General features: G+C 68.1%; 52 protein-coding genes and 1 tRNA gene (1 of these 53 running past the window's edge). 30 read left to right on the top strand and 23 right to left on the bottom strand.

The features are described from left to right. The 8 genes from rnr to alr all read left to right on the top strand — a co-directional run. A protein-coding gene (gene rnr, locus PC39_RS06405; protein ID WP_353252544.1) for a ribonuclease R crosses the window boundary here: on the top strand, positions 1-537 show its end. 1,710 nt of this gene lie to the left of the window's left edge; the window shows 537 of its 2,247 coding nt (coding positions 1,711-2,247); the start codon falls outside the window, past its left edge; it ends in the stop codon at positions 535-537. Then, positions 534-1,223: a YiaD family glycine zipper/OmpA-like lipoprotein gene (locus tag PC39_RS06400; protein WP_353252543.1), complete on the top strand. Its 690-nt coding sequence runs from the start codon at positions 534-536 to the stop codon at positions 1,221-1,223. Before rnr ends, PC39_RS06400 begins: the two co-directional genes overlap by 4 nt. A gap of 77 nt (positions 1,224-1,300) precedes the next feature. After that, positions 1,301-2,044 carry a 23S rRNA (guanosine(2251)-2'-O)-methyltransferase RlmB gene (rlmB, locus tag PC39_RS06395; RefSeq protein WP_353252542.1) on the top strand — a complete coding sequence of 248 codons (744 nt, stop codon included), beginning with the start codon at positions 1,301-1,303 and terminating at the stop codon, positions 2,042-2,044. 184 nt (positions 2,045-2,228) lie between these two features. Then, complete coding sequence (gene rpsF, locus PC39_RS06390) at positions 2,229-2,585, top strand: 30S ribosomal protein S6 (protein ID WP_353252541.1); 357 nt, start codon at positions 2,229-2,231, stop codon at positions 2,583-2,585. 2 nt (positions 2,586-2,587) lie between these two features. Next, positions 2,588-2,818: a 30S ribosomal protein S18 gene (rpsR, locus tag PC39_RS06385; RefSeq protein ID WP_353252540.1), complete on the top strand. Its 231-nt coding sequence runs from the start codon at positions 2,588-2,590 to the stop codon at positions 2,816-2,818. A 9-nt stretch (positions 2,819-2,827) separates the two neighbouring features. Continuing rightward, positions 2,828-3,439, top strand: a complete 612-nt coding sequence (rplI, locus tag PC39_RS06380) for a 50S ribosomal protein L9 (protein ID WP_353252539.1) — start codon at positions 2,828-2,830, stop codon at positions 3,437-3,439. 171 nt (positions 3,440-3,610) lie between these two features. Beyond that, positions 3,611-4,975, top strand: a complete 1,365-nt coding sequence (dnaB, locus tag PC39_RS06375; protein ID WP_353252538.1) for a replicative DNA helicase — start codon at positions 3,611-3,613, stop codon at positions 4,973-4,975. Positions 4,976-5,143: 168 nt separating this feature from the next. Further along, positions 5,144-6,223: an alanine racemase gene (gene alr / locus PC39_RS06370; protein ID WP_353252537.1), complete on the top strand. Its 1,080-nt coding sequence runs from the start codon at positions 5,144-5,146 to the stop codon at positions 6,221-6,223. Between the two features lie 167 nt (positions 6,224-6,390). Here alr and PC39_RS06365 read toward each other — a convergent pair whose 3' ends face one another. Next, entirely contained in the window at positions 6,391-7,302 is a 912-nt protein-coding gene (locus PC39_RS06365) for an alpha/beta hydrolase (RefSeq protein ID WP_353252536.1), read from the bottom strand. 113 nt (positions 7,303-7,415) lie between these two features. On the opposite strand from PC39_RS06365, the gene radA reads away from it, so the two are divergent. Further along, a complete protein-coding gene (radA, locus tag PC39_RS06360) occupies positions 7,416-8,780 on the top strand; it encodes a DNA repair protein RadA (protein ID WP_353252535.1) in 1,365 nt (454 codons plus the stop codon). Positions 8,781-8,787: 7 nt separating this feature from the next. Here the strand turns inward: radA and PC39_RS06355 are convergent, their stop codons facing one another. Together PC39_RS06355 and PC39_RS06350 are read right to left on the bottom strand one after the other, a co-directional pair. Further along, complete coding sequence (locus PC39_RS06355) at positions 8,788-10,068, bottom strand: HlyC/CorC family transporter (protein ID WP_353252534.1); 1,281 nt, start codon at positions 10,066-10,068, stop codon at positions 8,788-8,790. A 72-nt stretch (positions 10,069-10,140) separates the two neighbouring features. Continuing rightward, on the bottom strand, positions 10,141-10,959 hold the full coding sequence (locus PC39_RS06350; protein WP_353252533.1) for a cytochrome C assembly family protein: 819 nt from the start codon (positions 10,957-10,959) through the stop codon (positions 10,141-10,143). A gap of 88 nt (positions 10,960-11,047) precedes the next feature. Between PC39_RS06350 and ffh the strand changes: the two genes are divergently transcribed. The 5 genes from ffh to rplS all read left to right on the top strand — a co-directional run bounded on the left by ffh (position 11,048) and on the right by rplS (position 14,822). Further along, positions 11,048-12,412 carry a signal recognition particle protein gene (ffh, locus tag PC39_RS06345; RefSeq protein WP_353252532.1) on the top strand — a complete coding sequence of 455 codons (1,365 nt, stop codon included), beginning with the start codon at positions 11,048-11,050 and terminating at the stop codon, positions 12,410-12,412. Positions 12,413-12,549: 137 nt separating this feature from the next. Beyond that, entirely contained in the window at positions 12,550-13,014 is a 465-nt protein-coding gene (gene rpsP / locus PC39_RS06340; RefSeq protein WP_353252531.1) for a 30S ribosomal protein S16, read from the top strand. Between the two features lie 10 nt (positions 13,015-13,024). Next, positions 13,025-13,549, top strand: a complete 525-nt coding sequence (gene rimM / locus PC39_RS06335) for a ribosome maturation factor RimM (RefSeq protein WP_353252530.1) — start codon at positions 13,025-13,027, stop codon at positions 13,547-13,549. A 72-nt stretch (positions 13,550-13,621) separates the two neighbouring features. Then, positions 13,622-14,371, top strand: a complete 750-nt coding sequence (gene trmD, locus PC39_RS06330; protein ID WP_353252529.1) for a tRNA (guanosine(37)-N1)-methyltransferase TrmD — start codon at positions 13,622-13,624, stop codon at positions 14,369-14,371. A 106-nt stretch (positions 14,372-14,477) separates the two neighbouring features. After that, positions 14,478-14,822 carry a 50S ribosomal protein L19 gene (gene rplS, locus PC39_RS06325; RefSeq protein WP_353252528.1) on the top strand — a complete coding sequence of 115 codons (345 nt, stop codon included), beginning with the start codon at positions 14,478-14,480 and terminating at the stop codon, positions 14,820-14,822. A gap of 320 nt (positions 14,823-15,142) precedes the next feature. Here rplS and PC39_RS06320 read toward each other — a convergent pair whose 3' ends face one another. The 4 genes from PC39_RS06320 to gloB form a co-directional block, all read right to left on the bottom strand. After that, a complete protein-coding gene (locus PC39_RS06320; RefSeq protein WP_353252527.1) occupies positions 15,143-17,824 on the bottom strand; it encodes a diguanylate cyclase in 2,682 nt (893 codons plus the stop codon). Between the two features lie 90 nt (positions 17,825-17,914). After that, complete coding sequence (locus tag PC39_RS06315; protein ID WP_353252526.1) at positions 17,915-18,703, bottom strand: enoyl-ACP reductase FabI; 789 nt, start codon at positions 18,701-18,703, stop codon at positions 17,915-17,917. A 23-nt stretch (positions 18,704-18,726) separates the two neighbouring features. After that, complete coding sequence (locus PC39_RS06310; RefSeq protein ID WP_353252525.1) at positions 18,727-20,346, bottom strand: LysM peptidoglycan-binding domain-containing protein; 1,620 nt, start codon at positions 20,344-20,346, stop codon at positions 18,727-18,729. A gap of 62 nt (positions 20,347-20,408) precedes the next feature. Beyond that, positions 20,409-21,200, bottom strand: coding sequence for a hydroxyacylglutathione hydrolase (gloB, locus tag PC39_RS06305; RefSeq protein WP_353252524.1), 792 nt, complete (start codon positions 21,198-21,200; stop codon positions 20,409-20,411). A gap of 121 nt (positions 21,201-21,321) precedes the next feature. Between gloB and PC39_RS06300 the strand changes: the two genes are divergently transcribed. The 3 genes from PC39_RS06300 to dnaQ all read left to right on the top strand — a co-directional run bounded on the left by PC39_RS06300 (position 21,322) and on the right by dnaQ (position 23,351). Then, entirely contained in the window at positions 21,322-22,098 is a 777-nt protein-coding gene (locus PC39_RS06300; RefSeq protein WP_353252523.1) for a class I SAM-dependent methyltransferase, read from the top strand. 5 nt (positions 22,099-22,103) lie between these two features. Beyond that, entirely contained in the window at positions 22,104-22,553 is a 450-nt protein-coding gene (gene rnhA / locus PC39_RS06295) for a ribonuclease HI (RefSeq protein WP_502950862.1), read from the top strand. Between the two features lie 63 nt (positions 22,554-22,616). Continuing rightward, the gene (gene dnaQ, locus PC39_RS06290; protein ID WP_353252521.1) at positions 22,617-23,351 is read left to right on the top strand and encodes a DNA polymerase III subunit epsilon; all 735 of its coding nucleotides are present in this window, start codon (positions 22,617-22,619) and stop codon (positions 23,349-23,351) included. 24 nt (positions 23,352-23,375) lie between these two features. On the opposite strand, the gene PC39_RS06285 is transcribed toward dnaQ, so the two are convergent. The 11 genes from PC39_RS06285 to PC39_RS06235 all read right to left on the bottom strand — a co-directional run bounded on the left by PC39_RS06285 (position 23,376) and on the right by PC39_RS06235 (position 32,514). Next, positions 23,376-25,067: a Na(+)/H(+) antiporter subunit D gene (locus PC39_RS06285; protein WP_353252520.1), complete on the bottom strand. Its 1,692-nt coding sequence runs from the start codon at positions 25,065-25,067 to the stop codon at positions 23,376-23,378. Beyond that, positions 25,067-25,360 (bottom strand): hypothetical protein, encoded by a 294-nt coding sequence (locus PC39_RS06280; protein WP_353252519.1) that lies wholly within the window; start codon positions 25,358-25,360, stop codon positions 25,067-25,069. The genes PC39_RS06285 and PC39_RS06280 overlap by 1 nt, the downstream gene beginning before the upstream one ends. After that, positions 25,357-26,835, bottom strand: coding sequence for a proton-conducting transporter transmembrane domain-containing protein (locus tag PC39_RS06275; protein WP_353252518.1), 1,479 nt, complete (start codon positions 26,833-26,835; stop codon positions 25,357-25,359). Before PC39_RS06275 ends, PC39_RS06280 begins: the two co-directional genes overlap by 4 nt. Beyond that, on the bottom strand, positions 26,832-28,319 hold the full coding sequence (locus PC39_RS06270) for a monovalent cation/H+ antiporter subunit D family protein (RefSeq protein ID WP_353252517.1): 1,488 nt from the start codon (positions 28,317-28,319) through the stop codon (positions 26,832-26,834). The genes PC39_RS06275 and PC39_RS06270 overlap by 4 nt, the downstream gene beginning before the upstream one ends. Next, positions 28,316-28,687, bottom strand: coding sequence for a cation:proton antiporter subunit C (locus PC39_RS06265; protein ID WP_353252516.1), 372 nt, complete (start codon positions 28,685-28,687; stop codon positions 28,316-28,318). The genes PC39_RS06270 and PC39_RS06265 overlap by 4 nt, the downstream gene beginning before the upstream one ends. A gap of 4 nt (positions 28,688-28,691) precedes the next feature. Further along, on the bottom strand, positions 28,692-29,123 hold the full coding sequence (locus PC39_RS06260) for a Na(+)/H(+) antiporter subunit B (protein ID WP_353252515.1): 432 nt from the start codon (positions 29,121-29,123) through the stop codon (positions 28,692-28,694). After that, positions 29,123-29,677 (bottom strand): DUF4040 domain-containing protein, encoded by a 555-nt coding sequence (locus PC39_RS06255; RefSeq protein ID WP_353252514.1) that lies wholly within the window; start codon positions 29,675-29,677, stop codon positions 29,123-29,125. The genes PC39_RS06260 and PC39_RS06255 overlap by 1 nt, the downstream gene beginning before the upstream one ends. Further along, positions 29,674-30,024, bottom strand: a complete 351-nt coding sequence (gene mnhG / locus PC39_RS06250) for a monovalent cation/H(+) antiporter subunit G (protein ID WP_353252513.1) — start codon at positions 30,022-30,024, stop codon at positions 29,674-29,676. Before mnhG ends, PC39_RS06255 begins: the two co-directional genes overlap by 4 nt. Then, complete coding sequence (locus PC39_RS06245) at positions 30,021-30,308, bottom strand: MrpF/PhaF family protein (protein WP_353252512.1); 288 nt, start codon at positions 30,306-30,308, stop codon at positions 30,021-30,023. Before PC39_RS06245 ends, mnhG begins: the two co-directional genes overlap by 4 nt. Continuing rightward, a complete protein-coding gene (locus tag PC39_RS06240; protein ID WP_353252511.1) occupies positions 30,308-30,799 on the bottom strand; it encodes a Na+/H+ antiporter subunit E in 492 nt (163 codons plus the stop codon). The genes PC39_RS06245 and PC39_RS06240 overlap by 1 nt, the downstream gene beginning before the upstream one ends. A 131-nt stretch (positions 30,800-30,930) precedes the next feature. Then, complete coding sequence (locus PC39_RS06235) at positions 30,931-32,514, bottom strand: ShlB/FhaC/HecB family protein (protein WP_353252510.1); 1,584 nt, start codon at positions 32,512-32,514, stop codon at positions 30,931-30,933. A gap of 145 nt (positions 32,515-32,659) precedes the next feature. Between PC39_RS06235 and PC39_RS06230 the strand changes: the two genes are divergently transcribed. Together PC39_RS06230 and PC39_RS06225 are read left to right on the top strand one after the other, a co-directional pair. Then, positions 32,660-33,274, top strand: coding sequence for a hypothetical protein (locus tag PC39_RS06230; protein ID WP_353252509.1), 615 nt, complete (start codon positions 32,660-32,662; stop codon positions 33,272-33,274). Between the two features lie 138 nt (positions 33,275-33,412). Next, entirely contained in the window at positions 33,413-34,717 is a 1,305-nt protein-coding gene (locus PC39_RS06225; RefSeq protein ID WP_353252508.1) for a hypothetical protein, read from the top strand. A gap of 421 nt (positions 34,718-35,138) precedes the next feature. Here the strand turns inward: PC39_RS06225 and PC39_RS06220 are convergent, their stop codons facing one another. From PC39_RS06220 to PC39_RS06210, 3 genes are all read right to left on the bottom strand, one after another. Next, a complete protein-coding gene (locus tag PC39_RS06220) occupies positions 35,139-35,774 on the bottom strand; it encodes a TetR/AcrR family transcriptional regulator (RefSeq protein ID WP_353252507.1) in 636 nt (211 codons plus the stop codon). 110 nt (positions 35,775-35,884) lie between these two features. Beyond that, positions 35,885-37,318: a cryptochrome/photolyase family protein gene (locus tag PC39_RS06215; protein ID WP_353252506.1), complete on the bottom strand. Its 1,434-nt coding sequence runs from the start codon at positions 37,316-37,318 to the stop codon at positions 35,885-35,887. 23 nt (positions 37,319-37,341) lie between these two features. Further along, a complete protein-coding gene (locus tag PC39_RS06210; protein WP_353252505.1) occupies positions 37,342-38,970 on the bottom strand; it encodes a cryptochrome/photolyase family protein in 1,629 nt (542 codons plus the stop codon). Between PC39_RS06210 and PC39_RS06205 the strand changes: the two genes are divergently transcribed. From PC39_RS06205 to PC39_RS06190, 4 genes are all read left to right on the top strand, one after another. Next, positions 38,969-39,730 carry an SIR2 family NAD-dependent protein deacylase gene (locus PC39_RS06205; protein ID WP_353252504.1) on the top strand — a complete coding sequence of 254 codons (762 nt, stop codon included), beginning with the start codon at positions 38,969-38,971 and terminating at the stop codon, positions 39,728-39,730. The genes PC39_RS06210 and PC39_RS06205 overlap by 2 nt on opposite strands. A 119-nt stretch (positions 39,731-39,849) precedes the next feature. After that, positions 39,850-39,926 (top strand) — tRNA-Pro (locus PC39_RS06200). 159 nt (positions 39,927-40,085) lie between these two features. Beyond that, positions 40,086-40,394 carry a HigA family addiction module antitoxin gene (locus PC39_RS06195; RefSeq protein WP_353252503.1) on the top strand — a complete coding sequence of 103 codons (309 nt, stop codon included), beginning with the start codon at positions 40,086-40,088 and terminating at the stop codon, positions 40,392-40,394. A gap of 6 nt (positions 40,395-40,400) precedes the next feature. Further along, on the top strand, positions 40,401-41,192 hold the full coding sequence (locus tag PC39_RS06190; protein WP_353252502.1) for a ferritin-like domain-containing protein: 792 nt from the start codon (positions 40,401-40,403) through the stop codon (positions 41,190-41,192). 123 nt (positions 41,193-41,315) lie between these two features. Here PC39_RS06190 and PC39_RS06185 read toward each other — a convergent pair whose 3' ends face one another. Continuing rightward, positions 41,316-43,616, bottom strand: coding sequence for a hypothetical protein (locus PC39_RS06185; RefSeq protein ID WP_353252501.1), 2,301 nt, complete (start codon positions 43,614-43,616; stop codon positions 41,316-41,318). A gap of 382 nt (positions 43,617-43,998) precedes the next feature. Here PC39_RS06185 and PC39_RS06180 point away from each other — a divergent pair, with 382 nt between their 5' ends. Beyond that, the gene (locus tag PC39_RS06180) at positions 43,999-44,793 is read left to right on the top strand and encodes a hypothetical protein (RefSeq protein WP_353252500.1); all 795 of its coding nucleotides are present in this window, start codon (positions 43,999-44,001) and stop codon (positions 44,791-44,793) included. Between the two features lie 232 nt (positions 44,794-45,025). After that, positions 45,026-46,405 (top strand): DUF1329 domain-containing protein, encoded by a 1,380-nt coding sequence (locus PC39_RS06175; RefSeq protein WP_353252499.1) that lies wholly within the window; start codon positions 45,026-45,028, stop codon positions 46,403-46,405. Between the two features lie 45 nt (positions 46,406-46,450). Here the strand turns inward: PC39_RS06175 and PC39_RS06170 are convergent, their stop codons facing one another. After that, positions 46,451-47,053, bottom strand: a complete 603-nt coding sequence (locus PC39_RS06170; RefSeq protein WP_353252498.1) for a TetR/AcrR family transcriptional regulator — start codon at positions 47,051-47,053, stop codon at positions 46,451-46,453. Between the two features lie 173 nt (positions 47,054-47,226). Between PC39_RS06170 and PC39_RS06165 the strand changes: the two genes are divergently transcribed. The 5 genes from PC39_RS06165 (at position 47,227) to PC39_RS06145 (ending at position 56,607) form a co-directional block, all read left to right on the top strand. Beyond that, on the top strand, positions 47,227-48,414 hold the full coding sequence (locus tag PC39_RS06165) for a lipid-transfer protein (RefSeq protein WP_353252497.1): 1,188 nt from the start codon (positions 47,227-47,229) through the stop codon (positions 48,412-48,414). Positions 48,415-48,598: 184 nt separating this feature from the next. Next, positions 48,599-51,379, top strand: a complete 2,781-nt coding sequence (locus tag PC39_RS06160; RefSeq protein ID WP_353252496.1) for a winged helix-turn-helix domain-containing protein — start codon at positions 48,599-48,601, stop codon at positions 51,377-51,379. A gap of 238 nt (positions 51,380-51,617) precedes the next feature. Beyond that, positions 51,618-53,159: an AMP-binding protein gene (locus PC39_RS06155; protein ID WP_353252495.1), complete on the top strand. Its 1,542-nt coding sequence runs from the start codon at positions 51,618-51,620 to the stop codon at positions 53,157-53,159. A gap of 322 nt (positions 53,160-53,481) precedes the next feature. Further along, the gene (locus PC39_RS06150; RefSeq protein ID WP_353252494.1) at positions 53,482-54,456 is read left to right on the top strand and encodes a WD40/YVTN/BNR-like repeat-containing protein; all 975 of its coding nucleotides are present in this window, start codon (positions 53,482-53,484) and stop codon (positions 54,454-54,456) included. Positions 54,457-54,525: 69 nt separating this feature from the next. Continuing rightward, on the top strand, positions 54,526-56,607 hold the full coding sequence (locus tag PC39_RS06145; protein WP_353252493.1) for a DUF1302 family protein: 2,082 nt from the start codon (positions 54,526-54,528) through the stop codon (positions 56,605-56,607). The last annotated feature ends 176 nt before the right edge of the window (positions 56,608-56,783 follow it).

The following is a 56,783-nucleotide window of genomic DNA, read 5'->3' as shown; positions in this document are numbered from 1 at the left end:
CATTACGCCCACTTCACCTCACCCATCCGGCGCTATCCGGACCTGCTGGTGCATCGGGCGATCAAACACGTGCACGCCCGCCGCAAGCCGGTGGACTTCGATTACGGCCGCGCCGACATGGAGCAGCTCGGCGCCGCCTGCTCGGCGGCCGAGCAGCGCGCCGACGAGGCCACGCGCGACGTCGACGACTGGCTCAAGTGCGAGTACATGCGCGATCACATCGGCGAGGTGTTCGACGGCACCATCGTGGGCGTGACCGCGTTCGGGCTGTTCGTGGAGCTCGACGGCATCTACGCCACCGGCCTGGTGCACGTGTCCAGCCTGTCCAACGATTTCTACCACTTCGATCCGGCGGCGCACTGCCTGCGCGGCGAGCGTTCAGGTATCGTTCATAGACTCGCTGATAGGATGCGCGTGAAAGTCGCCAGGGTGGACCTGGACGAACGCAAGATCGATTTCGAGCCGATGACGGCCGAGCGCCGCGAAGGTGGCAAGGGCCGTCGCAAGCGAGGCAAACGGAGTGGAGGCAAAAGATGAATAGAATCGGCATTGTGACCGTGCTCTCGGGGGCCCTGATCCTGTCCGCCTGCGCGGACGATCCCAACCGCCGGACCAAGATCGGCGCCGCGGTGGGCGCGGTCACCGGCGCGGTGATCGGTCACCAAGTGAACGACGAGGAAGGCAAGTACGTGGGCGCCGCGGTGGGTGCGCTGGCCGGCGCCGGCGTCGGCCGCTACATGGACAAGCAGCACGCCGAGCTGCAGGAGCGGCTGGCGGCGGAGCAGGCCCGCGAGGAGCTCTACATCACCCGCATGGGCGGCAACGCCCTGCGCGTGGGCGTGGCCAGCGACTACTCCTTCGCCGTCGACAGCGCCGAGCTGTCGTTCGAGGCCCAGTCCACGTTCGACAAGATCGCCAACGTCTTCAAGGACTACGAGAAGACCGCGGTGCACGTGGTCGGCCACACCGACAGCACCGGCTCGGACGAGTACAACCAGAAGCTCTCCGAGAAACGCGCCAGCGCGGTGGCGAAGTACCTGTCGAGCCAGGGCGTGTCGTCCTCGCGCATGGTGACCTGGGGTCGCGGCGAGAGCGAGCCCATCGCGAGCAACGACACCAAGGCCGGCCGCGCGCGCAACCGTCGCGTGGACATCGTGGTCAAGCCCATCGTCGAGGGCCAGGAGAAGCAGGCGTTCGAGGCGCCGCCGTACCTCGGCTCCTGATCGACCGCTCATACCCGGCCACCGACCCCTCCCCCGTGCGCGGGGGAGGGGTGTTTTGTTTGGAGAGGAGCGAGACCGTGTCCGAATCCGTGCCCATCGCCGGCTGGCATGCCGTGACCGCGGCCCTGGCCGCGGGCCGGCCCGTGGAGCGCGTGCTGATGCGCGACGGCCGCGACGACGCCCGCGCACGCGGGCTACGCGAGCGAGCGGAACTCGCCGGCGTGCCGATGGCGTCCGTACCGGCCGGGGAGCTGGATGACCTATCCCCGGATGTGGATCACCAGGGCGTGGTGGCGCTGGTCGCGCCGGCCGAGCCGCTGGACGAGGCGGCCCTGGACGGCCTGCTCGCGGCCGTGGATGCGCCCCTGGTGCTGGCGCTGGACGGCGTGCAGGACCCGCACAACCTGGGTGCCTGCCTGCGCAGCGCCGCGGCGGCCGGCGTGACCGCGGTGATCGTGCCCAAGGACCGGGCCGCGGGGCTGACCCCGGCGGCGCGCAAGGTCGCGGCCGGCGGTGCCGAGGTCGTGCCGCTGGTGCGTGTGACCAACCTGGCGCGGACCTTGAAGCGCCTTCAGGCGGACGGTCTCTGGGTCGTGGGCACGGCCGCCGACGCGCCCGCCACCATTCACGCGGTCGATCTCAAGGGGCCGTTGGTACTGGTGCTGGGCGGCGAGGGCGGCGGCATGCGCCGCCTTACCCGCGAGACCTGTGACCTGCTGGCGGCGATCCCCATGGCCGGCGGCGGGGTGGCGAGCCTGAACGTTTCCGTGGCCACCGGGGTTTGCCTGTTCGAGGCGCTGCGGCAGCGGGGGACGGGCTAGCCATCAAAGGGCGGTGCCGGCTCCAGGGGCGAGGCAGGCACCGGCCGGTTGGAAACGGGAGACGGGAACTGGAAACCGGAAACCGGAAGCTGCTAAACTCCCGCGCCTCGCGGCCCTTCGGGCGCCGCGGACTCCTTGCTCCACGGCGATGCCGCCGGGGGCTGTCAAACCGTAAGGAGCGCACATGCGACATTACGAGATCGTCTTCCTGGTCCACCCGGACCAGAGTGAACAGGTGCCCGCGATGATCGAGAAGTATCGCGGCATGATCGAAGAGGACGGCGGCAAGGTGCATCGCCTCGAGGACTGGGGTCGCCGCCAGCTCGCCTACCCGATCCAGAAGATCCACAAGGCGCACTACGTGCTCATGAACGTCGAGTGCGGCCAGGCCGCGCGCGAGGAACTCGAGGGCACCTTCCGGTTCAACGATGCGGTGCTGCGTTACCTCTGCGTCGCCCGGCCCAAGGCCGACACCGAGCCGTCCCCGCTGGCCAAGAAGGCCGAGGGCGAGGGCAAATCCGCCGCGAACACGGGAGCGTAACCATGGCTCGTTTCTTCCGACGTCGACGTTATTGCCGTTTCACCGCCGAGGGTGTCGAGGAGATCGATTACAAGGATATCGAGACCCTCAAGCAGTACATCACCGAGACCGGCAAGATCGTCCCCAGCCGCATCACCGGCACCGCGGCGCGCTATCAGCGCCAGCTTTCCACGGCGGTCAAGCGGGCGCGCTACCTGGCGCTGCTGCCGTACACCGACCGCCATTCGCCCTAGGAGCCGTCCATGCAAGTCATCCTGTTGCAGAAAGTCCGCAACCTGGGCGATCTCGGCGACCAGGTGAAGGTGCGGCCCGGCTACGGGCGCAACTTCCTGGTACCCAAGGGCTACGCGTTGCCGGCCACGCCCGAGAACATCAAGGTCTTCGAGGCGCGCCGCTCCGAGCTGATGGCGGCCTCGCAGGAGCGGCTCGACCGCGCCCGCGGCCGCGCCGAGAAACTCGGCGGGAGCAGCTTCGTCGTGGCCATGCGCGCCAGCGACGAGGGCAAGCTCTACGGCTCCGTCGGTCCGCAGGAGATCGTGGACGCGGTCGCCGAGGAAGGCCACGAGCTGGACGCTCGCGAGGTGGTCCTGCCCGACGGCCCGTTGCGCACCATCGGTCGTTTCCAGGCGGTGATCCAGTTGCACGCCGAGGTCGAGACCGAGATCGAGGTGGTGGTCGCCCAGCTCACCGACCTGGGCATCAACATGCCGCCCGAGCGGGCCGCCGAGCCCGAAGAGGCCGAGCAGACCGAGGCGGAGACGGCGGAGGCCGCGGCCGAGGCCGACGAGACCGGGGAAACGGAAGCCGAGGAGGCGTCCGAGGCGCCGGACGACGAGGAGGCCGACAAGGCCTGATCCGGGGTTTCCGGCCGGTGGACAGACGACGCCGCCTGCGGGCGGCGTCGTCGTTTCCGGCACCCGCACGCCATCGTCGCGGCCCTGCTAAACTGACCCGGCCGCGACCGCGCCGCACGCCTTTACCGCGGCGCGAGTGCCCCACAACCGCCACGTCCGACAGTGCCCCAGATGGCCGAGAGCAAACTGCCACCGCATTCCCTGGAAGCCGAGCAATCCGTGCTCGGCGGACTGATGCTCGCCGAGGACGCCTGGGATGAGATCGCGGGCCGCCTGAGCGAGGAGGATTTCTACCGCGAGGATCATCGCCTGCTGTTCCGGGGTCTGGCCGACCTGGCGGACACAGGCCAGCCACGGGACGTGGTCACGCTCACGGAGTGGCTGCGCAGCCGCGACCTGCTCGACAAGGCCGGGGGCGCGACTTACATCGGCAATCTCGCGGCCGACACCCCGAGCGCCGCCAATATCCGCGCCTATGCGGAGATCGTGCGCGAACGCTCGGTCACGCGGCAGCTCATCGGCGCCGGCACCGCGATCACCGAGCTGGGTTTCACCGCCGAGGGCCGCAGTGCCTCGGACATCCTCGACGAGGCCGAGAAGCGCATCTTCGCCATCGCCGAGCGCGGCCGCAGCGGCGGCACCGCCGTGGCCGGCCTCGGCGACCTGCTTACGCGCGCCGTCGAGCGCATCGAATACCTGTACGAGAACCAGGGTAAGTTCACCGGCCTGGCCACCGGTCTCAACAAGTTCGACGAGCTCACCAACGGCCTGCAGCCGTCGGATCTGCTCATCGTCGCCGGCCGGCCGTCGATGGGCAAGACGAGCTTTTCGATGAACATCGTCGAGAACGTCGCCATCAAGGAGCGGGTACCGGTGGCGGTGTTCTCGATGGAGATGTCCGCCGAGCAACTCGTGATGCGCATGATCTCGTCCTGGGGGCGGGTCGACCAGGGCCGGCTGCGCAGCGGTCAGCTCGACGACGAGGACTGGCCGCGGATCACCTCGGCGATCGCGATCATGAACGAGAACGCCAAGCTGTTCGTGGACGACACCCCCGCGTTGTCGCCCACCGAGCTGCGCGCCCGTGCGCGCCGCCTCAAGCGCGAGCACGACATCGGCCTGATCGTGGTCGACTATCTCCAGCTCATGCAGGTGCCCGGCACGCGCGAGAACCGGACCAACGAGATCTCCGAGATCTCCCGCAATCTCAAGGCCCTGGCCAAGGAGCTGGATGTGCCGGTGATCGCGCTCTCGCAGCTCAACCGCAGCGTGGAGCAGCGCGACAACAAGCGACCGCGCATGTCCGATCTGCGCGAGTCCGGCGGTATCGAGCAGGACGCCGACGTCATCGTGTTCATCTACCGCGACGAGGTCTACAACGAGGACAGCGACGACAAGGGCGTGGCCGAGATCATCATCGGCAAGCAGCGTAACGGCCCGCTGGGCACGTGCCGCACCGCGTTCCTGGGCCATTTCACCCGCTTCGAGAACCTCCAGGACCACTACGACGACGACCTGGAACCGATCGGTGGCTAGGGGGTTGCCTGATCGGACCGCGGCGCCGGCCCTGTGTCTCGCAAGGGCGGAACCGGCGAAATCCCCCTCGATCCCCCTTTACGAAAGGCGGAGGCGAACTCGTGCCTTCGTTCCCCCCTTTGAAAAAGGGGGGATAGGGGGGATTTCCCCGGCCACGAACCACCGGCCGTGAGCCGCGTCCGCGCCACCGTCGACGCCGCGGCCCTGCGCCACAACCTGGCGCGCGTACGGGCCTGCGCGCCGGGTTGTCGGGTCGTTGCCGCGATCAAGGCCGATGCCTACGGGCATGGTGCCTTTCACGTGGTCACGGCCCTCGCCGACGCGGACGCTTTCGCGGTCGCCACCGTCGACGAGGCGCTGCAGTTGCGGTGGGCGGGCGTCAGCAAACCACTGATCGTGCTTTCGGCCATCCGCGGTGTCGCGGACCTGACGGCTTGCGCCGAGCATGGCCTGCAACCGGTGCTGCACGACGCCACCCAGTTGGCGGCGCTGGCAGCCCATGGGGGCCAGGGTCTCGAGGTCTGGATCAAGCTGGATACCGGCATGAACCGTCTCGGCTTTCCCGCGGAGGAGGCCGGCGCGCTCCACCGTCGCCTGGCCGCGCTGCCGGCAGTCCGTCTGGCGGGCTGGATGACCCACCTGGCCTGTGCCGACGACCCCGACGATCCCGCGACCATGACCCAGGTCCGGCGTTTCCATGCGGCGCTGGGCGACCTGCCGGGGGAACGGTCCATCGCCAATTCCGCCGGCATCCTGGCCTGGCCCGACAGCCATGCCGACAACGTGCGACCCGGGATCATGCTCTACGGCGCCTCGCCGCTGCTGGGACGCGACGGTCCGTCGCTCGATCTGCGGCCGGCGATGACGCTGACCGCGCCGCTGGTGGCGCGCAAGTCGGTGGCCGCCGGCGAGGCGATCGGCTATGGCGCCACCTGGCGGGCGCCGGAGGACATGCCCGTGGGGCTCGTCGCCATCGGCTACGGCGACGGCTATCCGCGGCATGCGCCTTCGGGCACGCCCGTGCTGGTCCACGGCAAGCGCGTGCCGCTGGTGGGGCGTGTCTCCATGGACCTGATCACCGTGGATCTGCGCGATTGCCCCGAGGCCGAGGTCGGCGACGAGGCGACGCTCTGGGGCGAGGGACTGCCCGTCGACGAGGTCGCGGCGGCGGCCGGCACCATCGCCTACGAACTGTTCTGCCGGCTGACGAACCGGGTCGAGTTCGTCTATATCGACTCTGAAAGATGATCAGTAACTAACCACAGAGACACAGAGGGCACAGAGACAAAAACGCGTTGACAAAAAAGGCAGAAAGACTGGGTGTCCTGTTCCCCAAATACGCATTCCTTCATGCTTTTGTGTTTTGACGCTTAACGCTCTGTGTTCTCTGTGTCTCTGTGGTTAGTAAAAGAAACCTACTTCGACCCCATCAAGTGTTCGCGATAGAACTTGAGTTGGTCCTGGCTGGAGCGCTTGAAGCCTTCGCCGATATAAATATCGAAGTGCCCGATGTCGTAGTGCACGACCTCCACCAGCTCGTTCAGGTCGCCGGCCTTGGCGGCGGCGTCGGCCGGCGCCACCGAGTCGCGGTCGCAGACCTGGACCAGGGTGGGGCAGTTGAGTTTGGGTACCTGGCGGATCGGTCGGTACAGCCCCAGGGTCAGGCCGGCTCGGGCGCAGAACTCGTTGCGCCAGCCTTCCGGCAGGATGGCGCCGAAGCCGGATAGCGCGTCGTGCGAGGTCATGGCGGCGAAGCCGCCGGGCTCGGCGATGATCGGGATACGGTAGGGGTCGCGGCCGCTCAGCGAGCGGCCGAGGTCGCGCAGCCCGGCCCAGGTCATCTTCAGGGCCTGACCGATACCGGCGTAGCCGATGATATTGGTGAGGGCGGCGAGGCCGTCCATCATCGGTCCCTGGGAGGTCACGGCATCGATGTTGCCGTCGCGCGCCGCGGCCACGATCACATGACCGCCGGAGAAGGAGCTGCCCCAGAGCGCCACCCGTTGGGCGTCCACGCCGTCCAGGGCGCGGGCGCAACCGATCGCCGCGGCCCAGTCCTCGAGCTGGCGCGACACCGAGAGCAACTGGCGCGGTTCGCCGTCGGAATCGCCGAAATAGCGATAGTCGAACAACAGGACATTGAGACCGGCGTTCGAGAAGGCCTCGGCATAGGGCTCCAGGCCGGCGTTCCGGGTACCACCGAACCCATGCGCCATCACCACGCAGGGGGCGCCGTTCGGGCCGGTGAAATCGTCGCTGGCGGGGTGGTAGTGCCAGGCGCGGCAGAGGGTGCCGTTGCTCTGGAATTCGACGTCGCTTCGGTTCATGCCTTCCCCCTTGTCGGATAGCCGCCTAGCGTAACCGCAACTGCGCCGTAGGCACAGGGCCTGTTAACAGGCCCTAGTACAATGCCGGCTCGGTATCCGGGAGCGGGAATCGCATGGCCAAGGCCAAGACCGTGTTCGTGTGCGACCAGTGCGGGGCCCAGCAGCCCAAGTGGGCGGGCCAGTGCCCGGACTGCGGCGCCTGGAACAGCCTGGTGGAGCAGGGCGTGGCCGCCAGCGGCGCGGCGGCGAAGGGCCGCGGCCGGATCGGTTACGCCGGCGAGGCGCGGGTGCGTCTGCTGCGCGACGTGGCGCCCGAGGAGACACCCCGTACCGGCACCGGCCTGGCCGAACTCGACCGGGTCCTCGGCGGCGGCCTGGTGCCCGGCTCGGTGACCCTGATCGGCGGCGACCCCGGCATCGGCAAGTCCACGCTGCTGCAGCAGATGCTCGCCAGCACCCAGCCCCGCCTGCGCGGGCTCTATGTCACCGGCGAGGAATCCCTCGAGCAGGTCCACCTGCGCGCCCAGCGCCTGGGGCTGCCCACCGGGGAGCTGGCGGTACTGGCGGAGACCTGCGTGGAGCGGATCGTCGCGCTGGCGGGGGCGGAGCAGCCGCAGCTCATGGTGGTGGACTCCGTTCAGACGGTGTTCACCGAGACCCTGACCTCGGCGCCCGGATCGGTCTCGCAGCTCCGCGAGTCGGCGGCGGCGCTGGTACGGCACGCCAAGACCACGGGCACCGCCCTGGTGCTGGTGGGGCATGTCACCAAGGAGGGCACCATCGCCGGACCGCGGGTGCTGGAGCACATGGTGGATACGGTGCTCTATTTCCAGGACGAGACCGCCAGCCGCTACCGGGTGATCCGCGCGGTCAAGAACCGCTTCGGGGCGGTCAACGAGCTGGGCGTGTTCGCGATGACCGACACCGGACTCAAGGAGGTGGCCAATCCCTCGGCCATCTTCCTGTCCCGGCACGAGGCGGCGGTGGCCGGCAGCGTGGTGATGGTGGCCCGCGAGGGCACGCGCCCGTTGCTGGTGGAGGTCCAGGCCCTGGTCGACGACTCCCACCTGCACAATCCCCGGCGCGTGGCCCTGGGCCCGGATGCCGGCCGGCTGGCCATGCTGCTCGCGGTCCTGCACCGCCACGGCGGCATCGGCCTGAGCGATCAGGATGTGTTCGTCAACGTGGTCGGCGGCATGCGGGTGCACGAGACCGCGGCCGACCTGCCGATCGTGCTGGCGGCCCTGTCCAGCTTTCGGGACAAGCCGCTGCCGCAGGGACTGGTGGCGTTCGGCGAGCTGGGTCTGGCGGGCGAAGTGCGGCCGGTGCCCGGCGGCGAGGAGCGGCTGCGCGAGGCCGCCAAGCACGGCTTTGAGCGAGCCATCGTGCCGGCCGCCAATGCCCCGCGGAAAGGACGGGATGCCGGCATCCGCGTGATCCCGGTCAAGCGGCTTTCGGAGGCGCTTGACGCCCTCTGAGCGTATCTCAGTCGCCGCGGACCTTGGCCTTGCCTTTGGTGGGGCGGACGCGCACGGTCTTGACCGCGTTGGCGCGGGTCTGGGCGATCTCCAGGACATAGTTGTTGATCCGGAGGCTGGTGCCGGGCTGCGGGATCGCCTCCAGGTGCTCCAGGATCAGGCCGTTGAGGGTCTTGGGGCCGTCCAGCGGCAGTTTCCAGCCCATCGCGCGGTTCAGGGCGCGCAGGGTCACGGAACCGTCGACCAGATAGCTGTCGTCGGCGTCCATGTAGACGTTCTTGGCCCGGGTCGCGGGGTCGGTCGTGAACTCGCCGACGATCTCTTCCAGGATGTCCTCCAGGGTCACGAGGCCCTGGATATCGCCGTACTCGTCGACCACGAAGCCGATCCGGCGCCGCTGGTTCTGGAAGTTCAGCAGTTGCTGGGTGAGCGGCGTGCTCTCCGGCACGAAGTAGGGCTCGCGCGCCAGCGACAGGAGCCGTTCCTTGTCGAGCGCGCCCTCGGCGATGAGCGCCAGCACCCGCCGCAGGTGGACGATGCCTTGAAGCCCGTCGATGGAGCCGTCGTAGATGGGCAGGCGCGTGTGCTCGTTGTGCACGAGCTGCTGCAGAATGCTGTCCCAGTCCTCCGAGATATCGATGCCGACGATCTCGTTGCGCGGCACCATGATGTCCTCGACCGTCGCCTTCTCCAGGTCCAGGATCGACAGCAGCATCTGCTGGTGGCGGCGCGGGATCATGGCGCCGGCTTCCGTGACCACCGTGCGCAGTTCCTCGCTGCTCAGGTTGTGGGCCGCGGCATCCTCCGGCGAGACCCGGAACAGCCTCAGGATGCCGTTGGCGATCCAGTTGATCACATAGACCAGCGGCGCGAAGGTCCGAAGCAGGGGGCCGTAGACGTAGGAGGCCGGGAAGGCGATGCGCTCCGGGTGCAGCGCGGCCAGGGTCTTGGGCGTGACCTCGGAGAAGATCAGCACGATCACGGTCAGCGCCACCGTGGCGCCGAGCACGCCCAGGTCGCCGTAGAGCCGGATACCGATCACCGTCGCCACCGCCGAGGCGGCGATGTTCACCAGGTTGTTGCCGAGCAGGATCACGCCGATCAGCCGATCCGGACGCTCGAGCAACCGGGACGCGCGGCGGGCGCCGCCATGGCCGGTCTTCGCCAGGTGCTGGAGGCGGTAGCGGTTGAGGGTCATCAGCCCCGTCTCGGAGCCGGAGAAGAAGCCGGAGAGGACCAGCAACAGGGCCAGGGCGCCGAACAGGTACGGCAGTGGGATTTCGTTCAAGAACCGACGCGCCTCGTGCGTATGGACGTTCTGTGTACTGTCGGCGCTAGCGGGGTGTCAAGCGGGACCTGGCTACCAGTGGCGTCCCAATAGCCATTCCAGCACGAGTTTGCTGCCGAAATAGGCCAGGATCAGGGCGCCGTAGGCGCTCAGCGTCCAGCGCACGGCCACGCGTCCGCGCCAGCCGAAACGCCAGCGTCCCCAGAGCAGGATCGCGAAGGCGAGCCAGGCGGCCAGGGAGAGCACCGTCTTGTGCACCAGGTGCTGCGCGAACAGGTCTTCCACGAAGAGCACGCCGGACAGGATCGCCAGGGACAACAGGAAGAAGCCCGCGGCAAGCAGCCGGAACAGCAGGGTTTCCATGGTCTGCAGCGCGGGCAGCGCCGCCACCGGCCCGCGCGGTCGCCGGTCGTGGAGTTGGCGATGCTGGATCGCCAGCGCCAGCGCCTGTACCGCGCCCAGTGTGAGCAGACCGTAGGCCAGCAGGGAAAGCAGGATATGGGTCTGGATCGGCCAGGCCAGGGCGGCGGTGGCGGGGTTGCCGCGGGGCAGCAGGGCGTCCGCGACCACGCAGGCGGCGGCCACCGGGTATACCGCCAGACCCAGGGCCGCCACCGGCTGCCGCAGCGAAAACAGCCACAACAGCAGCGCCGCCTGCCAGGCGAACAGGGACAACGCCCCGCCGACGCCGATCGAGAGGCCGCCGTGGCGAATGGCGATATGCCCCAGGAGCACGAGGTGCAGGGCCAGCGCCAGGGCGCTTAGCGTCCGCGCCGGCCACAGGGCGCCGTTGTCGCGCATGTGCCGCCAGGTGGCCAGCGCGGCGCCCGCGTAGGCGACCACGGCCGCGAATACGAGTAGTGGCGATAGTGCGTCCATGGGGGCGGACATAGTCGCACAGGGCCGGGCGCCGGGGAAGTCGGCGGCACGTTATAATGCACCGGACGATTACCGATCACCGCAAACCCCCCGGTTCCCCATGTTCGAAAGCCTCAGCGACCGCCTCAACCGTAGCCTCAAGCACCTGAGCGGGCGCGGCCGCCTCACCGAGGACAACATCAAGTCGACCCTGCGCGAGGTGCGCATGGCGCTCCTCGAGGCCGACGTCGCCCTGCCCGTGGTGAAGGATTTCGTGGACCGCGTGCGAGAACGCGCCGTGGGCACGGAGGTGATGCAGAGCCTCACGCCCGGCCAGGCGCTGATCAAGGTCGTACGCGAGCAGCTCACGGAAGCCCTCGGGGCGGAGAGTGCCGGCCTCGATCTGCGTACGCAGCCGCCGGCGGTGATCCTGATGGCGGGCCTGCAGGGCTCGGGTAAGACCACCACCACCGGCAAGCTGGCGCGCTATCTGCGCGAGCGCGAGAACAAGCAGGTTTTGGTTGTGTCCTGCGACGTCTATCGTCCGGCGGCGATCGACCAGCTCGAGAACGTCGCCGGGCAGGTCGGGGTGGATTTCTTCCCCAGCCGCGGCGACCAGAAACCCGAGGCGATCGCCCGCGACGCCCTGGAGCGGGCCCGCAAGGGCTTCTACGACGTGCTGATCGTGGATACCGCCGGCCGTCTCGGCATCGACGACGCGATGATGGACGAGATCGGCCGCCTGCACGCGGCGCTGACGCCGGCCGAGACCCTGTTCGTGGTCGACTCGATGACCGGCCAGGACGCGGCCCGCACGGCCGCCGCCTTCGGCGAGGCCCTGCCGCTGACCGGCGTGGTCCTGACCAAGGTGGACGGCGACGCCCGCGGCGGCGCCGCGCTATCGGTGCGGCACGTGACCGGACGGCCGATCAAGTTCCTGGGGTCGGGCGAGAAGCTGGACGCCCTGGAGCCCTTCCATCCGGACCGCATCGCCTCCCGGATCCTGGGCATGGGCGACGTTCTGTCCCTGGTCGAGGAGGCCGAGCGCAACGTCGACCGCGACGAGGCCGAGAAGCTCGCGGCCAAGCTCAAGAAGGGCAAGGGCTTCGATCTCGACGATCTGGCCGCGCAGTTGCGGCAGATGCAGTCCATGGGCGGGCTCGGGTCGCTGATGGAGAAGATGCCCGGCGCCGGTCAGTTGCCCAAGGGGGCCGGCGCCATGGCCGACGAGGGTCAGTTGCGCCGGATGCTGGCGATCATGGATTCCATGACCCCGCACGAGCGCCGTTTCCCGGCGGTGATCAAGGCCAGCCGCAAGCGCCGCATCGCCAGCGGCTCGGGGACGCAGGTCCAGGACGTCAATCGTCTGCTCAAGCAGCACATGCAGATGCAGAAGATGATGAAAAAGTTCTCCAAGGGCGGCATGCGCAAGATGATGCGGGCGATGCAGGCCCAGGGCGGCGGGCTGCCGCCGGGCATGGGTTGAGCGCCCTCGATCACGGTTGACTTCACATTTCGCGCAAAAACCGTACAATGCGCGTTCTCCCGCGCGGGATGGTGGTCTCCGCGCGTCATCGGCCCGCCGGCGGCGGGTTCGTCCAATAGGATTCGCAAGTAAGGCATATGGTCAAGATTCGGCTCGCCCGGGGCGGCGCGAAAAAGCGGCCCTTTTACCACGTGGTGGTTACCGACAAGCGCAACCGTCGCGACGGTCGCTACATCGAACGTGTCGGTTTCTTCAATCCGGTCGCGATCGGCGGCGAAGTGCCGCTGCGCCTGGACGTGGAGCGCATCCAGCACTGGCAGGAGAAGGGCGCCCAGACCTCCGAGCGGGTGCTGAACCTGCTCAAGCACTTCAACCGCCACGGCGAGGAGACCGCGCCGCAGCGCGCCGCCCCGCCGCAGAGCAAGCCCAAGGACAAGCCGGCGCCGGAGAAGGCGCCCGAGCCCGAGGCCAAGGCGCCCGAAGCCGAGGCTGAGGCCGCGCCCGCCGCCGAGGCCGAGGAGCCCGAGGCCAAGGCCGCCGACGAGTCCGACGCCGGTCAGGCGGCGGACGCGGACGAGGGCGGCGACGCCGACAAGGCCTGACCCGCCGGCCATGACCGCCGGGTCCGGCACGGTCCTGCTGGGCCGCATCAACGGGCTGTTCGGCGTGCGCGGCTGGGTCAAGGTCTATTCCTATACCGACCCGGCCGCTAATATCCTCGATTTTCCCCTCTGGCATGTCGGCCGCGACGGCGAGTCGCGGCCGATGCGTCTCGTCGAGGGCCGTGTCCAGGGCAAGGGCCTGGTGGCGCGGCTGGCCCCGGCGGACGGTGATCCCATAGACGACCGCGACGAAGCGGCGGCCCTCGTCGGCTGCGACATCGCCGTGGACCGCGACGACCTCCCGCCGCTGCCGGAAGGCGAATACTACTGGGCCGATTTGCTGGGCCTGCGCGTGGTCAACCGCGAAGGCGACGAGCTCGGCACCGTCTCGCACATGATGGACACCGGCGTCCACGGCGTCCTGGTAGTGAACGGCGAGCGCGAACGCCTGATCCCTTTCGTGCCCGGCGTCATCGTCGACGACGTCGACCTCGCGGCGGGGCGGATCACGGTAGACTGGCTTCCCGATTGGTGATTCGTGATCGGTGATTGGTGATTCGATGCTGCCAATCACGAATCACCGATCGCCCATCACACCCTAAAAAAGATGCGCTTCGACATCCTCACCCTGTTCCCGGATTTCGTCGCCGCGGTCGCCGGCTACGGTGTCACGGGCCGCGCGGTGGATCGAGGTCTCCTGGATCTGGCCACCTGGAATCCGCGCGAGGACGCCGGCAACCGCCACGGCAGCGTGGACGACCGGCCGTTCGGGGGTGGCCCCGGCATGGTGATGCAGGCGCCGCCCTTGCGGCGGAGCCTGGCGCGTGCGCGCGACGCCCGGGGCGGGGACGGTGCCCCGGTCATCGCCCTCACGCCCCAGGGCGAACGCTTCGACCAGGCCTGGGCGGCGCGCCTGGCCGCCGGGCCCGGCGCGATCCTCGTCTGCGGGCGCTACGAGGGTATCGACGAGCGCTTCATGGCCGCGGATGTCGACCTGGAGTTGTCGATCGGCGATGTCGTGCTCAGCGGCGGCGAACTGCCGGCGATGCTGGTGGTGGATGCGGTGGCGCGACTGCTGCCGGGCGCCCTGGGCGATGCCGACTCCGCGGCCGAGGACTCGTTCTCGGCCGGCCTGCTCGACCACCCGCATTACACCCGGCCGGCCGGCCTGGACGACGTGGCCGTGCCGGAAGTCCTGTTATCCGGGGATCATGCCGCGATCGCCCGCTGGCGCGAGAAGCAGGCATTGGGGCGCACCTGGCTGCGCCGTCCCGATCTTCTGGAAGGGCTGACGCTCACGGAACGCCAGCGGGAGCTGCTGCACGAGTTCATTCGCGAGACGGGTGGTTCGCAATAGCCGCGCGACCCGTTATAATGCGCGGCTTTCCGGCCGGTCCACGGCCGTGGCCGCCACCGCAAGTGCGCCGACGTCCGGCGCCCACGAGGCAACAGGATTCAAGATCATGAGCGACATCATCCGGGAGCTGGAAGCCGAGCAGCAGAACAAGACGGTGCCCGATTTCGGGCCGGGCGACATCGTGGTTGTCCAGGTCCGCGTGAAGGAGGGCGAGCGCGAGCGACTGCAGGCCTTCGAGGGCGTGGTCATCGCCAAGCGCAACCGCGGCATGAACTCGGCCTTCACGGTGCGCAAGGTCTCCCACGGCGAGGGCGTGGAGCGCGTCTTCCAGACCTTCTCGCCGCAGCTCGCCGAGATCCAGGTCAAGCGCCGCGGTGACGTCCGCAGCGCCAAGCTCTATTACCTGCGCGAGCGCAGCGGCAAGTCCGCCCGGATCAAGGAAAAGCTCTAGCGTCCGCCGCCGGCTCGTCCCGGCGCGGTCCTCGAAACCCCGGCCCGGAAACGGGCCGGGGTTTTTTGTGCCTGTGGCCGGAAGAGGTTAGCCGCGGATGAACGCCGATTAGCGCCAGTCTTGTCCTTTTGAAATACGTATCGGGCGCTGGTGGGTTGCGAGAGCGGCAGATACTTTCGAGGCGGTTAGTGGAAGGCCATCCACGGATTACTCAGATAGACACGGATTCAAAACGCAATCTGTATCCATCCGCGTCATCTGCGGATTGTTTTTCTTCGTGACAGCGTAGCGCCACGGCAATCCGACACCCTTCGGAACCGCTAGCTATCCGAGCCGAGCGGCAAGGCGCGCGCCACGGTCATGCCGTGCACGTGCACCTGGTTGCGGCCGCGGCGCTTGGCCTCGTAGAGGGCGTCGTCCGCGTGCTTGACGATGGCCTTGTAGCTGCGCCCGTCGGCCGGGTAGGCGGCGATGCCGATAGAGACGGTGATTCCCGGCAGGTCCGGGTCGTTGGCGGTGGTGGACATGATCACGCTGCGCAGGCGCTCCGCGACCCGGATCGCGGCCGTGCTGTCGTGGCCGGGCAACGCGATCACGAATTCCTCGCCGCCGTGCCGGGCCGCCAGATCGCCGGCGCGCATTTCGCTCTGCATGCGCCTGGCAACGCGGCAGAGGATGTCGTCGCCCACGGTATGGCCATGCTCGTCGTTGACCCGCTTGAAGTGGTCGATGTCCATGATCAGCAGCGACAGCGGGGTCTCGTGCCGCTTGGCGTGAGCCAGCAGGCGCGCGACCTCTTCCTCGAACCAGCGCCGGTTGAACAGGCCGGTGAGCGGGTCGCGGATGGCCTGTTCGCGCAAATCCTCGTTCAGGCGGAGATTGGCCAGCGCCAGGCCCATCTGCTCGTTCAGGGCCCGCAACAGGGTCAGGTCGGCCGCGGTATCGTCCTCCGGGGTATCTTCCTGCACCGCGTATTCGATGGTGAGCAGGCCGGTGGCCTGGCCGCCGACCATGATCGGCAGGCAATGGCTCGCGTGCCGCGAATCCGCCATGTGCGCGCAGGCCGGGGCCGTGGCCTGATCGGGCGCATAGCTGTGAAGCTGTCCCCGGCGCAGGGCCCAGCAGTCGCTGATCTCCAGGCTCGGCCGCCTCAATTCCGGGATGTCGCCCCAGCAGGCCGATTGCTGCAGGATATCGCCGGGATGGCGCCCGCTCAGGTAGATCGCGCCGCTGGTGCCGGGAAAGATCTGGGGCACATAGCGGGCGGCGATATCCGCCACCTCCTTGGCCGAGCGGCTGGAGGACAGCAGGCTGGAGGCCTCGTTGAGCCGCAGCAGTGCTGTGTTGCGCTCGCGCCAGCGCTGCGAGGTGCGTTCCAGGGCCCGGGTACGTTCCGCGACCACCGCTTCCAGCTCCTCGCTGAGGCGCTGGTAGTTCTGGACCGCACGCACGCGCTGATCGATGTCCTGCGCCACCGCGATGTAGCGCTCGCGGCCCTCATCGGTCTCGGGCAGGCGCGAGACGAACAGTTTCACCCAGATCGACTCGCCGTCCTTGCGCTTGAAACGCTGTTCGATGCTGTAGCTGTCGAGTCCGTGCTCGGTGAATTTGTCGGCCAGTGTCCGCGCCTGGGCCTGATCCTCCGGATCGGTGATGGCGCAATAGTCCAGGCGCGCGATCTCGGTCTCGCTGTACCCGGTCATCTCGCGGAAAGCCTGGTTGGATTGGCCCAGTCGGGCCTTGTCGTCCACCAGGACGATACCCACTGCGGCCTGGTCGAAGACGCCCCGGAACAGGCGTTCGCTGTGGTCGCGTTCCCGCGCCGCCCGTTTGCGCGCGGTCGCGTCGTTGACCATGCACAACACGTAGGTGCCGTCGTCGGCCGGCGTGACCCGGGAATAGAACCATTCGCCCTCCAGCGGTCGGCCGTCGGCACCGAGGCTGCTCAACTCGCGCGACCCGGTGTCCGCCTCGCCCGCGATCAGGGCGCCGAGGTCCTCGGCCAGGCGCGCGCGTTCCGGCGCCGGCAGGAACGGCAGCTCCGAAGCCGACAGGCCGCAAATGGTGTCGGCGTCCTGGCCCCAGAACCGGGCGGCCGTGTTCGACCAGCGCAGCACCCGCAGATCGTTGTCGAACGAGATGCAGGCCAGCGGCGCCGCGTCGAAATGGGTTTCCAGGATTTCGAGAAGATCCTGTGCGCGGCGCCGGGCCTTTTCACGCTCGTCGACGGACATGGCCGACGCGACGATGCCGCTGACATTGCCGTCCTCGTCGGGCAACGGATGAATGGAGCAATCCAGGTGCAGGCGCCGGCCGTCGGCCACCTCGGCGATCGCGTCGAAACGCGTGGAGTCGCCGAGGCGCGCCCGCGCCACGGCATCCGCCATCGCCTGCACCATCGCCGGATCGTGATCCCACCAGCCGGCGACCGGCAGGGGTCTGCCGCGCAGCGCCTCGATGCCGCTATCGGAGAGGGCGAGGGCGGGGCGGTTGACGTCGACGATGCGGCCCTCGGTATCCATCAGGGCCACGAACATGTGTGGACCCATGCGGTCCAGCACTTTGTAGAGGGTGCTCTGGGCCTCGGCGCTGCGCCGGCGTTCCTGCTCCAGCTCGCGCGATGATTCCCGGCGCAGGCCCCGGTAGGCGCCCAGGAGCAGGACCAGGGCGCTCACGCCGGCCAGCAGGTAGAGCGTGGTGGTCACATCGTTGTCCACCATGAGCGGGAGGCTCGCGGGGTGCTGGAGTACCCAGATACTGAGACCGAAGGTGGCCAGCACCGATACGAATCCGGCGCCGGGTACCTGTGACAGCGCGCTGTAGCAGACCGCCAGCAGCAGTAACAGCAGCGGGGTCTGGATCTCGGCGAAGCGGTCCAGGAGGAAAGCGCCCAGCAAGGCTACGACGAGCGGCAACAGTCCGCTGGCCAAGGCCTTGACTGTGACCCGACAAAGCGGGCCTCGCAGGTCCAGCGGACCGCGCAGCATACGGGTGTCGAACATCCGAAACGCCCTCCCTCGCCTCTGTAACGGCCGGGTCGGGGATTACTTGAGACCGGCGGGCCGTGCGGGGACGGGCCCCGCACGGCGGGGTCAGTCCTCGATCGCGGCGTTCATGCCCATGATGTGGTAGCCGGCGTCCACGTACAGGGTCTCGCCGGTGATACCCGCCGCGAGATCCGAGCAGAGGAAGGCCGCGGCGTTGCCCACGTCCTCGATGCTGACGTTGCGTCGCAGCGGGGCATTGGCCTCGGCGTGGCTGAGCATGGTGCGCATGCCCTTGATGCCGGCGGCGGCCAGGGTCTTGATCGGACCCGCGGATATCGCGTTGGCGCGCACGCCGCGGCCGCCCAGGTCCGCGGCGATGAAGCGGGTGTGCGCCTCCAGGCTGGCCTTGGCCGGACCCATGATGTTGTAGCCCGGCACGGCGCGCTCGGCGCCGAGATAGCTCAGCGTGAGCAGGGCCGAGCCGTCCACGAACAGCGGGCGCGCCGCCTTGGCCAGGGCCGCGAAACTGTACGCGCTGATGTCGTGGGAGATGCTGGCGGCCTCGCGGGTCACGCTATCGAGATAGCTGCCGGCCAGGGCCTCGCGCGGGGCGAAGCCGATCGCGTGCACCAGGATGTCGAGCCGGCCCCAGCGTTCTTCCAGGGCCTTTACGACGTCCTCGATCTGACCGTCGTCGGCGACGTCCAGGGGCAGGACGATATCGCTGTCGAGTTGCGCCGCCATCTCGGCGACGCGCGGCTTGAGCTTGTCGCCCTGGTAAGTGAACGCCAGCTCGGCGCCCTCGCGATGCATCGCCTGCGCGATGCCCCAGGCGATCGAGCGCTTGCTCGCGACGCCGGTGATCAGCGCGCGCTTGCCTTCAAGGAATCCCATGTATCTCTCTCCGCGTTATTGGATCAGCCCGGCCGCAGGCGCAGCCGCTGGCCCGGCCGGATGGTATTGTCGCCGATATTGTTCCAGGTCTTGAGGTCTTCCACCGCCACCTGGAAGCGGTTGGCGATGGACCAGAGGGAATCGCCCGCGCGCACACGGTAGGAGTCACCCGTCGGTCCGGCGGCCCGAATCTTCAGGGACTGCCCGGGGCGCAGCACCGAGTCGGTGGTCAGGCCGTTCCAGGCCCGCAGCTCGGCCACGCGCACGTCGAAGCGCCGGGCGATGGTCCACAGGGAATCGCCGCGCCGGACCCGGTATTCGCGCACGGCGTCGCCGTTGCCGCGCACCGCCAGGGTCTGCCCGGGCCGGATTACCGCTCCCGGGGCGAGGTCGTTCCACTCGCGCAGCTCGGCCACGGTGACGCCCAACCGTTGCGCGATCAACCAGAGGCTGTCGCCGTTGGCGACCGTGTAGCGGCCGGACGGGCCAGCCGACGGGGCGGACGGCGGTGGCGCGCCGGCCTCGGCGCCCACCGGAATGAGCAGGTACTGGCCGGCGCGGATCAGGCTGCCGCGCAGGTCGTTGACTTCGCGCAGCACGGCCACGCGGGTCCCATAGCGCTCCGCGATGGTGCCCAGGACCTCGCCCTGGCGAACGCGATGGCGTCGCCAGGTCACCAGACTGTCCGGATCGCGCGCCGCGATCGCCTCGCGCAGGCGATCGACACGGTCGCTGGGCACGAGCAGGCGGTGCGGGCCGTCCGGGGGGGTGGCCCAGCGGCGCACGCCCGGATTCAGGCGCTGCAACTCGGATTCGGGCATGCCCATCATCTCGGCGGCCACCGCCAGCTCGATCTGGCCGGGCAGGGTCACCAGCTCGGTCACCGGTTCGTTCGGCACCGCCGGCCATTCGAAGGCGAAGCGGTCGGCCTCGCTCAGGATCTGCCGCACCGCCATCAGCTTGGGAACGTAGTTCTCGGTCTCGCGCGGCAGATCCAGCGACCAGTAGTCCGGGTCGTCCGAGCGCGACAGCGCGCGGTCGACCCGGCCCTCGCCGGCGTTGTAGGCGGCCAGCGCCAACGCCCAGTCGTCGTAGCGGCCGTGGAGCCATTCCAGGTAATCCAGCGCCGCGTCCGTGGAGCGCAGGACATCCCGGCGGCCGTCGTGCCACCAGTTGTCGTCCAGCCCGAACCGGCGGGCCGTGTAGGGCATGAACTGCCACATGCCGGAGGCCCGCGCATAGGAATAGGCCGTCGGATCGTAGCCGCTCTCCACGATCGGCAGCAGCGCCAGATCCAGGGGCAGGTCGCGGGCTTCGAGTTCCCGCACCACGTGCCACAGGAACGGGCGCGCGTTCTCGGCCACGCGCTGCAGGTGCTCGGGACGCGAGGCGAAGAACTGCACCCAGCGGCGCACCCGCGCCCGCTCACTGTTCTCGGGCATCTCCAGCCCGTCGCGGATGGTCTGCCAGAGGTCGTCGGACAGCGGAGGGGCGTTATCGGGCACCGGCACCGGCTCGGGGGCCGGGTCGGCAGCGGCGGCCTCGACGGTTGCGTCGCTTCCCGTGGCGATGATCGGCGTCTCGCCGCCGATATTCCCCTGCTGCAGGGGATCACCGGCGCAGCCCGCGAGACTCAGCAGCAATCCCAGCGCGGGGATCGCCGCGGACCGTGCCCGTGACCGGGCAGAGGCGCAAGCGCCGGGCACTAGAAGCTGTCTTTCCATGCCCGGACCACGGCGAATACGTCGTCGGCGTCCGGCAGCGCACGTCCTGCATGTGCTTCGGCGGCCCGCACCAGTGCCGGCTCGTCCCAGCGCATGAACGGGTTCACGCGTTTCTCGAGGGCGATGTCCGACGGCGGGGTGGGCCGGTCCTGGTCACGCAACCGGCGGACTTTCCGGAGTTGCCCGGCGATGTCCTCGTTGTTCGGCTCGACGGCCGCGGCGAAAGTCAGGTTCTTCACGGTGTATTCGTGGCCGCAGTAGACGCGGGTGTCGTCCGGCAGCTCGCGCAGCTTGTTCAGCGAGGCTCGCATCTCGGCCGCGTCGCCCTCGAACAGCCGGCCGCAGCCGCCGAAGAACAGGGTGTCGCCGGAGAACAGGGCACCGTCGCCGACATAGGCGATGTGGCCCGAGGTATGGCCGGGCACGTCGATCACGCGCAGGGTCGTGTCCAGGCCCGCCGGCGTGACCGTGTCGCCTTCTTTCAGCGGATGGCTGAGGCCGGGGATCGGGCGGCTCTCGTGGGCCGGGCCGTATACCGGTACCTCGCCTTCGCGCAGCAGCCGCTCGATGCCGCCGGTATGGTCGGGGTGATGGTGGGTGACCAGGATCGAGGCGAGTTGCGCGGACCGCCGCGCCAGCTCGGCCAGCACCGGCTCGGCCTCGCCGGGATCGACCACGACCAGGGATCTGTCGCCCGCGTCACCGTTGTCCGGCGACAGCGCCCAGATATAATTATCGGCCAGAGCCGGCAGCGGGGTGATTTCCAATGTCATGGCGTCCGGATGTTGCCAATCGGCGGAGCCAAAATCAATTGCATAACGAGCGCACGTGCGTGCCGGCACCGCCCGCGGGCGGGATGACGCGACCCGTGCGCTATCGGGCGGTGGCGCTTTGATGCCGGGGGTTCGTGGCGAGAACGGCACCGAGGCCGCCTTGCGATGGCTGGAGACGCCGCGCGGCCGCCTGCTGCTGCGGCGCCAGCGGGAGCAGTTGCTCGACGTGCTGCCGCATCTGTACGGCTACCGTCTGCTACAGATCGGTGACTGGGGGCTCGACCGCAAGCTGCTGGAATCCAGCGCCACCCTGTGCCACTGGGTACTGGGGCGCGGCGGCCAGGCCGATGTGCTCATGGACGGCGAATCCCTGCCGGTCTGCAGCCGCTGTCTGGACGCGGTGATCCTGCCGCACAGCCTGGAGTTGGCGTCGTCGCCGCACCGGCTGCTCCGGGAAGTCGACCGTGTGCTGTGCGATCATGGTCACGTGGTGATTCTCGGTTTCAATCCCTACACGCCCTGGTGGCTATGGTCCCGCGTCGCCCGTCGCGGGCGGGCGGGCGAGATGGCCCGCCACCGCCGCTGCTATGCCCTGGGCCGGGTACGGGACTGGCTCGACCTCCTGGATTTCGAACTGGTGCGCATGACCCGTTTCGGTGTCGGTTTCCCCTATGCAAGCGCGACCCGCGTGCGGGACGAAGGCGGCTCGTTCTGGCGCCAGCTTCCGGCGGCCCTGTCGCAGTCCTACCTGATCGTGGCCCGCAAGCGGGTGGTGCCGCTGACGCCGGTGCGGCCGGCATGGCGCCGTCCCGGCGTGGCGCCGTTGCCGGGCGGCGTGCCCGAGCCGACGCCGCGTGTCGGTTGTGCCTCCGTCCAACCGGCGCGCCGGGCGGCGTGAGCGAGGTGGTGATCCATACCGATGGCGCCTGCCGCGGCAACCCCGGGCCGGGCGGCTGGGGGGCGCTGCTCGAATACAAGGGCCGGCGCCGCGAGCTGCACGGCGGCGAGCCGCACACCACCAACAACCGCATGGAGCTGATGGCCGCGATCCGTGCGCTGGAGACCCTGAGCCGGCCCTGCCGGGTAATCCTCTACACCGACTCCAACTATGTGCGCGACGGTATCGACGGCTGGCTCGCCAAGTGGAAGCGAAACGGCTGGAAGACCGCCGCCCGCAAGCCGGTGAAGAACGCCGACCTGTGGCGGCGCCTGGACGAGGCCGCACAGCGCCACGAAATCGAGTGGCACTGGGTCAAGGGCCACGCCGGCAATCACGGCAACGAAGCGGCCGATGCCCTGGCCAACAAGGGGATCGACGAGCTTCTGGCAAAGCAGGCCACGGGTGACGGATAACGGGGTACGGGAAGGCCCCGGTTTTTCTGTAACCTGTCCCCAGTAGCCCGCAACCCGAGAAAAATGCGCCAGATAGTCCTCGACACCGAGACCACCGGCCTGGAGCCCGAACACGGGCACCGGATCATCGAGATCGGCTGTGTGGAGATGGTCAACCGCCGTCTCACCGGCAATGACCTGCACCTGTACCTCAACCCCGACCGCGAGATCGATGCCGGGGCCATCGAGGTCCATGGCATCACCCTCGAGTTCCTGGCCGACAAGCCACGGTTCGAGGACGTGGTCCAGGACCTGTTGGCCTACCTGGACGGCGCCGAGCTGGTGATCCATAACGCCCCGTTCGACGTCGGTTTCATCGACCATGAGCTACGCCGGGCGCGTGCGGCGGTCGCCGCGATCGAGGAACGCTGCCGGGTGATCGACACGCTCGTGGAAGCCAGGCGCATGCACCCGGGCCAGCGCAACAGCCTGGATGCGTTGTGCAAGCGCTACGAGATCGACAACTCGCGCCGCGAGCTGCACGGGGCGCTGCTGGACGCCCAGATCCTCGCCGAGGTGTACCTCGCCATGACCGGCGGCCAGACCGCCCTGACCCTGGGCGAAACGGCCGGCGGCGCCGAGCATGCCGCCGAGGTCGCGGAACTCGCCGAGCGCCTGGCGGCGGCCGGCCGGCGGCCGCGCGTGCTGCGCGCGCCGGACGCCGAACGCGAGGCGCACCAACGGTACCTGGGAATGCTGTCGGAGGCCGCCGGCGGCGACTGCCTGTGGCGCGAACTGGCGGGCGACTACGGTGATTAGCATCCGCTAATCACCAATCACGAATCACAAGTAATAAAAGAGCAGATACGCCGCCAACAGCAGCGATACCCACGCCACCATACCGCTGGTAGCCGTTGTCCGCGCCAGCAGCCCCTGCGCCGAGAACGCGCGCCCCAGGTAATGGCCGGCGCGGTCGCCCAGCCGGCACAGCGTGTCGATCGTCTCCCCGCGCGCCGAGACCGTGGCGTTCCGGGCCGCGGCCGCGGCCGCCGGCAGCGCCCGCCGGTAGATCCAGTCGAAGTCCAGGTTCACCGAGCGCAGCTCCGGCGGGTAGATGCCGGTGCGCATCAGGACCGTGAACGCCAGTGCCGAGAACAGCAGCAACTGCATCTGGGTGAGCACATGCCCGCCGGTGTAAGGCTCGTAATCGACGGCGTAGGGCAGGATCGCGTACAGCGGGTCCGGGTAGCAGCCCAGACCGATGCACAGGACGGCGGTGATCCCCATCGCCAGGAGCATGTTCCAGGGTGCCTCGCGGCAACGGATGCCGGAATCGTGGGCGAAGAAGGCGAAGAACGGGATCTTGATGCCGGAGTGATGGAACACGCCGGCGGAGGCGAACAGCAGCACCAGCCAGACGATCCAGGCGCCCTGGTAGGCGGTGGCGCTCAGGATCAGGGACTTGCTGATGAAGCCCGAGAACAACGGGAACGCCGAGATCGAGGCCGCACCCACGATGCAGAAGGCCGCGGTCCAGGGCATGGACTTGTACAGGCCGCCCAGCTCCGATCCCTTGACCGTGCCCGCGCGCAGCAGCACGGCGCCCATGGTCATGAACAGCAGCGCCTTGTACAGGATGTGGGTGAAGGCGTGCGCGGCGGTGCCGTTCAGGGACAGCTCGGTGCCGATGCCCACGCCCACCACCATGAAGCCGAGCTGGTTGTTGAGGCTGTAGGCCAGCACCCGCCGCAGGTCGTTCTCGATCACCGCGTAGAAGATCGGGAAGGCGGTCATCACGGCACCGATCGGAATCAGGATGTCGGTGCCGGCATAGCCGCGGGCCAGGGCATAGATCGCAAGCTTGGTGGTGAACGCCGACAGCACCACGGTGCCGGTCGGGCTGGCCGCCGGGTAGGCATTCTGCAGCCAGTTGTGCAGGAACGGGAACGCGGCCTTGATACCGAACGCCAGGAAGATCAGCCAGCCGGCCAGCCCCTGCAGGCCGATCGCGCCGAAGCCGGGATCGCCGGTGACCCGGATGTAGGCGATGGCGCCGGCCATGAGCAGCAGACCGGAGGTCACCTGGATCAGGAAATAACGCAGGCTCACGCGGTAGGTGCCGGGGCCGTTGGCGAGGATCACCAGGACCGAGGCCAGGGCGGTGGTCTCCCAATAGACGAACAGGGTGATCAGGTCGCCGGCCAGCACCGCGGCCACCGCCGCCCCGGCGTAGACCAGCGAGGCCGCCGGCTCCAGGCGGCCGCGTACCCGCAGCATGAACAGGCCGCAGAGTCCGGCGGCGATCAAAAAAATCAAGGCGAAGACGAAGGCCAGCGGATCCAGCCGCAGCGGCGTCAGGGTGTAGCCGAGCAGTTCCGCGGTTACCAGGGTCGGGCGCGGCAGCGACCACAGCCAGGCGCCGGCGGCGGCCGGCGCCGCCACCAGCAGGCCCGCGCGCAAGCGATAGGGCAGCAGCGGCTGGATCAGGCCGGCGCCGATCAGGATCCATCCCGGATTCTGCAGCCAGGCCAGCATCAGGAGGCGTCCCCGTCGTCGTAGTAGTCTTCGGATCGCATCAGGACCCGGCGCAGGACCCGGGCCGCCAGCACCAGTCCCACGCAGGCCACGAAGCCGAACCACGCGTAGAAGCCGAACCAGCCGGCGAAGGACAGGGTCTCGTGCCGGTGGACCACGAACTCCAGCAGGACGCTCAGGGCGCACAGCGCGTACAGGCCGTGGACGATGCGGTCCACGTTGCGCGGATGCTCCAGGCGGCCCTTGCCGGGATCGGGATCGATGCGGGGGGCGTTGTCGGGTCTCTCGCTCATCGTGGCAGCCACTCCCCGAGCAGCAGGAGCAGGGGGGTCACGCCGAAGAACAGGGCCACGCACCCGGCGGCGGTGATCACCGGCGGCAGTACGCAGGCCGCGGGCGCCTCGTGCCAGCCGCCGGGCGCGTCCCCGGCGGGACGCAGCAGGAAGCCCCGCAGCGGGATCTCCAGCAGGTAGACGATATTCAGCAGCGAGCTTATCGCGAGCACCGCCAGTATCAAGGCGTGGCCGGCGTCCACCGAGCCCATCATCAGATACCACTTGCTCCAGGTCCCGCCCAGGGGCGGTAGGCCGATGATCGACAACGCCCCCAGCAGGAAGGCCCCGAAGGTCAGTGGCATGACCCGGCCGAGGCCGTCCAGCTCACTGACCCGGGATTTGTGCAAGGCGGTGTAGATGGCGCCCGCGCAGAAGAACAGTGTGATCTTGCCGAACGCGTGCATCACGATCTGCAGGCCGCCGCCCACGATCCCCAGCGGCACCGCGAGGGCCGCGCCGGCCACGATGTAGGCGAGCTGACTGATGGTGGAATAGGCCAGGCGCTCCTTGAGGTTGTCGCGGGTCAGGGCCACGACCGAGGCCGCGAGCAGGGTGAAGGCCGCGATCCACAGCACCGGCGTGGTGACGTCGCCGGTGGCGGCGAAGTCCAGGCCGAAGACGTAGACCGTGATCTTGAGCACGGTGAACACGCCGGCCTTGACCACGGCCACGGCGTGCAGCAGGGCCGAGACCGGGGTGGGCGCGACCATCGCCGCCGGCAGCCAGCGGTGGAACGGCATCAGGGCGGCCTTGCCGATGCCGAAGGCGAACAGGAGGTACAGCCCGGCGGCCGCGGTCGGCCGCAGGTGGCCGGCCAGGATGCCGTCGGGCGCGAATTCCAGGGTGCCGGCGGCCAGCCACGTGAGCACGATCGCCGGCAGCAGCAGGCCGATCGAGGTGCCGAGCAGGATGCCCAGGTAGGTGCGGCCGCCGGCCTTGGCCTTGGCGTCGCCCTTGTGCGCGACCAGGGGATAGGTCGACAGCGTCAGCAGTTCGTAGAACAGGAACAGCGTGAGCAGGTTGCCGGAGAAGGCGATACCCATGGCCGCGGCCAGGGCCAGGGCGAAGCAGATGTAGAACCGCGTCTGGTGGCCCTCGCCGTTGCCGCGCATGTAGCCGATGCAATAGATCGCGGTCACGATCCAGAGGCCGGAGGCCACCAGGGCGAACAGCAGGCCGAGCGGTTCCAGGGTGAGGGCCAGCCGCAGGTCCGGCAGGATCTGCAACAGGGTCAGGTCGGGGCGGGCGCCGGCGAGTACCGGCGGCACCCAGCTACAGACGCTGGCGAACAGCAGCACGGCGGTGCCGATGCTGACCGCTTCGCGCAGGTTGGGCCGGTGCGCGAGCAGTGCGATCGCCGGGCAGGCCAGGACCGGCAGCAGCAGCGGCCAGGCCGGGCCGAGCCCGCGCAACAGTTCCGCGACGGCGCTCACGGGCCGCCTCCGAGCAGGCCCGCAGCGGCGGCGCGCGCGTAATCGGCCGCGGGAGTGGCGTACAGCCCCAGTCCGATGCTGGCGGCGACGAGCAGCCAGGTCGCGGCGAGCATGCCGACGGGGGCCTCGCCGGCCTCGATGTGGGCCGCCGGCGTCCGGAAGTAGAGTGCCTCGATCAGCCTGCCGATATACACGATCGACAACAGCGAACTTGCCAGGATGGCCGCCGCCAGCCAGCCGCGGCCCTCGGCCAGCACCGCCTCCAGCAGATACCACTTGCTGATGAAGCCGGCCGTGGCGGGCACCCCGACCAATCCCAGGCCGCCGGCGACCAGCGCGGCGCAGGTCCAGGGCATCAGCCGTCCCAGGCCGGCGAGATCGTCGATGCGGCTGCCGCGCACGCGCCAGAACAGGGCGCCCAGGGCCATGAACAGCGCGCCCTTGATCACGGCGTGGTTGAGCAGGTGCAGGATGCCCGCCGTGAGGCCGGCGGCCGTGGCCAGGCTCGCGCCGAGCACGATATAGCCGATCTGGGCGATGCTCGACCAGGCCAGCAGGCGCTTGGCGTCGGCGGCGTAGATCGCGGCCACCGAGCCGTAGAGCATGGCCGCCACCGCCAGCAGGATCAGGATCTCGCCGAGTGGCAGGGTGCCGAAGGCGTAGCCGGCCCCGAACACCGTGAACAGGAAGCGGATCAGGGCGTAGGCGGCGACCTTGGTGCCGGTGGCGGCGAGGAAGACGCTGACCGCCGAGGGGGCGTACGCGTAGGCGTTGGGCAGCCAGAGGTGCAACGGCACCAGCGCCAGCTTGAGGCTGATGCCGACCACGATGAAGGCCAGACCCGCGCGGACCGTGTTGGTGTCCTCCACCGCCGGCAGGCGTGCGGCCAGGTCGAGCATGTTCAGGGTGCCGGTCATCTGGTAAAGGAAGCCGACGCCGATCAGCAGGAAGGTGCCGCCGATGGTGCCCATCACCAGGTACTGGAAGGCCGCCAACAGCGCCCGCCGCTTGGCGCCCATCGCGATCAGGGCGTAGGAGGACAGCGACGAAATCTCCAGGAACACGAACAGGTTGAAGGCGTCGCCGGTGGCGACGATGCCCAGCAGGCCGCTCAGACACAGCAGCAGCAGGCAGTAGAACAGGTAGACGCGTTCGCCGTTGATCTCCGCGGCCACGCTGCGGCGGGCATAGGGCGCCAGCGCCGCGGCGATACCGCCGACGATCATCAGCACGAAGGCGTTGAGGGCGTCGATACGGTATTCGATGCCCGCGGGCGGCGCCCAGCCGCCCATGTGGTAGCTGACGGGACCGTCGGCGGCCACCCGCATGGCCAGCACCACCGCGATCGCGAAGGTCGCCGCGGTGGTGGCCGCATAGACGGTCCAGGCGGCGTTGCCGCGGCGCAGCAGCACGCACAGCGGTGCGGCGACGAGCGGCAGCACCACCTGCAGGGCGGGGAGCTGGGACAGCAGGTGCTGGATCATGCGCCGCTATCCCGGTCCCGGTCGAGTTCCAGGATATCGTCCTCCTCGACGCTGCCGTAGGCCTCGTAGATACGCACCACCAGCGCCAGGGCCAGGGACGTGGTCGCCACGCCCACCACGATGGCGGTCAGGATCAGCACGTGCGGCAGCGGATGGCCGTAAGTGGGATCGCCCTCGGTCAGGATTGGCGCCGTCCCGCCGCGGACCTTGCTGACCGAGATGTAGAACAGGAACACCGCGGTCTGGAAGATGTTGAGCCCGATCAGCTTCTTCACCAGGTTGTCGTGCCCGATCAGGATGTAGAAGCCGATCATCATCAGGACGATCACGATCCAGTAGTTGTAGAGGCCGACGAAGGTGTCGAGCATGGCGTCAGTCCCCATCCCGGCGCCGGCCGCGGCCGGCGAAGACGAAGAAGAAGCCCGTGACCACGGCGGTGACGGTCAGGCCCACGCCCAGCTCGACCACGATGATGCCGATGTGCTGCCCGTGCTTGGGGTGCTGGGCCAGGGCGTCGTAATCCAGGAAATCGTGACCCAGGAGCATCGTGGCGATGCCGGTGCCGGCGAACAGCAACAGGCCGGCGGCCGCCAGCCAGCGCAGAATGAACGGCGGTACCACGCGGCGCGCCTCGGCCAGGCCGAATACCAGGGCGTAAAGGATGATGGCCGCGGACACGATCACGCCGGCCTGGAAACCGCCGCCGGGGCTGTACTCGCCGTGGAACTGGACGTACAGCCCGAACAGCAGGATCGGCGGCGCCAGGGTCTTGGCGATCACCCGCAGGATCGTGTGCTCGCGCATCAGTCGTCCTCCCCGCGCCGGCGGCCGGGCGGCGCGCCGAGCAGCATCAGCACGGCCACGCCGGCGGTGAAGATCACCGCCACCTCGCCCAGGGTGTCGAAGCCGCGGTAACTGGCCAGTACCGCGGTCACGATGTTGGGGATGCCGATCTCCTTGCGGCTGGTCTCCAGGTAATGCCCGCGCAGGGGGTGCGTCTGCGCGGGTGTGTCCGGATCCGCGTAATGGGGCATGTCGAGGGTGGCGTAAATCAGTCCCGCGCCGGTGGCCAGCGTGATCAGAAGGGCGAGGCCGGTGCGGTAACGGGAGACCGGCTTCTCCTGCGGCTTGGTCAGCGCAAAGGTGCCCAGGAACAGGACGGTGACGATGCCTGCGCCCACGGCGGCCTCGGTCAGGGCCACGTCCACCGCATCCATGAGCACGAACAGGCTCGCCGAGAGCAGGCTGAACAGGGCGGTGAGCATGGCCACCGGGAATACCGTGCGCAGCCGCGCGATGGTCAGCGCGACCAGCACCAGGAAGGTCAGCAGCACGATGTTGAGGGATTCCTCGATCACCGCTTGTCTCCGTCGCCGCCGCGTTCGCCCCCGCGATCGTCGTCGGCCAGGCGCGGCCGCAGGCCGGCGCTCAGGGCGGCGTTCGCGAGGGCGTGCGTGGCCGTGGGGCTGGTGAACAGCAGGAACAGTGCGATCAGCGCCAGCTTGGCGGTGACCAGTGACCAGCCGGCCTGCAGGGCCAGTCCCAGCAGGATCAGCAGCATGCCGCCGGTGTCGGTGACCGAGGCCGCGTGCATGCGCGTGAAGAAATCCGGCAGCCGCAGCATGCCGATGCCGCCCACCACCGCCAACAGGGCCCCGGTGACCAGGAAAACCCAGCTCGCGATGTCCAGCGCGACGGCCGTCATACGTCGCCGTCCTCGGGCCGGTCATCGGCCCATCCCAGATCGCCGTACTGCATGAACTTGAGCACCGCGATCATGCCGATGAAGTTGATCAGGGCGTAGACCAGCCCGATGTCGAGGAACTCCGGGCGGCCGTTGACGAAGCCCAGGACCGCGATGAACAGCACGGTCTTGGTGCCGAAGACATTGATCGCGAGGATGCGGTCGTAGACCGTGGGGCCGAGCATCGCGCGGACCAGTAGCAGCAGCATGGTCGTGACCACGCCTGCCATCGCCGCCAGGAACATCAGCCGCGGCGCCCCGTGACGCGTTTCTCCATCGCCAGCACGCGACGCTGCATCTCGCCGCCGGCCAGGCGCTCGACATTGTCGCGGACCAGACCGTGCACCTCGACCGTACCGCGGGTCAGGCCGACAGAGACCGTGCCCGGGGTGAGCGTGATCGAGTTGGCGAAGATGGTCTGACCGAGCTCGGTCTTCTCATCCACCGGGATGCGCCGCAGGGTGGGCTCGATGCCGGTGCCCGGCAGCAGGATGCGACGCACGACGTCCAGGTTGGAGCGCAATATCTCGCGCAGCAACCAGAGCCAGTAGCCCGGCAGGACGCCGAGCAGGTGCAGGGGCTGGGTCTCGTGGTCGATGGCGGCCATCCGGCCGGCCAGGAACAGGACCAGGGCACAGGAGGCGGCTCCGAAGCCGAGCAGCAGGGGACTGTAATGGCCCGACAGGAGCAGCCAGATGGCGCTCAATATCAGGGCCATGCTCAGCGTGTGTCGCATGGTCGCTGGTCATCGGGCGGAACGAATTATCGCCTGACTCTAGCGACCCCCCGACGGAGCGTCAACGCGAGGGCAGGGCCTGTTTACCCGCCCCCGCGGGCCGCGCCGGCGGTAAGGGTAAACAGACCCGCCTAGAACTCCGCCTTGACGTTGAAGAACAGGTCCGCCTCGTTGCGTTCGACGAAGTCACTGTCCAGGTTGCTCTCGCAGAAGCCCTCGGCGGCGTAGAGCTTGAGTTCGAGCCAGTCCGCCGGGGCCGCTTCCAGTTTCACGCCGGCGTCGCAGGCGGAGCGCGACGACTGGTCCGGGCCGTTCTCGAACTCGGCGGTACCGGCCTCGGTGAACAGCGAGAAGCGATAGGGGCGGTCGAACAGCTTCCAGCGCGGCAACTGCAGTTGCAGCCGGCCGTAGGCACCGGTGTCGCCGATCAGGATGCCGGGCAGGTAGGCGCTCAGGTTGTCGGTGCCGCCCAGGACCCACTGCTCGTCCTGGGGCACCAGGCGATCGATGGATTTCTGCCCCTTCAGGTCCAGGGAGCCCACCAGTTCCCAGGGGAACAGGTAGCGCAGGGTCATCTTGGCGTCGAGGATGTTGAAGTCCGTGCGGCGGCCGGTGTTGACCAGATTCTCCACGTTGCCGCCGAGCCCGCGCTTGTAGCCGGCGCCGCCGCTGATGCTGCCGCGCCGATCGAACAGTTCCCAGCTCCGCGAGGCCGTCGTGCCCAGGCGGAAGGCCCCGTATTCCTCGTCCTGCGTGCGCTGGCCGATCAGGTCGGGCGGATCGGCGGACACGAATTCGATGATCGAGTAGGTGTACTGCAGTTCCTGCTCCAGGACCCAGCGGGTCTTCTCGTCGGCGTACAGGAACTGGCTGCCGCTGGCCTTGAGCCGCAGAATCTCGGCCTCCTCGCGGTCGTCCAGGTCGAAACGCTCTTCCACCTCGTACTCGGTGTGGGAGGCGCTGACGCTGTACAGCCCCAGCGTGGTGACCGTGGAATAACTGAGGCTGTAATTATCGTACGACTCGCCGTTGCGGGTATCGCCCAGGCCGGTGAAGGCCGTGCCGTAGCCCACGCCGACCTGGTCGCCGCCGGGCGTGTCGATCCTGGCGTTGGCGAAGCCGAAGTAGCGGCCCAGGAAACGGTTGCCCGGGTTGCCGAACACGGTGGTGAAGGTCACCGGATCGTGCCCCGGCTCCTCCTCGCCCTCCAGACGCAGGGTGAAGGCCTCGGGGTCGCTGTCATCGATGCGGTACTCGCTGGACACGTCGCGGCCCATGCGGTCGGCCTTGATCTGTGCCAGGACCCGCATCGGTTCGAGGTCGCTCTTGCGCACGCCGCGCTTGCCCTCGAATTTCTCGAAGTAGGGCGCCAGCTCCGGCGGCGCCTCCACGTCCGCCAGATGCCCCTCGTTGACCTGGACGTAGATGGTGTCGCTGTTGCCGCGCCGGGCGTATTCCACGTTCACGAACAGGTAGCCCTCGGCGGCATACAGGGCGTTGAGCAGCAGGATGACCTGGGAGGGGGTCTTGCCGACCTCGACCACATCACGGATGCGGTCCTCGCCGAGATAGGTATTGCCGCTGATCTTGAGCGTGTATCGACCCACCCCGATCTCGATCACGTCACCCTGCGAACGGGCCACGGCGTGGCGTTCCTCGAGCACGGCGGCGTCGGCTTGCTGCGGCGGCAGCGGTGGTGGCAAATCGAGCGGCATGCGTTTTCCCCCTCCGGGAAAGTCTGTCTGCGGGTTAGTCCCTTGTTTGGGGGTATGCTGACGGGTTGCCGGGCACTTCGCAAGACACGCGCAGCCGGGCTAAAGTGGCCGCGAGGCAAACGTCCGCACAGCGGGGAGGGGAACGATGCGTGCGCTCATCCTGATCACGGGGCTCTGCTGGGCCGCGGCGGCCCCGGGGCAATCGCCCGACGCCGCTGCCGGATTGATTGTCGGCGGCGGCGAGGTGCTGGTCGGCGCGGGTGCCGGCGGCGCATCGGTGCTCTCGGAAGCGGGTCGGGGTTATACCGGCCTGACGGCGGATGTCGCGGAATCCGTGTCGGCGATCGCCGGACAGGGCGTGGCCGATTCGTCGTCCGCGCTGGCATCGGGCGACGCGACGACGGCCGGCGAGGTCCTGGCCGCCGGGCTGGACGATACGGCCGGCGCCGGTGCCGAGGCCGCGGACGGGGCAACCGGCGTGACCGCGGACGCCGTCGCCGACGGCAGCGCCGTGCTCGGCGGCGCTCTCGCGGGCGACGGCACCGTGCCCGGTGGTGGCGGCGACGGCGACGATCCGGGTGATGTCGGCGACGCCCGGCTGACGACGCGAGTCACGTTATGCTCGGGGGCGCCGCCCGCCGAGGATGCGTCGGCCGGGCCCGCGGCGCCGGTGCGGCCGGAGGCCGCCACGGCCCGCGGGGGCTGCATCGGCGGCGCCCGCGATTCCGCGACCGCGGCGCAAGGCCCCGACCCGATCTGAGCGGCGCCGGACTCTCTCTTGACAACCTTCCGTCGCAGGAGGAAGGTGGTGTACGAAAATGCCTACACAAGAAGTAGGCATCCGCGTACATCCGGATTGCGTACGTGGTACGAACACCAAACGTCAGGAGGAGTCATCATGCGCAAGATGGCATTGATAGCGGGCTTCGCGCTCGCGGGCTCGAGCGGCCTCGCCGTGGCCCAACTGCCGGCGCCGCCGGCAGCCCCGGACACGCCGTCCAGCGGTCTGGACGCGCTGCTGGCGACGGGCACCGACGTCGGCAACGCACTGGCTGGCGGCCTCGCCGAGGGGCAACCGCTGGTCGAGGGTTTCGCCATGCGCCAGGCCGACATCCTCACGGGTGCCGGCGAGCAACTGCAGGGGCTGGCCCCCGATCCCGGTGAGGGCGGAGGCGGCGGCCCCGGCGAGAATCCGTTGACCGTGGGTCTCGAAGAGGGCGGCGAAGCCCTGGGCACCGGCCTCCAGGACAATCCGGACGCACCGGGTGACGGCGGCGTGCAGGCCACCGGCGCCGCGGTCGCGGACGGTGTCCGTGGCGGTGGCGATGCCTTGGCCCAGGGCGTCGAGGAAGGCTCCGAGGCCGCGTTCGGCGCCGACTCCGCGGACCCGACCGGTCTCGACGGCGGTCTCCAGGCACTGTCCGAGGGCCTCGCCTCGCAGGATCCGGAAGCCGCGTTGGCGACCGGTCAGGCGGCGCTGACCAACAGCGCGGCCCAGGGTCAGGCGGCGCTCGAAAACGGTGCCGGTAACACCGAGGCCACGTTGACCGCCGGCGCCGAGGAAGGCGCCCGCATCCTGCAGAAGGGGGCGTCGGATACCCAGCTCGTGATCGAGCGCGCCTCCAATGCCGGTGGCGGCGACGATCCGGGCGAACCGGAGCCGAACCCGCTGGTGCAGGGCGGCGAGATCCTGGTCGGCGCGGCCGACGATTCCGCCGAGAACGTCGCCACCTTCGCCGGCGACGGCTCCGAGGTCACCGGTGACACCGTGGCCGACACGACCGACGCCCTGGGCAACGGCATCGCCGACACGGCCGCCGGTTTTGCCGCGGATATCGAACGTGGCGGTCCCGAAGAAGGCGGCGGCGGTGGCGGCCTGCCCGGTCTGCCCGCGGGTCCCGGCGACCTGCCCGAGCTGCCGGGCGGGCCCGGTGACCTGACCGGACCGATCGAGGACGCGATCGGCCAGTTCCCGCCCGAGGGCGGCGGCGGTCTGGAGCCGCCGGAGGGTCTGCCGAGTGATCCGGGTGCCGTGACCGGCCCGCTGGAGGATGCCCTGGGCGGTATCCCGCCGGAGGGCGGTGGCGGTCTCGAGCCGCCCGAGGGTCTGCCGACCGATCCCGCGGTGCTGCAGGAGCAGTTGGCGGCCCTGGTCGAGCAGCTCCAGAACCAGGCGCCGGAGGGCGGTCTGCCGGCACCGTAAGACCCGGCACGATAAAACCGGATCGCACGCATAACGTGCGACACATTGCGCCGCGGCTTATGCCGCGGCGTTTTTTTATGTCTGTTTATTGATCCGTTCATCAAATAGACGAATGCTCGCGGATCAATAACGCAGGCCATGGGTGGCCTGTCCGCGCGTGCTAAATCCCGAAACGGATTTCGGGTATTTGACGAACGATTTAATAATCAAGTGGCTCAATAAGCTGCTGATCGGGCATTCGCAGACTCCCGCCTTAGGCAGCCGGTTTTTCTCCTTCTCCCCCTTGGGGGAGAAGGTCGGGAAGAGGGGGTAGCGCGGCTGGCCGCGCTGTCGTAATCCCCTCACCCTGACCCTCTCCCCGGCGGGGAGAGGGAACACAGGATCGGTGTAGCGCCTTGTCCGGAATCCAACGGATTGGATGCTAGAACCTGTCGGCCATGGCCGCCACGTCCTCCGAGGTGCCGTAGGCACGGAACACGGTCCGGGCGAGCACCCCCAGGATCTGGTGGGCCTCTTCCGCGCTCTGGTGGCGCAGAGGCAGGATGATGGCCTCCATGACGGCGATGGTGGCGTGCGACATGGCGTCGATGTCGTCGTGCAGATTGAACAGGCCCTGCTCGGTGCCCTCCGCGAGGGTGTCGCGTATGACCCGGGCGGTACGCCGCTCGAAGGCGCGCTGTACCGTCTGTACCTCGCTCATGCGGGTGCTGTTGGCGCCCAGCCAGAAGCCGCCCACGCCCTCGGTCACGCGGGGGTTCTCCAGCATGGTGCCCACGCCCCGGAACATCAGGATGATGCGTTTTCCGGGGTGCGGTTCGTTCTGCATCGGGGTGAAGATGCACTCTTCGAAGATGCGGTGCAGGCGCTTGAGGCAGTCCAGGAACAGGTCCGTCTTGCCGCTGAAGTGCCAGTAGAGGGCGCCCTTGCTCAGACCCGCGGCGGCGGCGATGTCGCCGATGGAAACACCATCGTAGCCATAGCGTCCGAACAGGACGAAGGCTGCCTCGCGGATGTCGCGGACGGTGTCGCCCTGTTGGCTGGCCGGTTTTCTGGGCATTCCGTCTCCCCTGGCCGTGAAAATGACGCAGTATAGCCCTGTCCCGTCTATCGGGACAGATGAACTTTTGAATTCCGTGGGTTATACCGCGGTGTCACACTGACACCATCTCAGCCCTTCTTCTTGATCCGTTCGAACGCGGTCAGCGCCTCGCGCCGGGAGGCCTTGAGGTCGACCAGGGGGGCCGGATAATCGTCGCCGAGCGCGATTCCGGCCTCCTTCAGCGCGTCCCGCGGCGCCGCCCAGGGGGCATGGATATGGCGGTCCGGCAGTCCGGCCAGTTCCGGTACCCACGCGCGGACGTAGTCGCCGTCGGGATCGAAGCGCTCGCCCTGGCGTGCCGGGTTGAAGATACGGAAGAAGGGTGCCGCGTCGGCGCCGCAGCCGGCGGTCCACTGCCAGCCGAGCGTATTGTTGGCCAAATCGGCATCGACCAGCGTGTCCCAGAACCAGCGCGCGCCGTGCTGCCAGGGCAGGCGCAGGTTCTTGGTGAGAAACGAGGCCACCACCATGCGCACGCGGTTGTGCATCCAGCCGGTGTGCCAGAGTTCGCGCATGCCGGCGTCGACCATGGGAATCCCGGTGCGGCCGTCTTGCCAGGCCGCCAGCGCCGTGTCGTTGTCGGCCCAGGGAAAATCCTCGAACCGCGGGTCCAGCGGCCGTTCGGGCGTATGCGGGAAGTGGTAGAGCAGGTGGTGGGCGAATTCCCGCCAGGCCACTTCGGAGAGGAACACGCCGGCGCCGTGGTCGCCGCCGCCGTCCCCCTGCCATTCGTGCACGCGGTGCCAGACCTGGCGCGGGCCGATCTCGCCGAAATGCAGATGCGGCGACAACCGCGAGGTGCCGGCCCGGCCGGGCCGGTCGCGGTCGTCGGCGTAGCCGGCCGCGGCCTCGTTGAGGAAGCCCTCCAGGGCCGCATGCGCGCCGTCCTCGCCGGGCCGCCAGGTTTCCAGGATGCCCCGGTGCCAGGGAATCTCCGGCAACAGGCCCAGTGCCTCGATGTCGACGCCGCGGATCGCGTCCGGCACCGGCGGCAGGCGCTCGGGCGCGGGTCGCGGCGGCGCCATGGGTTCGCCGTACAGCGCCTTGCGGAAGGGCGTGAAGACCTTGTAGGGCGTGCCTTCCCCGGTGGCGATCTCCCAGGGCTCGCGGAGCAGGGCGGCATTGTGGCTGGCGGCCTGGATGCCGTCGTCCCGGAGGCGGTGCTTGATCGTCTTGTCGCGGTCGATCACGGCCGGTTCGTAGAGCCGGTTCCAGAACACGGCATCTGCCCCCGACTCCGCGATCAGCTCCTGGAGGGCCGCCAGGCTGGGCCCGCGGCGCACGATCAGGCGGCTGCCGTGGCGCCGCAGGGATTCGTCGAGCGCGGTCAGGGACCGGTGCAGCCAGACCCGCTGGGCCCCGCCCGGCGCCCAGGGGGCTTCCTCGTCGGGTGCGTGCAGGTACACGGGCAGCACCTCACCGTGCTTGAGCGCCGCCAGCAGGGCGGGGTTGTCGGCCAGCCGCAGGTCGCGGCGAAACCAGAGGATGGCGCGTGCGGTCATGTGCGCTCGTCTCCCGTCGTCGATCAGATAAATTCGCCGGCGGCCAGCCGGCGGCGCAGCTCGACCGCGCGGTTGCGGATGGCGGCCATCTCCGGCCGGTCGCGGCGCTTTCTCTCCAGGTTCTTGACCTGGAATACCAGGCGCCGGTTTCCCCGCAGCTTGTCGTGGTGGCGGTCTAGAAAATCCCAGTAGAGCGTGGTCACGGGGCAGGCGTCGGCACCGCTGGCACGGCGGTGATCGAAGCGGCAGCCACGGCAATAATCGCTCATGCGGTGAATGTAGTTGCCGGAAGCACAGTACGGCTTGGTGGCGAGCAGCCCGCCGTCGCCGTACTGGCTCATGCCCAGGGCGTTGGGCAGACTGACCCAATCTACGGCGTCGCAGTACATGGCCATGTGCCATTCGTGGAAGGCTTTCGGGTCGACGCCAGCCAGCAGCGCGAATAGCCCCAGTACCATCAGCCGCTGGATGTGATGGGCGTAGCCGTGATCGAGCACGCCGCGCATGCTCTCGCTCACGCAGCGCATGTCCGTCTCACCGTCCCAGTAGGCGCGGGGCACGGGCAGCTCGGCGCCGAGCGCGTTGCGGTCGGCGTAGTCCGGCATGTGCAGCCAGTAGACGCCCCGCACGAACTCGCGCCAGCCCAGGATCTGGCGCACGAAGCCCTCGACGCTGTTCAGCGGCGCACGGCCCTCGGCGTGGGCGGCCACGGCGGCCGCCACCGCCTCGCGCGGATTGAGCAGGTGCAGGTTCAGGGCGGCGGACAGGCGCGAGTGGTGCCCGAACACCTCGCCGGACCACATGGCGTCCTGCCAGCGGCCGAAATCGGGCAGGCGGTGTCCGACGAAGTCGGTCAGCGCGGTGCGGGCCTGCGCCGGCGTCACCGGCAGGTCGAAATCCTCGAGCCGGCCCGGATGGTCGGGATAGCGGGTTGCGACCAGGTCGAGCACGTCGCGGGTGACGGCGTCCGGCGGAAAGCTGACGGGCCCAAGCGTCGGCGGCGGGCCGTCCGCCGGATAACGTTCGCGGTTGTCGCGGTCCAGGTTCCAGCGTCCGCCGACGGGGTCGTTACCCTGCATCAGGATGTCGTGGCGGCGCCGCATGTGTCGGTAGAAGTCCTCCATCACCAGGCGTTTGCGACCCGCTGCCCAGTCACGGAACTCGTCCGTGCCGCAATAAAAATGCGTGTCCGGCCGGATCGTCAGGGGCACCGACAGCCGTTCGGCGGTCGCGACGAGCAGGGCACGCACCCGCCAGTCGCCCGGCTCGGCCACGATCAGCATTTCGGGCCGCAGCCGCCGCACGGCCGCCGCCAGGATGGCACCGAAATTCCGGCCGCTGTCGCGCCGGCGGTCGGCCTTCAGGGCGTGATAGTGGACCGTCCAGCCACGTTTGCGCAGGGCATCGCGATGGTGACGCATGGCGGCGAAGAACAGCGCCAGACGCTGCTTGTGGCTCCAGACATGGGTGGCTTCGGCCTCGTTCTCGGCCATCCAGACGGCGTCATGCGCCGGGTCCAGGCCCGCCAGCGCGGCCGGCTCGGAGGCGAGCTGGTCGCCGAGCACGAGTGCCAGGTTGCGGATGCGTGCGATGGCCGTCTCCCGTTGCGGTCCTGCTATTCTGGGCGGCCCGATTGCCCCGAGGGCCATCATGCATCAGCACGATACCCTGCACGAGGTCGCCGCCGTCCTGCGCGAGGCGCGCCGCGTGCTCGTCATCACCGGCGCCGGCATCTCCGCGGACTCGGGCCTGCCCACCTATCGCGGCGTCGGCGGTCTATACGAGGATGCCGCCACGGAGGATGCCGTGCCCATCGAGGAGGCGTTGTCCGGGCCGATGTTCCAGCGCGATCCGGGCCTGACCTGGAAATACATCGGCCAGATCGAGGCCGCCTGCCGGGGTGCGGCGCCCAACGAGGGCCATCGTGCGCTGGCCCGCATGGAGCCGCGTTTCGACTCGCTGCGCGTGATCACCCAGAACGTCGACGGTTTCCATCGCCGCGCCGGCAGCACCGACGTGATCGAGATGCACGGCAACATCCAGTCGCTGTACTGCACCGGCTGCGGCCATCGGGAGACGGTGACCGACTTCAGCCACATCGAGGGACTGCCGCCGCTGTGTCCGGACTGCGGCGGCGTGATCCGGCCGGACGTGGTGCTGTTCGGGGAGATGCTGCCGCCGGCCGCGGTCAGCGCCTACGAGCGCGCCCTCGGCGATTTGCCGGATGCCGTGATCAGTGTGGGCACCACCGCCGTGTTCCCCTATATCGCGGGGCCGATCGTCGATGCCGCCCGTCGCGGTGTGCCCACCATCGAGATCAATCCCGGCGACAGCGAGATCTCCCGGCTGGTGGACATCCGCGTGCGCGAGCGGGCGGCACAGGCCTTGCCGGCGTTGGCCGAGATGCTTTAGCGCGCGTCTTCAATATGCCCTGCCGGCGTCTTCACGGTGATCGGGCGGGACGGATGCCGTTCCGCGCCAGACATTCGCCTTTCCCGCCACGTCCGCATCGGGTATCATCACGCGCCCGTCGGGGTATAGCGCAGCCTGGTAGCGCGTCTGCATGGGGTGCAGAAGGTCGCAGGTTCAAATCCTGCTACCCCGACCATCTAATCAATGACTTACGGGCGTGCCGGCACGCCCGTGGAAAACTCTGGAAATACTCTGACAAAACCCGGGCGTGATCGGTGACGGATTCGGTCCCCCTCGCGCCCGGTTTCCTGTCCGATGTGCGGCCGCTACCACCTCCCACACGACGCCCGTCGCGATGCGAAGTAGTCGAGCCTTGTCCAGTATCGGTCCCGTTCATCCCGGCGAGCATTTGGCGGAGTTCCTGGACGAACTGGAGATCACCCAGTACCGGTTGGCGAAGGACATCAGTGTCCACCCGCGCAGGATCAACCAGATCGTCAAGGGCGAGCGTGCGATAACCGCGGACACCGCCTTGCGGCTGGCACGTTATTTCGGCACCAGCCCGGAGTTTTGGATGAATCTTCAGGATCATTACGACATCGATAAGGCCAGGGCGGCCCTCGGAGGTCGCCTGGAATCCGAGGTCAAGCCACACGTCGCCTGAACCGGCATGCGGGTCGAAGATGTCCATGCCGCGCTGATGACCGCCGAGCCCCGCGCCAAATGCGAGGCGGCGCGGGCGCTGCACGCCGCGGACAGCACGGGGCTGGCCGCGGCCGACGGGCGGCCGGAGGCGGTGCCGGTGCCCGGCCGGCCGTCACGGCCGCGGCTGGTGCATCCGGCGAAGCTGAAAAAACGGGGGCTCGGCAGCACCGAGGGCCGGGCGGCGTTGATCCATGCGATCGCCCATATCGAGTTCAATGCCATCAATTTCGGTCTGGACGCCGCTTACCGTTTCCGCGGCATGCCGCCGGCCTTCTATGCGGACTGGCTGCGCGTGGCCGCGGACGAGGCACGTCATTTCGAGTTGCTGAATGCGCGGCTGGCGGACTACGGGTACTCGTACGGCGACTTCGATGCCCATAACGGGCTTTGGGAGATGGCGGTCAAGACCGCCGACGATGTGATGGTGCGCATGGCCTTGGTACCGCGCGTCCTAGAGGCCCGCGGCCTGGATGTCACGCCCGGCATGATCGACCGGCTGCGTCAGGCCGGCGACGACGAGACCGCCGGGGTCTTCGGGATCATCCTGGAAGAGGAGGTGCCGCACGTCGAGATCGGCACCCGCTGGTTCCGGTACTGCGCCGGCCTGCGCGGCGTCGACTCGGACAGCACTTTCACGCGGCTGCTGCAGGACTACATGAACGGCGGGCCGCCCGGCCCCTACAACTTTCCGGCCCGCCGCGAGGCCCGGTTCTCGGAGCCGGAGCTCGACTGGCTGGCGCGGCGGGACTCACGGTGATCCCGACGATCCCGCGATAGGACCGTCGGCCGGGGGTGGCGGGGCATTCCCGCAAGATGTTGCCGCGGCGCCCGGTCGTCGCGAGGACGGGCGGGGCGCCGCGGCAGTGGTCGCGGTCGGCGCCTACCGGTTGACGCCGGCCACGCGTTCCGCCCGTTCCCACATCCGCAGCCAGGCCTCGGCGGAGCGGAAGAAGATGTCCAGGCCCTTCTCGGCGTCCGGGCCGCCGAATTGCCGGGCGTCGGCGATGTAGTCCGGGTACAGGCCGTAGTGGGCCACGCCGCGGCCGTCGTAGAGGCTGAACACGCGGTCGCCGGTGACCTGCTTGTCGAACTCGACGCGGCCGTCGTACGACAGGAAGGGGTAGTCGATCGTCCCTTCCGAGATCTCGGCGCCCTCGCGCGGGTCCTTGGGCAGGTGGGCGATGCCGTTGACGTCGGAGGCGATGCCGCCGCCCATGAAGGGCTCGTTGCCGTAGCGCTCGGCGATGCCGGTCAGCCGGTCGATCCACTGGTCGCGCCCGCCGCGCGCGAAACGACCGAGGAAGCCGTTGGCGTCGGTCAGGTCGTTGAGCAGGGTCTCGGAGCCCAGCCAGTCATGCGAGCTGATCATGGGATAGCCGCGGGAGGCCAGGTAGCTGATGGTGGCGTCCGCCGCGCGCCGGCTCATGTGATCGACGTCGACCAGCATGCCCCGCTTCACCAGCTCGTCCAGCAGGTAGTACCCCATGTTGGTGAGCCCGCGGATGTTGCACAGGTGGTCGGTGCTGGCACCGGTCGGATCGATCTGCGCCCCGTTGTACTCCAGGCCGGCGAGCAGCCAGTTGAAGATGCCGGTGGGATCGCTGCGCGGGTTGTTGGCCGGATTGCTGAAGTCATCGTCGCCGTTTTCGTCCAGCGGGCACTCCTCGACCTCGATGGGATGCCCGGTCTCCAGCAGGTTGCCCGCCGTCAGGAAGGTGCCCAGGCCGAAGCCGGAGTGGGGCAGGTGGCCGCCGAAGGCATTGTCGAACTTGTGCACCGGGAAAATCACCCGCACGCCCAGATCCTCGACCTCGTCCAGGCGGTCGTCGATCTGCTCGCGGGTGCACTCCGGCTGGTCCAGGAACTCGCCGCAGTTGAGGACCTTGGACAACTCGATGCCCAGCACCATCGCCATCTTGCCGTCGGCGATCACGGAACGCGCCTCCGCCGGCGATTCCACCACCCGGAACCAGCCTTCGCCGGGGCCGCCGTGCTGGGCGTCGATGTAGTCCTGCAGCTCGTAGGTCCGCTTCGCCTGCAGGCGGACGTTCTCCATCACGTCGCAGTCGTTCTCCTTCAGCGGGTAGATCTGGCACAGGACCTCGTTGTGGGTGATCAGGTTCACCAGGATTTTCTGGCCGGAGAGGAAGGAGCGTTCGATCCAGCGATAATAAGTCTGGTGGTGCTGCAGGGAGCCGGCGCGCGGCCACTCGTTGTAGGTGGGCCAGCCGGTGGTCTCGTGCGGGCCGAAGGCATCGGACGAGGTGACCATCTCCAGGATGCCCAGCGTGCCCTCGGGGCCGTGATTGACGGCGCAATCGCCCATGGCGTGGTCGATGCCGAACTCGTGGAAGTTGCGGCCGTAGTTGACGCGGCCGCCGATGAACTCATAGGCGGTGATATGCGCGTGGTCGTCCACCCAGCCGTAGACCGTGCCTTCCTTCTCGTCCCAGAAGATGCGCGGGCCGCGCGGATCCACGACACGCGCGTTGAGGCCCGCCTCGGGGTAGGTCGCGCAGTCCTCGGCCGGCTCGAACGTGAACAGGGTGGCGTCGCGCATGTCCGCGGTGTCCGTGAGCGCGAGCCGGCCGTTGTCGGCCACCAGCCTCAGTCCGGTCTCGGGGGAGGTGAGCTGGAAGCGGTCCTCGCGCGGCTCGGACAGTTTCCAGACGGCCAGGTCGCCCGCCTGCGAAGCCATTGTGAGGGCCGGGACACCGTCGACCGAGCGCAGCGTGTCGCCGATGCCGCCGATGTTGTCGCCCAGGGTGTTCACGGTCTGTCCCAGCGGCGCGACGGGGTCCAGGATCAGGTCGAGCATGTCGCCGACGCCGCTGACATTCTCGCCGGCGTGATCCACCAGGGCGCCCGTGCTGTCGAGCAGTTGGCCGACCGGATCCGCGATGCCGAGCAGTTGTTTGTCGCCGGGATCGCCGCTGCCGGTGGCGTTGTCCGTCAGCGGGGATACCGCACGGTCGTAGCCCGACAACAGCAGGTAGCTACCGAGATCGGTCGGTTGCAGGAAGAACCCGGCCGCCTCCCCGGCGCCGTCGGCGTCCGCGGCGTAGCCGCCGTCGGTGCGACGGATATAGCGTCCGTCGTCGGTCTTGAGGGTCAGGCAGCGCTTGGCGACCGTGTGGATTGTCATGGCCTGTTGATCGGTGCCGGGGTCGAGGTCCGGCATGCTGTCCGCTGAGCCGCTCGAACCGCCGCTGTTGCAGGCGGTCACGGCGAGGGGCAGGACAAGCCAAAGTAAGACGTGGCGTACACGCATTTCGGATTTCCCCCTTATTCCATTAAGTCTTTTTTATTACATTCGCGGGGAGTATATCGGTCACGTCCGGCGCTGCGGCGGGTAAGGTCATTTTTACCCATGTCGCGGTGGAGACCACCCCTTTTCGAGCCCCTACCCACCCTTTCGTGCGGTGTTCGGCGTGAGCGCCGGTGCCTAGCATGAGCGTCAGCGATTCCGGACACGCTCAGTCGTGGCCGGAGAAGACACCATTTGCCAAGGGGATCGAGTGACGGGCGCGCTTAAACACTGGGTCGACAATCGGGATGCGGCGTTGCGCTGGATCGAACCGGACGGCTACGCCACCCGGGCATTCGCGGGCGGTGATCCCGCCTGGATGGCGGAACCGCAGACGGCGGTCTCGACCCTGGCGCAGGCGAATTCGGCCCTGGGCTCGCGGGTGTTGAGCGTCGACATGCTGCCGGCGTTCCTGGCCGCTGCCGCGGTGGAGGCCGGCGACCCGCTCGATGTCGCCGACGCCGTTCTGAGCGACGAAGCGGGTCTCGCGAACGCCCAGGCCGTGGCCAAGGCCGCGGAGCACACACTGGCCGGCCAGGTCGAACTGGTCTTGCGTTTGCCGTCGCCCTACGCCCTGTTGCGCCGCTTTGCGGAGAACGGTGTCTTTTCGCCGTCCTTCGACGACCTCGACGACGCCGCCATGCTGCTGGCCAATGCCGTGCGCGGCTTCGCCGATTTCAACTTCGCGGGCTTGCTGCTGGCGACCGATGTCGACGAGGACCACGCCGAGGACGAGTTCGCGGCCCTGGACAGTGTCCTGGGGACGGTGCGCCATTACCGCTGGCTCAGCCTGCTGCGGCTGGATGGCGATCTCGACCCGTCGTCGTCGGCCGCCGCCGACGTGGACGTGATTTTGCTGCCGCACCGCCGTCCGGCGGTGTTCCATGAGGATTGCGGTCTCGAGGGGCGTCGCGTCGGCGGCGGTCTCTCCGCCGAATTCTGGGAGGGCGCGGATTTCGGCACGGTGTCGCCGGACACCCTGTATTACGGGGATGCGCCGGCGGATATCGAGCCGGAAGCGGTTCTGGCGCGGGTCCGCACGCTGCCTTGACGGGGCGGTCGGACGCATGCCGGGACCGGAATACAAAAGCAAGTGACCGAGAAAACGATATTTCCGACAGATACATCTCTTCGAATGGTACTTGATAGAAACCCGGAGTCTCGTCCTGCCCCGAGGGGCAGGCGGGACGACCGGGACACACAAAAGGTGCGAACGCTGCCGGACCGCGGTGCGCCGTCGGGGCCGGTCGATACGTGAGGCCAACAGGGCAGGAGTAACTGTTATGCATATCCGTAAATACGATTTCGATTACGGCCGCCGCAAGCTGATGGAGAAGGCGGTCAAGGGCGTCGCCGCGGGCGGCGTCCTGACGTCGCTGTGGCCGATGATCTCCAAGGCGGACACGCCGGACATCACCAAGGCCTATCCCGAGGAACTGCTCTCGATCGAGGCCCATACCAAGGGCAAGATCAAGCCGGGCGACGTGATCACCAAGGACAATGTCGAGCATGTCGAGCACCTGCTCGAGCCGGTCCAGGTGTGGGAGGTCAAGAACGACGGCCGCCGGATCAAGATCCGCGAGGCCACTCGCGATATCAGCGATCTCTACGAGGATCCCTTCCTCGAGGCCACCCTGGCGAACCAGGGCAAGCACGTCATCGATGACAAGGGCAACATCTGGTACGAGAAGGTCGGTCAGCCCGGACGCGGCGGCGTGCCCTTCCTGGAGCCCAAGAACGGCTACGAGGTGCAGGCCAACATCAACCTGAGCTGGGGCCGGCACAATATGTCGCAGTTCGCGGTGCGCGACTGGGATATCGGTCCCGACGGCAACCTGCAGTACCAGTACGATTTCGTCTGGACCGAGCTGCAGGTGACCTTCCGGCCCGACAACACCGTGTGGCACAACCAGAAGGACATGCTGCGCTACCAGTCGGTGTTCTTCACGCATCCGAACGAGCAGGCCGGCACCTCGTTCCTCAATAGCTGGCCGTACGACCAGACGCAGTTCCCGGACCTGATCGGTTACCTGCCGGCGTTCAAGCGCGTGCGCGAGTATCCGACCAACCAGCGCTTCGAGCCGTTGGTGCCGGGCATCTCGTTCTACCTGTCCAATGCCTGGGCCGCCGGCGATCCGCTCGCCACCTGGGGCAACTACAAGATCGTGGGCCGGGGACCGATGCTGGGCTCCTGTCGCGACGCGCACTGGCACGACCGGCCCAACTGGGAGCCGCCGGTGCACGGCGGGCCGCAGGGCCAGACCTACTTCGACGACGTGCGCGAGCTGATCCCGGAGGCGATCGTGATCGACTTCGAGCCGACCCAGTATCCGCGTTCGCCGGTGGGCAAGCGCCGGACGTGGTTCGATGTCCGCAACATGATGCTGATCAGCAGCGTGGACTACGACCGCAAGGGCGAGGTCTGGTCGAACTGGGACGCCGGCTTCTCGAAGTACAAGGGCCCCGACAACAAGACCGGCCTCGGCCACCAGGCCTGGAGCTGGAACTGGGTGATGAGCCACGACATCCAGTCGGGGCGCATGAGCCGCTTCCACCAGGCGCGGGAGGTCCAGGGCGGCTACAAGTCGCAGTGGGACACCGACAACGACGAGAAGTACGACAAGTTCCTGACGACGTCGGCCATGCGTCGCCTGGGCGCGTAACGGTTCCGGGGCGCCGGGCGGATGCCCGGTGCCCCGGCCGCCCCCTCAGGCGGTCCGCGCGGCTTCGTGCTCGGCGGCGTCCGGGTGCAGGAGGCCGTGCCGGAGCAGATCGTAGATCTCCCGCAGAGATTCGCCCATGGTGAGGCCGGTGGCGCGGCGGAAGTCCTCGTCCCGGGGCCGGCGCACGGCATACAGCATGATGTCGGCCACCAGGTAGGAATGGACGCCGCGGAACACGCCGTTCTCGATGCCTTCGTCCACCAGCGTGCGCAAGCCGTCGATGCGCTGTTGCTGATGGGAATCGAAGATGGCCTGTCCGCGCCGGGTGCTGGCGATGTCCTGCACGAAGGCGGGAGAGAGCCGCTCGGCCGCCCGGGTGCCCTGTTCCAGGTAGGCAGTGATCTTGCGGGCGATATCGGGTTCCTTGGAGGCGGCGTACCAGCCCTGATTCCGCAGGTCCGCGAAGAACCGCTCGGCGATGCGGTAGAACAACTCCTGCTTGCTGTCCGCGATCTCGTAGAAGCGCCGCCGCGAGCAGCGCAGGGTGCGAGCCAGCTCCGTCAGGGTGACGGCGCGGTAGCCGCGGGCCAGGAAGATGTCCTGGATCTGGTTCAGGAGTGTGGCGTCGTCGATCCCCGGTCGCGGCATGCGGTACTCCAGTCATTCATGAACGATTAATGAAGGTACTGCAAAAGCAGTCTTCGTATCCAGACTGTATTTAATCATTGTTTTGATGGGCCGCATCCCTCGGTCATTGCGGTATCGCCGGTGATCGGAAGCGGCACGAACACGAACGGCGGCCGCCGGCGCGGCCCGGGAGTATGGATGTGACGGACAGGACGGTAGTGATATCCGGAGTCGGCATGACCCGTTTCCGGCGGCCCAGCGAGCGGGCCCGGTACGAGTTGCTGGGCCAGGAGGCCGTGACCAAGGCTCTGACCGACGCGGGCCTGGCCTACGATGCCATCGAGCAGGTCTATGCCGGCTGGGTCTACGGGGACTCGACCAGCGGGCAGCGCGCGGTCTACGGCGCGGGACTCACCGGCGTGCCGATCGTGAACGTGAACAACAACTGTTCCAGCGGTTCCAGTGCGCTCTATCTGGCGCGCCAGGCGGTGGCCTCGGGTGCCGCCGAGTGCGTGCTGGCGGTGGGCTTCGAGCAGATGCCGAGCGGCGCGCTCGACTTGATGTTCCCGGAGCGGACATCGCCGCTGGACCGGCATCTCGCCGTGGCCGACCGCTATCTCGACGGCGAGGACGGGCCCATGACGCTCAAGGCATTCGCGGCGGCGGCCCGCGAGCACATGGCGCGGGACGGCATCGGCCCCGAGACCTATGCCCGGATCGCGGTCAAGGCCAGGCGGCACGCCGCCGGCAATCCCAATTCCGCCTATCGCGAGCCGATCGAGGTGGCGGACGTTCTGGAGGGCAAGACATTCCTGGCGCCGTTGACCAAGCTGCAGTGCTGTCCGCCGACCAGCGGCGCGGCGGCCGCGGTGGTCTGTTCCTCCGATTACGCCCGTCGCAACGGTCTCGACGCCTCGGTGCGCATCCTGGCACAGGCCATGACCACCGATTTCCCCGGCTCCTTCGGCGACAGCGCCATCCGCATGGTGGGCAGCGAGATGTCGCAGCGGGCCGCGGAGCGGGTCTACGAGACGGCCGGGCTGGGCCCGGACGATATCGATGTCTGCGAACTGCACGATTGCTTCACCGTCAACGAGGCGCTCTCCTACGAGGCGCTGGGTTTCACGCCGGCGGGTAGCGTGGCGCAGTTCGTGGCGGACGGGGACAACACCTATGGCGGCCGGGTCGTGGTCAATCCCTCGGGCGGTCTGCTTTCCAAGGGTCATCCCCTGGGCGCGACCGGACTCGCTCAGTGCACCGAGCTCGTGCAGCAGTTGCGCGGGCGCGCGGGGGCGCGCCAGGTCGAGGGGGCCCGCATCGGGTTACAGCACAACATCGGACTGGGCGGCGCCGCGGTGGTGACCCTGTACGCACGGGCCTGACGGTACCGCGGCGGGCCCCGGCCGGGCATCCCGACGATGCCGGGCCAAGCGCTGTCATGGTTGACATCGGTACCGTTTAATACTAATTAATACCTTTCGAACAGAAATATTAGATGAATGCGCGGTACCGATATGTGCCGCGCGTGCGAGAAAGGTACCCCAGACATCGTGAGGTAGCGGCGCGATGGTCGATTCCAGTCATCCGGTGATGCCGCGCTTGGTCGCGACCAAGTTCCGGCCGCCAACCTATGCCAACGACCTGGTTCAGCGCCGGCACCTGATCGAGCGCCTGAATGCCGGCTGCTCGCGCAAGCTGGTGCTGATCCAGGCACCCGCCGGCTTCGGCAAGACCACCCTCGCGGTCCAGTGGCGCGATGCCTTGCGGCAGGCGGGACTGGCAGTGGCCTGGCTGAGCCTCGACGAGGACGACAACGACCTGGTGCGTTTCCTGTCCTACCTGGTCGAGACCCTGGGCAACGAGGATATCTCGCTGGCGCCGGACCTGATCTCCGCGCTGGAGACCAATTCCGAGGATGCGGCCAAGTTCGTGCTCGGCGATCTGATCAACGGTATCGCCGGGCTGGATCACGACGTGTTCCTGATGTTCGACGACTGGCACAACATCCGGGAACCCAAGATCCAGGAGGCGATGCAGTTCCTGCTCAATCACGCCTCCGGCAACCTCCACCTGCTGATCGCCAGCCGGTCGGAACCGGGCTGCAGCCTGACGCGGCTGCGCGTGGAGGACCAGATCGTCGACATCGGTGCCGCCGAGCTCCGGTTCGACATCGACGAGTCGCGCGCCTTCCTGGAGGACATCAACGAACTGGCGCTGCCGGACGAGGCGCTGGACCGTCTCTGGCGCGCCACCGACGGCTGGATCGCGGCGCTGCAACTGGCCTCGCTGTCGCTCAAGGGCAGCCGCGATCCCAGCGAGGCGATTCAGTGTCTGTCCTCGCAGCCACGCTCCATCGGCGACTATCTGGCCGAGAACGTGCTGAACAATCTGCCGGAGGATACGCTGGAGTTCCTGCTCAAGACTTCCGTGCTGGAGCGGTTGAGCGGGCCCTTGTGCGCGGCCGTGAGCGGCTCGCCGGACAGCCAGCGCGTGCTGGAGCAGCTTGAGCGCCAGGACCTGTTCATCCGGCCGCTGGAAGAGGAGCGGCGCTGGTTCCGCTACCACGATCTGTTCGCGGCCTATCTGCGCCGGCGCCTGGCCCGCGATCGCCCGGACGAGGTCAAGGCCCTGCATCTCAAGGCATGCGAGTGGTACGCGGCCGAGGGGTATACCAGCGAGGCGGTCAACCACGCGCTCGCCGCCGACGCCGTCGATCGGGCGCTGGACCTGGTGGAGCGCGATGCGATGTGGCTGGTCGAACACAGCCGCATGGCCACGCTTCTGGGACTGGTCCGGCGTTTGCCGACGGTCGAGGTGGAGAAGCGGCCCTGGCTGCAGATGGCGATCGCCTGGGCCTATTGCCTGACGCATCATCCGGAGTCCGCCCAGCAGACCCTGGATTCGATGGCGACCACGCTTTCCGACTGCGGCGGCTGCACGGCGCGGGAGAAGGACGAGTTGATGACCGAGGCGCGGCTGGTCCAGAGCACGATCGACATCTACGGCGATCGCATCGACGGTGTCCGTGCCCTTATCCAGTCCAGCCTGGAACAGGCCGATGCCTACCGTCCCTGGGTGGTGGCGGTGACCACCAACGTCCTGAGCTACGTCGCGATCCACAATTTCGACTTCGACGAGGCACGCCGGCTGCAATCCTGGGCCCGCAGCTACCATCACCGGACCCAGGGGCCGTTCAGCGATGTCTACGGCCGCTGTTTCTCCGGCATGGCGGCGGCCTACCAGGGCGAATTGCGCCGCGCCGCGGAGTGTTTCCGCGAGGCCCTGGCCCTGGCCAACGAGACGGTGGGAAGCCATTCCCACGCCGCGCGCCTGGCGGCCGCGCTCTGGGGGCAGGTCAACTACGAATACCACGATATCGACCACGCCGACCGCCTGCTGGAGGAGAGCCGGTCCCTCGGCTCGGAGGGTGGCGTGGCCGATTTCTCGCTGGCGACCTATATCCCGCTGGCCCGGCTCAAGGCGCTGCGCGGCGATATCGCCGGGGCCCACACCCTGCTCGACGAGGGCATGGACACCGCCCGCCAACTCGGCCTGGAACGCCTGGCCGCGGCCGTGGACGGCGAGCGGGTGCGGTTGTACCTGGCCGACGGCGAGATCCTGCTGGCCGAACGCCTGCTGGTCGACGACCTGGGATTGCCGGAGGACGCCGGCGGTATCCAGATCCTCGCCGCGGAGATGCGTCAACTCGCGGCGGCCCGGGTCTTCTACGCCCAGGGCCACCTGGATCAGGCGGCCAAGCTCCTGGAGATGTTGATCGAGCGCACCCAGCGCCAGGGACGTCGGTTCTCCGAGGTGGGACTGCAGGTCCTGCTGGCGCTGGTCAACGACGAGCGCGGCGACGCCGAGTCGGCGGATGCCGGTCTGCTCACGGCCCTGGAAATGGGGGCGCCCCAGGGCATGGTCCGGACTTTCCTGGACGAGGGGCGTCGGGTGGTCGCGCTGCTGGAGCGGGTGCGCGACCGGATCCGGCGTGACGAACTGGAGCGGCGCCCGGCGGAGGTCGTCGGGCATCACATCAACCGGCTGATCGTGCTCGGCCGCGAGGAGGGCGGTTGTGCCGCGGTCGCCTCGGGCAAGAGCGCGGCCGCCGCCGAGAGTGGCGGCACCGCGCCCATGTCCACCGCGCTCTATGTCGAGCCGCTCAAGGATCGCGAGCATCAGATTCTGGCCTTGCTCGGCAACGGCTGCTCCAACAAGGAGATCGCCCGCACGCTCGGAGTCGGGGTGAACACCGTCAAGTGGTATCTGAAGAGCATCTACGCCAAGTTGTGCGTCAACCGGCGTACCCAGGCGATCGTCGAGGCCCGCCGTCTGGGCATCATCTAGAGGGACGACCACCCGTCCGCGTCCCCCGTCGATAGCCTGTAACCCCGCTTTCCGGGACGATTTTTGTGGCGGGTGGCGCTACCACCCCTTTTGGTTCCGCCCGCCACCCGCTTGTGCGGTGAAGGTGTGGGCGCGGGCCGTTAGCTTGCTCATGGAGGCGACGGCCACGGGTGCCGCGGGCACGTCGGTCGTCCCGGTTCCGGGTCCCGTGCCGGGCGTTTTCTGCAGGAAGACACGAATGACGAACGATTTCTTGACTCTCAAGACCCTCTACGGCGGTGCGTTGGCGAAGTTCTCGGATCGCGCCGCGGTGCATTTCGACGGCAAGACGTTGACCTACGACCGCCTGCGGCGCGACGGCAACCGCGCCGCGCATGCCCTGATCGAGGCGGGTGTGCGCCCCAACACGCGGGTGGCGCTCCTGATGTCCAACTGCACGGAGTACGTCATCGCCGACCAGGGGATCATCCAGGCCGGCGCGGCCAAGGTCCCGCTCAACGACATGCTGGGCGAGGCCGAGATCGTCTATAACCTGGCCGACTCCAATGCCAGGGTGGCGGTGGTCGGCCCCAATTTCTTCGACATTGTCGCCCGCCGTCGCGACGAGTTGCCCGAACTGGAAACCGTGATCGGGCTGGCGCCGGCCGAGGATTGTCCGGAGGGTTTCCTGGCCTGGGCGGATTTCTTGGCGCGCGGCGCCGAGACGCCGCCCGAGGTCGCGGTGCAGCCCGATGACCTGGCCATTCTTCTTTACACGGGCGGCACCACCGGTCGCCCCAAGGGCGTGATGCACACCCAGCGCAGCATCAGCCTCAACATGCTGTCGCACGTCATGGAGCTGAACCTGCAGGATGACGATCGGCTGCTGTTGTCGTCGCCGCTGCCGCACAGCGCCGGCTTCCTGATGCTGGCGGGGCTGCTCAAGGGCGCGACGCACTACATCGAGAGCCGCTTCGACCCGGAGATGGTCGTGCGTCGCATCCGCGACGACGGTGCGACCCTGACCTTCATGGTGCCGACCATGATCTACCGGGTACTGGATTGGATCGGCGACCGCCAGTTCGACCTGGGCAGCCTGCGCACCATCGTCTACGGTGCCGCCCCGATCACTGTGGAGCGTCTGCGGCAGGGGCTGGAAGTCTTCGGGCCGGTGTTCATGCAGCTTTACGGCCAGTCCGAGGCGCCCAACTTCATCACCCGGTTGCGGCGCGAAGACCATCGTGTGGAGCCCGAGTTCTCGCATCGCCTGCGAAGTTGCGGTCAGCCGGTGGCCTTGGCCCAGGTGCGGATCGTCGACGAGAACGGCGCCGACGTACCGGTCGGCGAAAGCGGCGAGATCGCGGTGCGAACGCCCTACAACATGCTCGGCTACCACCGGCTGCCGGACAAGACCGCGGAGACCCTGGTGGACGGCTGGCTCCGTACCGGCGATGTCGCCAGCCGCGACGAGGACGGCTACCTGTACATGCTCGATCGCAAGAAGGACATGATCATCAGCGGTGGCATGAACGTCTATACCACGGAGGTCGAGAACGCCATTCAGACCTGCCCCGGTGTCGGCGAAGTGGCCGTGGTGGGGCTTCCCGACGATGATTGGGGCGAGGCGGTGACCGCCTTCGTCGTGGCACGCGGGGATGCCGAGCTCGACGAGGGCGCGGTGATCGACCACTGCCGGGGCGTGCTCTCCAAATACAAGGTCCCCAAGCGGGTGTGCTTCCGCAACGCGTTGCCGGTCACGGCCTACGGCAAGCTCGACAAGAAGGCGTTACGTCAGGTCTGACGAACCGGGGGCAACTACCCGTATGGCGGTGCCACCCCACACACTTGGGTGGTGTGTGGGCCGCGAGGGAGTCGCACTGTTTGGGTACAAGAGGGCAATAAAAAATACCGGCGGCCGAGCGCACGCACGGCCGACCGACAGGAGGGGACTCCGACACAAACGGGATGAGAGCGGGCGGACGCAGTCCGGCGACGCCATGTCGTACCGCACCACCCATATGGTACCGAGTTAAAAAAATACGTACCGACATGATCGGTAGCGGGGTGTCCCGGAAAGGGCTGTCGCATGTGACGGGCCGCGGGACGCCGGAAGGAGACAGCCAATGAGACAACCCAGTATCGGCGCATTCGCGCTCGTCAGCATGATCCTCGCGTGGAGCGCATCGGCCCCGGCCGTGGATCGGCATGTGACCGAGGCGGTCGCGGGTACGTCCCACCGTCCGCTTTACAGCATCGCCTTCGAACAGGACGGCGAGCACGGTCTGGCGGTGGGCGACCGCGGGACGATGCTGGTGACGGCCGACGGCGGCGCGAGCTGGGAGCGCGGCCAGTTGGACACGGAGCTGGCGGCGTTTGACGCGGCGCTGTCGGGCGACAAGCGCGTGGTGGTGGGCCAGATGGGCCTGATCCGCTACAGCGACGATGGCGGCGAGAGCTGGACGGCGGTGGACGCCGGCACCAGCCAGCGCCTGATGGGCGTGTCGATGAACGCATCGGGCCTGGCGGTGGCGGTGGGTTCGTTCGGCACGATCCTGCTGTCGGAGGACGGCGGCGCGAGCTGGCGTGAGTCGGCCTTCAACCCGGCGACGCTGGTGAAGGACAACTACGAGCCGCACCTGAACGACGTACACGTGAGCGCCGACGGCACGGTCACGATCGTGGGCGAGTTCGGGATGGTGCTGCGTTCGCCGGACGGCGGCGCGAACTGGGAAGGCGTGCACAGCGGCGACGTGTCGCTGTTCGGTCTGGATCTGCACGCCAACGGACTGGGCTACGCGGTGGGTCAGAGCGGCACGGTGCTGCGCACGACCGACGGCGGTGCGACGTGGACGTCGCTGGAGACGGACCTGGAAGCGAACCTGCTGGGCGTTTACGCGGACGGTGACGGCACGGTGACGGTGCCGGGCATGCGCCGGATGATCGTCAGCGACGACGGCGGCGAGAGCTGGACGCAGGTGACCGACGGCGACGTGGACCGCAACTGGTACATCGGTGCGGCGGCCACCGGAGAAGGTTTGTTCGTGGCCGGTCATACCGGCCGTGTGCTACGGGTCGAGAAACGACCATCGGGGGGATAACCGAGAACTGGGGGGAAGCATAAAAAAACCAGTGCCTCGGTATTCCAATAATTACAGGAGGTCAGACACATGAAGACGAGAACCCAACGGCTATGGGTGACGTTGGCGGCTGCGAGCGCGGCCCTGGCGTTGCCTGCGGCGCAGGCGGACTTGGTGGAGAGTGTGCTGGGTCAGCCGGATTTCAGTTTCAGCTACGGCGGATTCATCCGCAACGAGAACGCGGTATCGATCACGAGCGACGAGAACCCGTACAACCAGCGGGGCAATATCTTCAACGGCAAGACCGTGAAGCGCAGCGGCCAGTCGCTGCTGCTGCCCGCGCTGGGTTTTAACGATGAAGTGGAACGCGTCGTGGAACCGGCGGATACGACCTTCAACATGCAGATGATCCGCGGCGAGCTCAACGCCAACGTGGGTCTGTTCACCAACCTGCGGTTGAACGTGAAGGTCCGGGCGGTCGGCGATCCGGACATCTACGACGATCAGTTCGATATCGACGACGTACCGTTCGCGGACGCGGCGGGCACGCTCAACAACGACGATCCCAACTTCTATGAGTACCGCTACGACAGCGGCAAGGCGCTTTTCCCGAGCGCCGATAGCCCCGACGGTGGCCGCGGCGGCGAGCGTTTCGCCGCCTACGGGTCGGCCGAGGATCAGGCGGTGGAAGCCCGCGAGCTGGCCAAACTGGAGGGCGAGGAAGGCTCCAGCCCGCTAGAGTGGGCCGGCGAGGACTACATGGTGGACGTGCCGCAGTTCTACCTGGATTACCAGACGGGGCCGCTGCTGATCCGGGCCGGCAACCAGCAGATCGCCTGGGGTGACCTGCTGTTCTTCCGCATCCTGGACGTGCCCAACGGCCTGGACCTGCGGCGGCACAGCGTGCTCGATTTCGTCTCCGAGGAGTTCTCGGACAAGCGCATCCCCTCGCTGGGCGTACGCACCTCCTACCTGGTGCCGCGCGACAGCATGCCGTTCAATCTCCTCGGCGGCTGGGAGATCGACAGCTACGCGCAGCGTTTCCGTCCGACGATCTACTCGAACCCGAACACGCCGTACAACGTCATCCCGTCGCAGTTCACGGTGCATGACCAGTTCAAACAGTACGACGACGAGTTCAACTACGGCATCCGGCTGCGGGGCCCGGTGGGTCCGGTGGACCTCACCCTGATGGCCAACCGCCGTTACAACCACTTCGGTTTCTTCCAGTGGACCGACTCCGACGTGTCGCAGGGGTTGCAACCGCAAGCCCCGAGCGGTGTGGGCATCAATGTGCTTTCGGCACCTCTGGCAGGCGGGCTTGGCGACCAGTTGGCGGACAGCCCCTTCGAAGTCGACACCACGGGCGTGGTCTCGGCCAAGGAGTTCTATAACTATGGTGCCCTGGCCCGGCTGAACCACTTCACCGGCCTCAATGCCGCCATCGATAATTTCCGGGGCTCTTACGACGCGACCGCGCGCGAGGCCTCGACGCCGGCCGAGCAGGAAGCCCAGGAGGATTTGTTCTTCCAGCTCTCCGGCGGTCTGCGCGGTCATATCCAGCGCGAATACGCACGCGAGAACAATTTCGGCCTGGGCATGAGCTATCGGATCGAGGGACCGACTGACTCGATCCTGTTCGACCAGATCAACGCCAGCATCGAAGCCAAGTACACACCCGATCGTCACTACACGCCCACCGATCTCGACCCGTTCAACCCCATCGTGGAGGACGAGTACGAGATCGGTCTGGTGTTCCAGAAGTTCGTGCGCTACAGCCAGTCGTTCCCGGCGGCGTTCGCGGTGCTGCAGTACCTGCACCGCTCGGAGAGCGACATCTTCAACCGGCACCTGTCGGGTTACGGCGCCGATCCCAATGCCGACGAGCCCGAGGATCGCCTGCCGGACGGCATCAGCAGCGCCAACTATGTGGCGTTCGCCTTCCAGCAGCCGTTCCCGGGCCGGATCTGGCGGATCGATTTCGCGGCGCTGTACGACGTGCAGGGCGGCCTGCTGGTGCAGCCGGCGCTGCGCTGGAAGCCGAGCGGTTCCTGGACCTTCCAGGTATTCGCGAACTTCATCGGTACGGTGCACGGCAGCAAGTACGACAACACGCTGTCGACCGTGGACTTCGCCGACGAGATCACGACCAGGGTCGAGTATCAGTTCTAGATAAGTACCGTTTCCTCCCCCGCTACCGGCGGCCAATAAGCTCCTCCTCGTTGGCCGCCGGGTTTTTTATTCCGGCGGGGTGATGAAGCGGCCGTATCACGGCCGACGAGAGCCTTGCAGGATTCGACAATGGGTAATATCCGTCATTCCGTAGCCAGTTGGATGTTTCGCCACCG

Source organism: Salinisphaera sp. PC39 (assembly GCF_040361335.1).
Taxonomy (GTDB): domain Bacteria; phylum Pseudomonadota; class Gammaproteobacteria; order Nevskiales; family Salinisphaeraceae; genus APNM01.
The sequence above is the reverse complement of the archived record's forward strand: the minus strand, read 5'-3'. Positions and strand labels throughout refer to the sequence as shown.

Bases quoted from the DNA above. Each gene is read 5' to 3' on its own strand.
- PC39_RS06195 (WP_353252503.1), top strand. From the start codon at position 40,086: ATGCGAAGTAGTCGAGCCTTGTCCAGTATCGGTCCCGTTCATCCCGGC.
- PC39_RS06225 (WP_353252508.1), top strand. From the start codon at position 33,413: ATGCGCAAGATGGCATTGATAGCGGGCTTCGCGCTCGCGGGCTCGAGC.
- PC39_RS06265 (WP_353252516.1), bottom strand. From the start codon at position 28,687: ATGCTCGACACCTTCGTCGGCCTCTACAACTACTGGATCGTGATCGTC.
- rpsR (WP_353252540.1), top strand. From the start codon at position 2,588: ATGGCTCGTTTCTTCCGACGTCGACGTTATTGCCGTTTCACCGCCGAG.
- PC39_RS06280 (WP_353252519.1), bottom strand. From the start codon at position 25,360: ATGAGCGAGAGACCCGACAACGCCCCCCGCATCGATCCCGATCCCGGC.
- PC39_RS06185 (WP_353252501.1), bottom strand. From the start codon at position 43,616: ATGCCGGACCTCGACCCCGGCACCGATCAACAGGCCATGACAATCCAC.
- ffh (WP_353252532.1), top strand. From the start codon at position 11,048: ATGTTCGAAAGCCTCAGCGACCGCCTCAACCGTAGCCTCAAGCACCTG.
- PC39_RS06145 (WP_353252493.1), top strand. From the start codon at position 54,526: ATGAAGACGAGAACCCAACGGCTATGGGTGACGTTGGCGGCTGCGAGC.
- PC39_RS06285 (WP_353252520.1), bottom strand. From the start codon at position 25,067: ATGCTGGCCTGGCTGCAGAATCCGGGATGGATCCTGATCGGCGCCGGC.
- rpsF (WP_353252541.1), top strand. From the start codon at position 2,229: ATGCGACATTACGAGATCGTCTTCCTGGTCCACCCGGACCAGAGTGAA.
- PC39_RS06215 (WP_353252506.1), bottom strand. From the start codon at position 37,318: ATGACCGCACGCGCCATCCTCTGGTTTCGCCGCGACCTGCGGCTGGCC.
- PC39_RS06150 (WP_353252494.1), top strand. From the start codon at position 53,482: ATGAGACAACCCAGTATCGGCGCATTCGCGCTCGTCAGCATGATCCTC.
- PC39_RS06400 (WP_353252543.1), top strand. From the start codon at position 534: ATGAATAGAATCGGCATTGTGACCGTGCTCTCGGGGGCCCTGATCCTG.
- rplS (WP_353252528.1), top strand. From the start codon at position 14,478: ATGAGCGACATCATCCGGGAGCTGGAAGCCGAGCAGCAGAACAAGACG.
- PC39_RS06165 (WP_353252497.1), top strand. From the start codon at position 47,227: ATGGATGTGACGGACAGGACGGTAGTGATATCCGGAGTCGGCATGACC.
- radA (WP_353252535.1), top strand. From the start codon at position 7,416: ATGGCCAAGGCCAAGACCGTGTTCGTGTGCGACCAGTGCGGGGCCCAG.
- PC39_RS06210 (WP_353252505.1), bottom strand. From the start codon at position 38,970: ATGATGGCCCTCGGGGCAATCGGGCCGCCCAGAATAGCAGGACCGCAA.
- PC39_RS06205 (WP_353252504.1), top strand. From the start codon at position 38,969: ATGCATCAGCACGATACCCTGCACGAGGTCGCCGCCGTCCTGCGCGAG.
- rimM (WP_353252530.1), top strand. From the start codon at position 13,025: ATGACCGCCGGGTCCGGCACGGTCCTGCTGGGCCGCATCAACGGGCTG.
- PC39_RS06365 (WP_353252536.1), bottom strand. From the start codon at position 7,302: ATGAACCGAAGCGACGTCGAATTCCAGAGCAACGGCACCCTCTGCCGC.
- mnhG (WP_353252513.1), bottom strand. From the start codon at position 30,024: ATGACGGCCGTCGCGCTGGACATCGCGAGCTGGGTTTTCCTGGTCACC.
- PC39_RS06270 (WP_353252517.1), bottom strand. From the start codon at position 28,319: ATGATCCAGCACCTGCTGTCCCAGCTCCCCGCCCTGCAGGTGGTGCTG.
- PC39_RS06190 (WP_353252502.1), top strand. From the start codon at position 40,401: ATGCGGGTCGAAGATGTCCATGCCGCGCTGATGACCGCCGAGCCCCGC.
- PC39_RS06245 (WP_353252512.1), bottom strand. From the start codon at position 30,308: ATGTTCCTGGCGGCGATGGCAGGCGTGGTCACGACCATGCTGCTGCTA.
- rplI (WP_353252539.1), top strand. From the start codon at position 2,828: ATGCAAGTCATCCTGTTGCAGAAAGTCCGCAACCTGGGCGATCTCGGC.
- PC39_RS06155 (WP_353252495.1), top strand. From the start codon at position 51,618: ATGACGAACGATTTCTTGACTCTCAAGACCCTCTACGGCGGTGCGTTG.
- dnaQ (WP_353252521.1), top strand. From the start codon at position 22,617: ATGCGCCAGATAGTCCTCGACACCGAGACCACCGGCCTGGAGCCCGAA.
- PC39_RS06220 (WP_353252507.1), bottom strand. From the start codon at position 35,774: ATGCCCAGAAAACCGGCCAGCCAACAGGGCGACACCGTCCGCGACATC.
- dnaB (WP_353252538.1), top strand. From the start codon at position 3,611: ATGGCCGAGAGCAAACTGCCACCGCATTCCCTGGAAGCCGAGCAATCC.
- PC39_RS06170 (WP_353252498.1), bottom strand. From the start codon at position 47,053: ATGCCGCGACCGGGGATCGACGACGCCACACTCCTGAACCAGATCCAG.
- PC39_RS06320 (WP_353252527.1), bottom strand. From the start codon at position 17,824: ATGTTCGACACCCGTATGCTGCGCGGTCCGCTGGACCTGCGAGGCCCG.
- PC39_RS06160 (WP_353252496.1), top strand. From the start codon at position 48,599: ATGGTCGATTCCAGTCATCCGGTGATGCCGCGCTTGGTCGCGACCAAG.
- rpsP (WP_353252531.1), top strand. From the start codon at position 12,550: ATGGTCAAGATTCGGCTCGCCCGGGGCGGCGCGAAAAAGCGGCCCTTT.
- PC39_RS06315 (WP_353252526.1), bottom strand. From the start codon at position 18,703: ATGGGATTCCTTGAAGGCAAGCGCGCGCTGATCACCGGCGTCGCGAGC.
- PC39_RS06350 (WP_353252533.1), bottom strand. From the start codon at position 10,959: ATGTCCGCCCCCATGGACGCACTATCGCCACTACTCGTATTCGCGGCC.
- trmD (WP_353252529.1), top strand. From the start codon at position 13,622: ATGCGCTTCGACATCCTCACCCTGTTCCCGGATTTCGTCGCCGCGGTC.
- PC39_RS06235 (WP_353252510.1), bottom strand. From the start codon at position 32,514: ATGCCGCTCGATTTGCCACCACCGCTGCCGCCGCAGCAAGCCGACGCC.
- PC39_RS06300 (WP_353252523.1), top strand. From the start codon at position 21,322: ATGCCGGGGGTTCGTGGCGAGAACGGCACCGAGGCCGCCTTGCGATGG.
- PC39_RS06230 (WP_353252509.1), top strand. From the start codon at position 32,660: ATGCGTGCGCTCATCCTGATCACGGGGCTCTGCTGGGCCGCGGCGGCC.
- PC39_RS06175 (WP_353252499.1), top strand. From the start codon at position 45,026: ATGCATATCCGTAAATACGATTTCGATTACGGCCGCCGCAAGCTGATG.
- gloB (WP_353252524.1), bottom strand. From the start codon at position 21,200: ATGACATTGGAAATCACCCCGCTGCCGGCTCTGGCCGATAATTATATC.
- PC39_RS06240 (WP_353252511.1), bottom strand. From the start codon at position 30,799: ATGCGACACACGCTGAGCATGGCCCTGATATTGAGCGCCATCTGGCTG.
- PC39_RS06260 (WP_353252515.1), bottom strand. From the start codon at position 29,123: ATGCGCGAGCACACGATCCTGCGGGTGATCGCCAAGACCCTGGCGCCG.